Origin of the sequence: Streptomyces sp. NPDC052109 (assembly GCF_040680195.1) — a bacterium.
Classification (GTDB): Bacteria; Actinomycetota; Actinomycetes; order Streptomycetales; family Streptomycetaceae; genus Streptomyces.
This window is the reverse complement of the sequence record NZ_JBFAWF010000035.1, coordinates 1-55,491: the sequence shown is the minus strand read 5'-3', so window position 1 is coordinate 55,491 and position 55,491 is coordinate 1. Positions and strand designations below refer to the sequence as shown.

Annotated in this window: 50 protein-coding genes, 5 pseudogenes and 1 riboswitch; of the genes and pseudogenes, 26 read left to right on the top strand and 29 right to left on the bottom strand. The window is 70.5% G+C overall.

The window, feature by feature from the left end; genetic code table 11:
• Positions 1-86: 86 nt before the first annotated feature.
• Positions 87-360 (top strand): annotated as a pseudogene (locus tag AB0L59_RS39665) (IS701 family transposase); the annotation flags it as partial.
• An 84-nt stretch (positions 361-444) separates the two neighbouring features.
• Here AB0L59_RS39665 and AB0L59_RS39660 read toward each other — a convergent pair.
• Both AB0L59_RS39660 and AB0L59_RS39655 read right to left on the bottom strand, forming a co-directional pair.
• Positions 445-930, bottom strand: coding sequence for a VOC family protein (locus AB0L59_RS39660; RefSeq protein ID WP_365592326.1), 486 nt, complete (start codon positions 928-930; stop codon positions 445-447).
• 672 nt (positions 931-1,602) lie between these two features.
• Complete coding sequence (locus tag AB0L59_RS39655; RefSeq protein WP_365592323.1) at positions 1,603-2,292, bottom strand: HAD-IA family hydrolase; 690 nt, start codon at positions 2,290-2,292, stop codon at positions 1,603-1,605.
• 436 nt (positions 2,293-2,728) lie between these two features.
• On the opposite strand from AB0L59_RS39655, the gene AB0L59_RS39650 reads away from it, so the two are divergent.
• Positions 2,729-3,379: a tetratricopeptide repeat protein gene (locus tag AB0L59_RS39650; protein ID WP_365592320.1), complete on the top strand. Its 651-nt coding sequence runs from the start codon at positions 2,729-2,731 to the stop codon at positions 3,377-3,379.
• A 31-nt stretch (positions 3,380-3,410) separates the two neighbouring features.
• On the opposite strand, the gene AB0L59_RS39645 is transcribed toward AB0L59_RS39650, so the two are convergent.
• From AB0L59_RS39645 to AB0L59_RS39635, 3 genes and pseudogenes are all read right to left on the bottom strand, one after another.
• Complete coding sequence (locus tag AB0L59_RS39645) at positions 3,411-4,136, bottom strand: helix-turn-helix domain-containing protein (RefSeq protein WP_365592357.1); 726 nt, start codon at positions 4,134-4,136, stop codon at positions 3,411-3,413.
• 34 nt (positions 4,137-4,170) lie between these two features.
• A pseudogene (locus AB0L59_RS39640) lies at positions 4,171-4,326 on the bottom strand (transposase); the annotation flags it as partial.
• Entirely contained in the window at positions 4,326-4,685 is a 360-nt protein-coding gene (locus AB0L59_RS39635; protein ID WP_365592354.1) for a transposase family protein, read from the bottom strand. The gene AB0L59_RS39635 and the pseudogene AB0L59_RS39640, both read right to left, overlap by 1 nt.
• Before the next feature lie 6 nt (positions 4,686-4,691).
• Between AB0L59_RS39635 and AB0L59_RS39630 the strand changes: the two genes are divergently transcribed.
• Positions 4,692-4,865 (top strand): hypothetical protein, encoded by a 174-nt coding sequence (locus AB0L59_RS39630; RefSeq protein WP_365592318.1) that lies wholly within the window; start codon positions 4,692-4,694, stop codon positions 4,863-4,865.
• A gap of 85 nt (positions 4,866-4,950) precedes the next feature.
• Here the strand turns inward: AB0L59_RS39630 and AB0L59_RS39625 are convergent, their stop codons facing one another.
• The 4 genes from AB0L59_RS39625 to AB0L59_RS39610 form a co-directional block, all read right to left on the bottom strand.
• Entirely contained in the window at positions 4,951-5,271 is a 321-nt protein-coding gene (locus AB0L59_RS39625; RefSeq protein ID WP_365592315.1) for a WhiB family transcriptional regulator, read from the bottom strand.
• Between the two features lie 329 nt (positions 5,272-5,600).
• Positions 5,601-5,807, bottom strand: coding sequence for a cold-shock protein (locus tag AB0L59_RS39620; RefSeq protein WP_365592312.1), 207 nt, complete (start codon positions 5,805-5,807; stop codon positions 5,601-5,603).
• Positions 5,808-6,074: 267 nt separating this feature from the next.
• Complete coding sequence (locus AB0L59_RS39615; protein ID WP_365592309.1) at positions 6,075-6,419, bottom strand: MerR family transcriptional regulator; 345 nt, start codon at positions 6,417-6,419, stop codon at positions 6,075-6,077.
• A gap of 484 nt (positions 6,420-6,903) precedes the next feature.
• On the bottom strand, positions 6,904-7,635 hold the full coding sequence (locus AB0L59_RS39610; RefSeq protein WP_365592306.1) for a GAF and ANTAR domain-containing protein: 732 nt from the start codon (positions 7,633-7,635) through the stop codon (positions 6,904-6,906).
• Between the two features lie 366 nt (positions 7,636-8,001).
• Here AB0L59_RS39610 and AB0L59_RS39605 point away from each other — a divergent pair, with 366 nt between their 5' ends.
• A complete protein-coding gene (locus tag AB0L59_RS39605; RefSeq protein ID WP_365592303.1) occupies positions 8,002-8,451 on the top strand; it encodes an ATP-binding protein in 450 nt (149 codons plus the stop codon).
• Positions 8,452-8,707: 256 nt separating this feature from the next.
• Here AB0L59_RS39605 and AB0L59_RS39600 read toward each other — a convergent pair whose 3' ends face one another.
• Positions 8,708-8,902: a hypothetical protein gene (locus AB0L59_RS39600; RefSeq protein ID WP_365592301.1), complete on the bottom strand. Its 195-nt coding sequence runs from the start codon at positions 8,900-8,902 to the stop codon at positions 8,708-8,710.
• 292 nt (positions 8,903-9,194) lie between these two features.
• On the opposite strand from AB0L59_RS39600, the gene AB0L59_RS39595 reads away from it, so the two are divergent.
• Genes AB0L59_RS39595 through AB0L59_RS39585 form a run of 3 tightly spaced genes read left to right on the top strand, consistent with a single transcriptional unit; the run spans position 9,195 to position 11,631 of the window.
• Positions 9,195-9,998 (top strand): alpha/beta hydrolase, encoded by an 804-nt coding sequence (locus tag AB0L59_RS39595; RefSeq protein ID WP_365592298.1) that lies wholly within the window; start codon positions 9,195-9,197, stop codon positions 9,996-9,998.
• Positions 9,998-11,296, top strand: coding sequence for a SpoIIE family protein phosphatase (locus AB0L59_RS39590; protein ID WP_365592351.1), 1,299 nt, complete (start codon positions 9,998-10,000; stop codon positions 11,294-11,296). The genes AB0L59_RS39595 and AB0L59_RS39590 overlap by 1 nt, the downstream gene beginning before the upstream one ends.
• Positions 11,293-11,631, top strand: a complete 339-nt coding sequence (locus AB0L59_RS39585) for an STAS domain-containing protein (RefSeq protein WP_365592295.1) — start codon at positions 11,293-11,295, stop codon at positions 11,629-11,631. The genes AB0L59_RS39590 and AB0L59_RS39585 overlap by 4 nt, the downstream gene beginning before the upstream one ends.
• 123 nt (positions 11,632-11,754) lie before the next feature.
• Here AB0L59_RS39585 and AB0L59_RS39580 read toward each other — a convergent pair whose 3' ends face one another.
• A complete protein-coding gene (locus tag AB0L59_RS39580; protein ID WP_365592292.1) occupies positions 11,755-11,946 on the bottom strand; it encodes a helix-turn-helix domain-containing protein in 192 nt (63 codons plus the stop codon).
• A 623-nt stretch (positions 11,947-12,569) separates the two neighbouring features.
• Between AB0L59_RS39580 and AB0L59_RS39575 the strand changes: the two genes are divergently transcribed.
• The 3 genes and pseudogenes from AB0L59_RS39575 to AB0L59_RS39565 form a co-directional block, all read left to right on the top strand.
• Positions 12,570-13,280 (top strand): alpha/beta hydrolase family protein, encoded by a 711-nt coding sequence (locus tag AB0L59_RS39575; protein WP_365592289.1) that lies wholly within the window; start codon positions 12,570-12,572, stop codon positions 13,278-13,280.
• A 46-nt stretch (positions 13,281-13,326) separates the two neighbouring features.
• Positions 13,327-13,620, top strand: a pseudogene (locus AB0L59_RS39570) (ISL3 family transposase); the annotation flags it as partial.
• A gap of 18 nt (positions 13,621-13,638) precedes the next feature.
• Positions 13,639-13,847, top strand: a pseudogene (locus AB0L59_RS39565) (allantoin permease); the annotation flags it as partial.
• A gap of 35 nt (positions 13,848-13,882) precedes the next feature.
• Here AB0L59_RS39565 and AB0L59_RS39560 read toward each other — a convergent pair.
• Both AB0L59_RS39560 and AB0L59_RS39555 read right to left on the bottom strand, forming a co-directional pair.
• Positions 13,883-15,178: a divalent metal cation transporter gene (locus AB0L59_RS39560; RefSeq protein ID WP_365592286.1), complete on the bottom strand. Its 1,296-nt coding sequence runs from the start codon at positions 15,176-15,178 to the stop codon at positions 13,883-13,885.
• Positions 15,175-16,521 (bottom strand): CBS domain-containing protein, encoded by a 1,347-nt coding sequence (locus AB0L59_RS39555; protein ID WP_365592283.1) that lies wholly within the window; start codon positions 16,519-16,521, stop codon positions 15,175-15,177. Before AB0L59_RS39555 ends, AB0L59_RS39560 begins: the two co-directional genes overlap by 4 nt.
• Before the next feature lie 316 nt (positions 16,522-16,837).
• A riboswitch (M-box (ykoK) riboswitch) is annotated at positions 16,838-17,012 on the bottom strand.
• 932 nt (positions 17,013-17,944) lie between these two features.
• Between AB0L59_RS39555 and AB0L59_RS39550 the strand changes: the two genes are divergently transcribed.
• Together AB0L59_RS39550 and AB0L59_RS39545 are read left to right on the top strand one after the other, a co-directional pair.
• Complete coding sequence (locus tag AB0L59_RS39550; RefSeq protein ID WP_365592280.1) at positions 17,945-18,607, top strand: response regulator transcription factor; 663 nt, start codon at positions 17,945-17,947, stop codon at positions 18,605-18,607.
• On the top strand, positions 18,604-19,986 hold the full coding sequence (locus AB0L59_RS39545; protein ID WP_365592278.1) for a HAMP domain-containing sensor histidine kinase: 1,383 nt from the start codon (positions 18,604-18,606) through the stop codon (positions 19,984-19,986). Before AB0L59_RS39550 ends, AB0L59_RS39545 begins: the two co-directional genes overlap by 4 nt.
• Before the next feature lie 511 nt (positions 19,987-20,497).
• Here AB0L59_RS39545 and AB0L59_RS39540 read toward each other — a convergent pair.
• The 4 genes from AB0L59_RS39540 to AB0L59_RS39525 all read right to left on the bottom strand — a co-directional run bounded on the left by AB0L59_RS39540 (position 20,498) and on the right by AB0L59_RS39525 (position 25,235).
• Entirely contained in the window at positions 20,498-21,742 is a 1,245-nt protein-coding gene (locus AB0L59_RS39540; protein WP_365592275.1) for a hypothetical protein, read from the bottom strand.
• Positions 21,743-22,330: 588 nt separating this feature from the next.
• Positions 22,331-22,999, bottom strand: a complete 669-nt coding sequence (locus AB0L59_RS39535; RefSeq protein WP_365592273.1) for a DedA family protein — start codon at positions 22,997-22,999, stop codon at positions 22,331-22,333.
• On the bottom strand, positions 22,996-23,859 hold the full coding sequence (locus AB0L59_RS39530) for a polysaccharide deacetylase family protein (RefSeq protein WP_365592270.1): 864 nt from the start codon (positions 23,857-23,859) through the stop codon (positions 22,996-22,998). Before AB0L59_RS39530 ends, AB0L59_RS39535 begins: the two co-directional genes overlap by 4 nt.
• Complete coding sequence (locus tag AB0L59_RS39525; protein ID WP_365592268.1) at positions 23,856-25,235, bottom strand: glycosyltransferase; 1,380 nt, start codon at positions 25,233-25,235, stop codon at positions 23,856-23,858. The genes AB0L59_RS39530 and AB0L59_RS39525 overlap by 4 nt, the downstream gene beginning before the upstream one ends.
• A gap of 141 nt (positions 25,236-25,376) precedes the next feature.
• Here AB0L59_RS39525 and AB0L59_RS39520 point away from each other — a divergent pair, with 141 nt between their 5' ends.
• On the top strand, positions 25,377-25,805 hold the full coding sequence (locus AB0L59_RS39520; protein WP_365592266.1) for a BlaI/MecI/CopY family transcriptional regulator: 429 nt from the start codon (positions 25,377-25,379) through the stop codon (positions 25,803-25,805).
• A gap of 17 nt (positions 25,806-25,822) precedes the next feature.
• On the top strand, positions 25,823-26,821 hold the full coding sequence (locus AB0L59_RS39515; RefSeq protein WP_365592263.1) for a M48 family metalloprotease: 999 nt from the start codon (positions 25,823-25,825) through the stop codon (positions 26,819-26,821).
• Between the two features lie 96 nt (positions 26,822-26,917).
• On the opposite strand, the gene AB0L59_RS39510 is transcribed toward AB0L59_RS39515, so the two are convergent.
• The 3 genes from AB0L59_RS39510 to AB0L59_RS39500 all read right to left on the bottom strand — a co-directional run bounded on the left by AB0L59_RS39510 (position 26,918) and on the right by AB0L59_RS39500 (position 31,045).
• The gene (locus tag AB0L59_RS39510) at positions 26,918-27,532 is read right to left on the bottom strand and encodes a class I SAM-dependent methyltransferase (RefSeq protein WP_365592261.1); all 615 of its coding nucleotides are present in this window, start codon (positions 27,530-27,532) and stop codon (positions 26,918-26,920) included.
• A 154-nt stretch (positions 27,533-27,686) separates the two neighbouring features.
• Positions 27,687-28,400, bottom strand: a complete 714-nt coding sequence (locus tag AB0L59_RS39505; RefSeq protein WP_365592258.1) for a DedA family protein — start codon at positions 28,398-28,400, stop codon at positions 27,687-27,689.
• Between the two features lie 362 nt (positions 28,401-28,762).
• Positions 28,763-31,045 carry a transglycosylase domain-containing protein gene (locus AB0L59_RS39500; RefSeq protein ID WP_365592256.1) on the bottom strand — a complete coding sequence of 761 codons (2,283 nt, stop codon included), beginning with the start codon at positions 31,043-31,045 and terminating at the stop codon, positions 28,763-28,765.
• 449 nt (positions 31,046-31,494) lie between these two features.
• Between AB0L59_RS39500 and AB0L59_RS39495 the strand changes: the two genes are divergently transcribed.
• Positions 31,495-31,875, top strand: a complete 381-nt coding sequence (locus tag AB0L59_RS39495; RefSeq protein WP_365592255.1) for a BlaI/MecI/CopY family transcriptional regulator — start codon at positions 31,495-31,497, stop codon at positions 31,873-31,875.
• Positions 31,876-32,018: 143 nt separating this feature from the next.
• On the opposite strand, the gene AB0L59_RS39490 is transcribed toward AB0L59_RS39495, so the two are convergent.
• Entirely contained in the window at positions 32,019-32,930 is a 912-nt protein-coding gene (locus AB0L59_RS39490) for a M56 family metallopeptidase (RefSeq protein WP_365592252.1), read from the bottom strand.
• 17 nt (positions 32,931-32,947) lie between these two features.
• The gene (locus AB0L59_RS39485; RefSeq protein WP_365592249.1) at positions 32,948-33,130 is read right to left on the bottom strand and encodes a hypothetical protein; all 183 of its coding nucleotides are present in this window, start codon (positions 33,128-33,130) and stop codon (positions 32,948-32,950) included.
• A 309-nt stretch (positions 33,131-33,439) separates the two neighbouring features.
• On the opposite strand from AB0L59_RS39485, the gene AB0L59_RS39480 reads away from it, so the two are divergent.
• Positions 33,440-35,044, top strand: a complete 1,605-nt coding sequence (locus AB0L59_RS39480) for a glycosyltransferase family 2 protein (RefSeq protein WP_365592246.1) — start codon at positions 33,440-33,442, stop codon at positions 35,042-35,044.
• Positions 35,045-35,054: 10 nt separating this feature from the next.
• Here the strand turns inward: AB0L59_RS39480 and AB0L59_RS39475 are convergent, their stop codons facing one another.
• Positions 35,055-37,301 carry a bifunctional glycosyltransferase family 2 protein/CDP-glycerol:glycerophosphate glycerophosphotransferase gene (locus AB0L59_RS39475; RefSeq protein WP_365592243.1) on the bottom strand — a complete coding sequence of 749 codons (2,247 nt, stop codon included), beginning with the start codon at positions 37,299-37,301 and terminating at the stop codon, positions 35,055-35,057.
• A 598-nt stretch (positions 37,302-37,899) separates the two neighbouring features.
• Here AB0L59_RS39475 and AB0L59_RS39470 point away from each other — a divergent pair.
• Positions 37,900-39,114, top strand: a complete 1,215-nt coding sequence (locus AB0L59_RS39470) for a beta-ketoacyl-[acyl-carrier-protein] synthase family protein (RefSeq protein WP_365592241.1) — start codon at positions 37,900-37,902, stop codon at positions 39,112-39,114.
• Between the two features lie 78 nt (positions 39,115-39,192).
• Here the strand turns inward: AB0L59_RS39470 and AB0L59_RS39465 are convergent, their stop codons facing one another.
• Positions 39,193-39,768, bottom strand: a complete 576-nt coding sequence (locus AB0L59_RS39465; protein ID WP_365592238.1) for a hypothetical protein — start codon at positions 39,766-39,768, stop codon at positions 39,193-39,195.
• Positions 39,769-40,027: 259 nt separating this feature from the next.
• Here AB0L59_RS39465 and AB0L59_RS39460 point away from each other — a divergent pair, with 259 nt between their 5' ends.
• The 6 genes from AB0L59_RS39460 to AB0L59_RS39435 all read left to right on the top strand — a co-directional run bounded on the left by AB0L59_RS39460 (position 40,028) and on the right by AB0L59_RS39435 (position 47,608).
• Positions 40,028-40,909: an alpha/beta hydrolase gene (locus AB0L59_RS39460; RefSeq protein ID WP_365592235.1), complete on the top strand. Its 882-nt coding sequence runs from the start codon at positions 40,028-40,030 to the stop codon at positions 40,907-40,909.
• A gap of 420 nt (positions 40,910-41,329) precedes the next feature.
• Entirely contained in the window at positions 41,330-42,418 is a 1,089-nt protein-coding gene (locus AB0L59_RS39455; protein WP_365592232.1) for a hypothetical protein, read from the top strand.
• Complete coding sequence (locus AB0L59_RS39450) at positions 42,415-42,576, top strand: hypothetical protein (protein ID WP_365592229.1); 162 nt, start codon at positions 42,415-42,417, stop codon at positions 42,574-42,576. The genes AB0L59_RS39455 and AB0L59_RS39450 overlap by 4 nt, the downstream gene beginning before the upstream one ends.
• Positions 42,577-42,600: 24 nt before the next feature.
• The gene (gene gnd / locus AB0L59_RS39445; RefSeq protein WP_365592226.1) at positions 42,601-43,635 is read left to right on the top strand and encodes a phosphogluconate dehydrogenase (NAD(+)-dependent, decarboxylating); all 1,035 of its coding nucleotides are present in this window, start codon (positions 42,601-42,603) and stop codon (positions 43,633-43,635) included.
• Positions 43,632-45,077 carry a glucose-6-phosphate dehydrogenase gene (gene zwf, locus AB0L59_RS39440; protein WP_365592223.1) on the top strand — a complete coding sequence of 482 codons (1,446 nt, stop codon included), beginning with the start codon at positions 43,632-43,634 and terminating at the stop codon, positions 45,075-45,077. Before gnd ends, zwf begins: the two co-directional genes overlap by 4 nt.
• Before the next feature lie 1,091 nt (positions 45,078-46,168).
• Entirely contained in the window at positions 46,169-47,608 is a 1,440-nt protein-coding gene (locus tag AB0L59_RS39435; RefSeq protein WP_365592220.1) for a multicopper oxidase family protein, read from the top strand.
• Positions 47,609-47,629: 21 nt separating this feature from the next.
• Here the strand turns inward: AB0L59_RS39435 and AB0L59_RS39430 are convergent, their stop codons facing one another.
• Positions 47,630-48,139: a hypothetical protein gene (locus AB0L59_RS39430; protein ID WP_365592217.1), complete on the bottom strand. Its 510-nt coding sequence runs from the start codon at positions 48,137-48,139 to the stop codon at positions 47,630-47,632.
• 251 nt (positions 48,140-48,390) lie between these two features.
• Here AB0L59_RS39430 and AB0L59_RS39425 point away from each other — a divergent pair, with 251 nt between their 5' ends.
• From AB0L59_RS39425 to AB0L59_RS39415, 3 genes are all read left to right on the top strand, one after another.
• Entirely contained in the window at positions 48,391-49,401 is a 1,011-nt protein-coding gene (locus AB0L59_RS39425) for a LysR family transcriptional regulator (RefSeq protein ID WP_365592214.1), read from the top strand.
• A 587-nt stretch (positions 49,402-49,988) separates the two neighbouring features.
• Positions 49,989-50,966 carry an aldo/keto reductase gene (locus tag AB0L59_RS39420; protein ID WP_365592211.1) on the top strand — a complete coding sequence of 326 codons (978 nt, stop codon included), beginning with the start codon at positions 49,989-49,991 and terminating at the stop codon, positions 50,964-50,966.
• Positions 50,963-51,883, top strand: a complete 921-nt coding sequence (locus AB0L59_RS39415; protein ID WP_365592208.1) for an NAD(P)-dependent oxidoreductase — start codon at positions 50,963-50,965, stop codon at positions 51,881-51,883. The genes AB0L59_RS39420 and AB0L59_RS39415 overlap by 4 nt, the downstream gene beginning before the upstream one ends.
• A gap of 147 nt (positions 51,884-52,030) precedes the next feature.
• Here the strand turns inward: AB0L59_RS39415 and AB0L59_RS39410 are convergent, their stop codons facing one another.
• From AB0L59_RS39410 to AB0L59_RS39395, 4 genes and pseudogenes are all read right to left on the bottom strand, one after another.
• Positions 52,031-53,419 (bottom strand): mercuric reductase, encoded by a 1,389-nt coding sequence (locus AB0L59_RS39410; RefSeq protein ID WP_365592205.1) that lies wholly within the window; start codon positions 53,417-53,419, stop codon positions 52,031-52,033.
• Between the two features lie 107 nt (positions 53,420-53,526).
• A pseudogene (locus AB0L59_RS39405) lies at positions 53,527-53,646 on the bottom strand (IS5/IS1182 family transposase); the annotation flags it as partial.
• A 221-nt stretch (positions 53,647-53,867) separates the two neighbouring features.
• Complete coding sequence (locus AB0L59_RS39400) at positions 53,868-54,815, bottom strand: NAD(P)-dependent oxidoreductase (protein ID WP_365592202.1); 948 nt, start codon at positions 54,813-54,815, stop codon at positions 53,868-53,870.
• Between the two features lie 440 nt (positions 54,816-55,255).
• Positions 55,256-55,438: a hypothetical protein gene (locus tag AB0L59_RS39395; protein WP_365592199.1), complete on the bottom strand. Its 183-nt coding sequence runs from the start codon at positions 55,436-55,438 to the stop codon at positions 55,256-55,258.
• Positions 55,439-55,491: the final 53 nt, after the last annotated feature.

Here is a 55,491-nt window from a genome sequence, read left to right as displayed (position 1 = left end):
GATCTCGCTGGGGGGGCGGTTCGAGAACGGGTGCGGGCACTGATGATCATCGTGAGTTGTGTGGATTTACGAAGCGTGCTCGCCGTAGCCTGCTCGCGCACCAGGTCCGCCGCTACCCCTCCTGGAGCCGCTGGGTCACCCGCGCCCACGCCTTCCTCGCCGTCGTTCGCGCCGACGAACACGCCCGCCATTCCGGGCCAGGTGAACTGATCCCGCTCACCTGCGACGAGATTCAGCGCCTGTTCATCACACCCGTTGTCCAGCCCGTCCACGACGCGGATCACCGGCTCAGCTGGTCCCACTGGCGACGTCGCCACCAGGCCATCGCGGGCCGGCCATTACCGGTGGCAAGCAGCCCAGGGACGACCGAGCGGTTCGGTCGGCGCGTTCCGCCAGGTACGGCGCTCGGTATGCGGTCCGGACCAGCGCGCGCACGGGGTCCAGTCACCCGGCGGTGGCCAGGCGGCGCCGAAGCTCCTCCTGCGAGACGTCCTCCACGTGGGTCAGAAATACCCACATGTGACCTGAAGGGTCCTTGAGGATGACAGTGCGGTCACCGTGGAACATGTCCTTCGGCGGCTGGAGGATCTCAGCGCCGGCGGCTTCTGCGCGCTTCGCCAGGCTGTCGACGTCCGGCACGAAGACGTGCAGCGTCACGGACGTACCTCCGCCGAGCGAGGTCGGCGCGGCGAAGGAGGCGGCCTCCGCCTCGTCCACGCTGGCGTCGCCCAGCATCAGGGCCGACCGTCCGATGGTGATCTCGGCGTGCAGAATCCTGCCGCCCGGAGCGTCGATCCTGAAGTCCTCACGGGCGCCGAACGCCCGCTGGTAGAAATCGATCGCCGCGGCGGCGTCGTCGACCATGATGTGCGGGATCACGGCATAGCGGTAGCGGTCGGGGATCTCGATGTGGTCTGTGCGCTCGGTCACGGCGAACCTCCTTGAAAGGCGCCGCTGGTCGGTTCCTGCGGCTCTGGAAGGAACCTAGAAGCTCAAGTTTGGTTGAGGTCAATCGTCGATGTGGCCCTGCACGTCCTGCCTGCAGAGCACCTGCATGCCCTCCCCTGTCCATCGGAAGGCACAGCTCGCCGACTCGAGTGCTCATCCCTCAGCAGAAGCGTTGAGCACATCAGGCATGGAGACCACGAGCTACATCTGGAGTGTTGGCCAGGGCGCACGACAGGCCGGCTGCGGCTCGGTCGAGTACGCCGCATCGCCAACTCCCCCCGGCGCGGGACGCCCTGCGCCGGGGTCGGGCCCCGGCGCCCCGTCAGGCTGCGCGGCGCCCAGCGCGGCGCGCCACCTCCAACTGCGCCCCCTTAGGGGGCCAGGCTGTTTGTAAGCACTTCTTTGGGCACCAGCGCACCAGCGTTTCGGGGCTCCCCTGACGTACCAAGTCGATCTGGCTCCACCGGTATGACGAGACAGTTCAGGCCCGGGTCAGGAGGGCCTGTGCATCGCATCGTGCGGCGTGATCGGACAGGGGATGACTTCGTTCCGGACCGGTAACCGGGTACGTTTGCGCGGTATCGAGCCCGAGGACTGGACGGCGTTCGGTCGCCGGGCCCTCAACATCGCGCCGAATCGCCCCGATCGGGCACGTCAGAGGAGCTGGAGCACCTCGGCCAGCGCGCCGGGACGCTGGTCGACGGGCAAGGGATCGACTAGGTGGACCCGGCACCCCAGCGTGGCAGCTCCGACGTCCGCAACAGGCTCGTCTCCCACCATGAGTGCATCGCCGGGCGCCACTCCCAGCTTGTTGCACGCCATCTGGAAGATCCGGGGATCGGGCTTCTTCACCCCGCACTCGAAGGAGAGGAAGTAGGCATCCACGAGGTCATCGACACCGTGGTCGCGGAAGACAGGGCGCATGTCCCAGCCGATGTTGCTGACGACAGCGACCGGGATGCCTCGCCCGCGCAGGGCGCGCAGGGTTTCCTCGGTGTCGGGATAAGGCAGCCATGCCCCGGACACTTGGGAACGTTCATACAGGGCCTCGGCCAGGTCAGCCGCAGGCAGCTTCGCTTCCCGGGTAAGTGCTGTGAAGGCAGCCCGGTGTCGTTCGGCGGTCAGATCGCGCTCCCGCCACAGTGCCTCCAGATGGGGCGGCACTGTGCGCGGAGGAACCCCTCCAGGCTGAGCCCCGAACTCTTCCAGCCGGCTGACGCACGCGTCGAGTTCACCCTCGGGCACGTCCAGACCGGCCTTCGTTGCCACCGCGCGCAGCCACTGCGCGGCCGATTCGATCCGGAAGAGGGTCCCGGAGAAGTCGAACATCACGCCCTTGATCATGCAGCCGATCCTGGCGGCGCCGACGAGCCGGCCGCAAGCCCAAGACGATCAAGATTCACCGGGCGGTCCGCGACCTGCGTCGAGCCGGGTCGGCAACCCTCCACGCACTTGTCGGGGGCGCTGGCGGAGGTCCACCGAGGCTTCTAAACTACCGTCAACACCCCCCACCCCGGCCGGCGGAACCACCCGATCGAAGTGGGGCCAAATCACCTTGCTACAGGGGCGTGAATCACACCGCCACACGCCCCCTGCGACCCGCCACTGGGACCAAAACAACTCCGTGCACTGGAGACGAAACCAGGGTCTGGCACAAGTTCCGTGAGCCGACTACGTAGTGTTACGCGAGGGGGAACGCGATCTCGAAGGAGTGGGACGCGGGTCACAAGGGCGTTGAAATGGCCGTCCCAGAGGATGCTGGTGATCGTACGATCGCCGTATGACTGCGGATACGCGAATCGAGCAGGCCGAACTTCTCTACGAGCGCGCCGTCTTCGGCGGTGACAGTTCTGCGTTGGCCACTGCCGACCAGGGCCTCGATGCGGTCGAGGCAGACCTTGCCCTGGCCCGTGGCCGTCTTCTTCACGCCCGCTTCCTGGAGGAGCGGGCTGAGGACGCGCGGGAGTTGGAGCTGTTCGGGCGGGCAGCAGAGCTGTACCGGCGGCTCGGCGATGCGCGGGGTGAGGGGGAGGCGTTGTTCTGGGTCGGTACCTTCCACCAGGTTGTGCGCGATGACACGGAGACCGCCTTGCCCTCCTTCACTCGCGCTCTTGATCTCGCCGCCCAGGCGGACGACCGGCTGACTAAGTCCTACGTCCTTCGGCACCTTGGTTTCGCGGAGCACATGGCCGGACGGCTGGATGCAGCACGAGCGCACTTCGAGGAGTCCACGCGTCTGCGTCGCGAGCTCGGGTTCCTGCCGGGGGTGGCGGCAAATCTGATTGCGCTTGCCGAGTTCGCTGTCGAGCAGAATCAGCGGTACGAGGCGGCCGCATTGCTCAAAGAGGCTGCAGAGCTGGCCGAGAGCACCGACTCCAACGGCGTCATGCGTTGGGTGACGGGAGCACGCGAAAGGCTCGAATTGGTGTGAGAAAATCTGAGGATTTTCCTCCCCGGCGGCCTTAGTGAGCGTTTGATTCTCGCTCCGGGCAGCGGTCGAGCACGGCCTTGTGGTGCAGTTTCTCCTCTTCGGTCAGGGTGGCGGGGTGTCGGGTGAGCCAGCCGGCCACCTGCCGTACGGACGGCGGTGGCGGGGCGGGCGTGAGACCTTCCCGCTGGGGCAGGTCGCGCCGGATCCAGTCGCGGACGGTGGAGTAGTGGTTGCGGAAGCCACGTTCGGTGATCTCCCGGTGGAGGTCGAGGATGGTCACGTTCCCTTCGGTTTCGGCCCAGCGTTGGGTCAGGTAGGGCTTGAACGGGTCAAGTCTGGTGGGGAGTTGTAGCTTGCGGCCCTTGACCATGTCCTGCCAGCGTGCGGCGCGGGCGTACCGCTGGACGGTGTGCCGTCCGCAGCCCAGGTGGCGGGCGATGCGGCGAATGCCCATGCCCTGGGCGAGGAGATCGTGGACGAGGGCGTGGTGGGCGCGGGCCGGTTCGGTGAACTTGCCGGTCGGGTCGTCCGTTTGGGCCTCGTGACCGGAGGCCGCCCTGGCGGGAGTCTCCCATGCGGGCTCGGGTTCCGGCGTAATCGGCGGGAGGTCGCGCAGGCAGGAGCGATGGTCGGCGACCGTTTTCTCGACCACGGCGGTGAGGTTCTGCCAGAGGTGGAACCGGTCGGCGACCTGGAGGGCTTGGGGTGCGGCAGTGTCGGCGGCCTCGGCGTAGGCGCCGGCGCGGTCGCGGCAGATGACTTCGATTGCGGGGTGGGCCGCGAGCCATGGGGGCGAGGGTGGCGGCGTCGCGTTCGGGCAGCAGGTCCAGGACCCGGTGGGTCTCGGCGTCGATCACGACCGTTCCGTAGACGTGGCCGCGCCGGAGAGCGAAGTCGTCCACGCCGACGGCGCGGGGCTGCGTCGCTGCCGGGTCGGGCAGGTCCATCACACGCCGCAGCAGCGTGGTGCGGCTGGTCGCGATGCCCATGGCCCCGGCGAGGCGGGCACCGGCCCGGCCCGGCCCGCCAGGGCCGGCCCGATCTCACCCATCGCCCGGTGCAGCCTCTCGGTGACCCGGCCGTGGCGGCGGGTCAGCCCCGGCAGCTGCTCCGCGAACGTCCGCCGGCCGCAGGCCGAGGCCGTGCAGAAGAACCGCCGAACCCGTAACGCGAGCTGTGCTCGTCGCCCGGCAGCGGGCAGATCTGCCGGAAACCGCAGGTAGGAGCTGTCGACCCGTTCCGTCCAGTGGGCGCAGTCGGGACAGGCGGCCCCGGCGGGTGTGCACCGGGCCTCGACGCGTATCACCTCGCCGTGCGCATCGATGGCCACGACGGCGACGCCGGGACCGACGGGAACAACAACTCCTGGAGCCGGGACTACACTTCGTTCACGGCCACCGAACGTCGGCCGTGCCACCCGGACGAGGAACGACTTCAGGGCGACTTCCGCACCCACCGCAAGAAGATCAACAACTACAACCCGTGACCGGCTCACGGAACCTGTGCCAGACCCCAAAACCAGTGCTTACAGACAGGCCAGGCCTGGTCAAGCGGGTCCGGGCCGGTCGGGCTCAGAGATACGCCGCGGACTCCTGGTTGGCGACCGAGCATGCGCGGCGTATGTGCTCTGCGCGGGCCGCTTCGAGCAGGCTTCGCCAGGACGTCACGGTAGGCCGCCGGCGCAACAGGGCACGACGTTCCCGCTCTGTCATTCCTCCCCAGATGCCGTGCTCGATGCGGCGGTCGAGGGCGAAGGCCAGGCATTCCGTGCTCACCGGGCAGCCGCTGCAGACGGCCTTCGCATGGTTTTGTGCTGCACCTTCGACGAACAGTTCGTCCGGGGCGGTTCCACGGCATGCCGCGTACGCGCCCCATTCTCCATCCGCGATCACCCGATACCGTCCTCTCCCCATGCCGGCCCGTCGTCTCTGCCCAGTCGACGACGCGGTCGCGCAGACCATTCGGCGACCGCATGAGGCGGATAACCCCGTTATGGAGCGGCAATCCTCTCGGGTGTCCTGTGGCTGACCGGTGACGCCGCAGTCAGTCGGTCACACGCCACGCAGCGGCCTGGTCATCGTCACCGTGCCATACGACGGACCAGGCCGCACCGAGACTTGGGTGATCATCGGCGGACATGGGAAGGCGTCGTGGGGGAACGTCGCCCCGGACAGCCGAGGCGTCCGAAGCGGGCTCCGGACGCCACCGATCCGGCGTCGGCTCAACCGACGATCGTGATGTTCTCCGCCTGCGGGCCCTTCTGTCCCTGCGTGACGTCGAAGGTCACGGCCTGGCCTTCCTGCAGCTCACGGAAGCCCGAAGAGTTGATGTTGGAGTAGTGCGCGAAGACGTCCGGGCCCCCGCCGTCCTGCTGAATGAAACCGAAGCCCTTCTCGGCGTTGAACCACTTCACGGTCCCGCTGGCCATGCGTATACCTCTCGATCGAGCCGGGTCCACACCGTGCAGACCCACAGCGACTGCCCTGGCCGCGCCGTATACCAAAACGCCCGCACCTGGCGGCGCGGGCAGGAACGGCGAACCAGTACAACCACCCGCGACGCTACACGCCGCATTCGGCCGACGCCAGAGAGAAACGCAGCCATCGGCCGGCCGGCCTTCTCTCTCCCTGGTGCAGCCACGCCATCTGCCCCGGGGACCAGCGCCTGCGGCGCAGTGAGCTGATCGAGATCCTGATCACTCTGAGGTCTTCGGCTGCGACTCGCGGCCTTGCGTGCGCAGTTGCTCGTTGATGCGCTGGGCTTCTTCGAGCTGGTCCTCGAGGATGATGATGCGGCAGGCGGCCTCGATGGGGGTGCCCTGGTCGACGAGTTCGCGGGCGCGGGCGGCGATGCGCAGCTGGTAGCGGGAGTAGCGGCGGTGGCCACCTTCGGAACGCAGGGGCGTGATCAGGCGGTGCTCGCCGAGGGCGCGGAGGAAGGCGGGGGTGGTGGCGAGCATTTCGGCGGCCCGGCCCATGGTGTAGGCGGGGTAGTCGTCATCGTCGAGATTGTCGACGGGTCGGGCGCTGACAGGTGGCATAGACCTCTTCTTTCGGGGACACGTCGGGGGGCCCGGGTGCCATGATCGGCACCCGGGCCCCGAGCTTTCAACACCATCTACCGGCGCACAGCGCCGGCCCTTTGTGTCCACAGGTTCCGCCTGGGAGGGCGGGGCTGCGGGGATCGCGTATGCGTGACCGGGGACCACCTTCCAATCCGGGGCCTGCGGTACCCGGGCGGACTTCCTTCCGCGCCCGGGCGATCCTGATGGCGTTCCGCTCCTTACCTTGGGTTGTTCGGTGTACTTCGGGTACCGCTCACGACCCTTGCGGGGCCGTGTTGTGCTTGACGTGCTGTACGGCAGTTCATGTCTGCCGTACTCACTTCGACTTCCTGAGTACGACATAACAGTAGCCCCACCACGGGCCAATGTCTACTACGGCCACGACAGATTTTCTTCATGGTCAGCAAGGGGTCTTCTGTGACCCGTACGGCCGAAACAGTGCTGCCCCGGGTTGCGTCTGTCACGGTCGTGGCCGCAGCGGTTGCCGCGGTGCCGGTGGTTGGCCGGCGAGGTCGGTGAGAAGACGCGTACAGACGTCGCGAAGCTTGAGGTTGGTCTGTTGTGACAGCCGGCGCAGCAGGTCGAACGCCTCTTCTTCGGTGCACTTGCATTGCTGCATGACGCTGCCGATGGCCTGGTCGATGACACGGCGGGAGGCGAGGGCGGTCTGCAGGTCGCGGGTGAAGTCCTCACTGTCGGCCAGTCGCTGCGCCAACGCAATGGCGCCGCCGGCCTGGGCGGCGGACGACGCCAGCGTCTGCCGGTCCTTCAGTGTGAAGGCGTCCGGATCGGCAGCGTAGAAGTTCAGCGCGCCGGCGGTGTGCGACCCCACCGGTATCGGCAGGGACAGCGAGGAGCGAATGCCCAGATCCGCCGCGAAAGACGGATAGGAACCCCAGCGGCTTTCCCGCAACGTGTCCGGCACGTGCACGACTTCGCCAGTGCGCAGGGCCTGGAGGCAGGGGCCGTCGTCCTGGCCGTACTGCTTCTCGTCCAGCTTGTCCGCCACTTCCCCGGTGCTCACCACGGTCAGCGGCCGATGGCGCCGCTGCAGCGTCACGCCGCAGCCGTTCGCGCCCGAGCTGCTGACAGCGTCATCCACGAGGTGCTGCAGGAAATCGCGTACGGAGGCGGTCTCAAGCAGCCAGTCAATCATGTCGAGCGCGGGCTGATTGCCGTCGAGCCGATCCACCGTCTGTCACCTCCCACGGTTTGGGTCTTCGGTAGGTCGGAGGGTCGGAGCCCTCTGTGCTGGTACCCGCTGAACGCGGTGTTTCGGCATGGCCGCCACCGTGTGGAACGGCACAGGCCTTGGTCAGGGCTCAGCAGCGGCACGCCGCCCAGGGCCGCGGGCTCCCTCTGCGAGGCCCGTTGCAGCCACCGATTCACCAGCTCCTTGGTGCCCACGGCGCCATCGCGCTTTTCGGCATCGAGAATGCGGAATGCCTGGAGGGCAGTGACACGGGTCAACCCCATGAGCTCGGGCACAGGGGGTAAGCGGGAACGACAACCGAGAACAATCAGTAAGAGAACGCCGATCCGACTCACAGGAAAGTTAATGGTCATCCCGCTTAGGAATCAGGCGACGGATGAGCAGCACCCGGCGGCGCCCCCACGGTATGGCACTGTCTGGGGCCACGAAGGGACATCCATTGCCGACGCCCGCCGTGCCGTACGCTCGCTGCTCTCATACGCAGGGCACGACCCCAGCCACCAGCCGGGCCAGGACGCTCAGATCGTCGTCAGCGAACTTGTCACCGACGCTCTGCGCCATGCGCCCGGCCCTGGGGCGCTCCTACTGGAACTGTCGCTCGACCACACCCTGCTGCGGATCACCGTCCGAGACAGCTCACCGCGGCCGCCGCGCCTGCTCACCCCCGACCCTCACCGCATCGGCGGGCACGGCCTGCACCTGATCACACGCCTCTGCGACACGTTCCACACCATCGCGCACGACCACGGCAAACAGGTGACTGCCCACCTCCGTATGCCCGGGCCCACCGCCTGACCTGCCGGACGTCGCGCAGACGGGATCGGCCTCGGCCACTGTGCAGCGCCCGCCGAAGCCCCTCTCGTCACTCCGCGCAGTGGGCGCTCAGTCGCTGACCTGCCCTGTTCGGCGGCACCAGCGGCATCCGCCGTCCGGAGGCCCCGGCCGGCCCAATCGGAGCCCTGGACGGCCCCGGCGCGCCACCATTGATCGTCGGCCCGTGCGAACCGCCCGATCCCAGGGCGCCGGGAAGGACACGCTCCCCGCAAAGGAGTCAAAGGCGTCCGTCCTGCGGCGTCCCGCGTGGCGACTCCGCACCGTCCTGCCCCGCCCGCACCCACAGATGATCAGGGACCTCTGGCAGGGCGCAGTATCCGCGTGCTGCGAGCACCCGCGCCACCATCGTCAGGTACTCGTCAGCCGCCATCCAGGCACCGTTCGAGCCGGTCGCGAGGACATCCATATCCATGGCAGTGCCACCTCCGAAAGCCGTCGGCTGCAACGCCTACGGAGATCGCCCAATCTCACCAACGGCCTGGACCTGTCCTACACCTTCGGCGGCATCACACGTGGCAGGCGCAAGTTGAGTGGCGATGCGTCTCGCCGTCACACCTGGCCGAGTCGTCGGACTGCGATCGCCGCGCCATCGGCATGGATGCCTGACGCGGCCTCATACAGGCCGGTTATGAAGGCGCGGGGTGGAACATACGGGGATTCGGTGCCGTGCCGGAGCAGTGACCAAAGCTTGAGAGACTGGCGGGATGGATATCGACCGCAGGAACAACGTCACCGTCACCGGCAACCCCCACGGACGCACGGTGGTGCTGGCCCATGGCTTCGGCTGCGACCAGAACATGTGGCGGCTGACGGTCCCTGCGCTGGCCGAGGACTACCGGGTCGTTTTGTTCGACTACGTGGGTTCGGGCCGCTCGGAACCGTCCGCGTTCTCGGAGGGCCGTTACGCCTCCCTGGACGGCTACGCCCAGGATGTGGTGGAGGTGTGCAAGGCGCTCGACCTGCGCGATGCGGTGTTCGTCGGGCATTCGGTCAGCGCCATGATCGGCGTGCTGGCCGCCGACATGGCTCCCGAGCGGATCGGCGCGCTGGTGATGGTCGCTCCCTCTCCGCGCTACATCGACGACGACGGCTACCGGGGCGGGTTCACCGCCGAGGACATCGACGAACTGCTGGCGTCCCTGGAATCGAACTACCTGGGCTGGTCGGCGGCGATGGCTCCGGTGATCATGGGCAATGCCGAACGGCCCGCGCTCGGTGAGGAGCTGAAGAACAGTTTCTGTGCCACTGATCCGGACATGGCGCGCGTCTTCGCCCGGGCCACGTTCCTGTCCGACTCCAGGGAGGACCTGAAAAGCGTGCGGGTGCCGACGCTGGTGCTGGAATGCGTCCAGGACGTCATCGCGCCCCGGGAGGTCGGCGCCTTCGTCCACCGGGCGATTCCTGGCTCGACGCTGGTCACGCTCGATGCCACCGGGCACTGCCCCCACCTGTCCGCGCCCGAGGCCACGAACGGGGCGATCATGGAGTTCCTGGCGGTCCTGCGATGATGTGCCGCACCGGTCAGCAACCCGACCCGCACGAGTCCGGAGACGAGAAGGCATCGGAGGCGGCGTTCGCCGCGCTGCTCGAGGACAGCGCCGAGGAACTGTACGAATCCGCGCCGTGCGGATACCTGTCCACCCTGATGGACGGCACCATCGCCAAGATCAACACCACGCTGCTGGACTGGATCGGCCTGGACCGCGAGGCGGTCGTGGGCCGGATGCGGTTCACCGACCTGCTGACCGTGGGCGGCAAGCTGTACCACGAGACCCACTTCGCGCCGCTGCTGCGGATGCAGGGCGAGATCAGTGGAATAGCCCTGGACATCAAGCAAGCCGGCGGCGGTCGGATACCCGTGCTGGTCTCCTCGGTCGTCAAGCGCGGCAGTACCGGCGAGTCGCTGCTGATCCGCACCACCGTCTTCGACGCCCGGGAGCGCCGCGCCTACGAGGAGGAGCTCCTGCGCGGGCGGAAGGCGGCCGAGGAAGCACGCAAGCAGGCGGAGGCCGACCGGGCCCGGCTGCAGGACGCCCTCGCCGTGCTCCAGCAGTCGCTGCTGCCCGACAGCCTGCCGTCCGTTCCCGGCGTGGAGACGGCCGCCCACTATCACACCGCCTCCCCAGACCGGCTCGGCGGCGACTTCTACGACGTCTTCCCCGTCGACGGCAAACGCTTCGCCTTCTTCCTCGGCGACGTGTGCGGCAAGGGACCGGAGGCCGCCGCACTCACCTCACTCACCCGCTACACCCTGCGCGCCGCCGCCCTGCACGACCCCGACCCCGTCGTCGCCCTGACCACTCTCAACAAGGTGCTCCACGAGCGCTACGCCGGCAGCGGCGATCCGCGCTACTGCACCGCCGTCTTCGGCACCCTCGAACCCGACGCCACCACCGGGCAGGTCGCCATCCGCCTGGCCTCCGGAGGTCATCCGCCGGCCCTCGTCCTGCGCGCCGACGGCACGGCCGGCTACCTGCCCACACCCGGCGGCCTCCTCGTCGGCATCCTGCCCGAGGCCCGTTTCACCACCGCCACCACGACCCTCGCCGCCGGCGACACCCTCCTGCTCTACACCGACGGTCTCACCGAAGCCCGCACCGGCGAGAACCGCAGCAGCCTCTACGGGGACGACGCCCTGCTCGCCTTCACCACCCGCCACGCCGGCAAGCCGCCACACGCCCTCATCCGCGCCCTGACCGGCCTGCTGGACGACTTCGGCGACGGCCTCGACGACGACACCGCCCTGCTCGCCCTCGGTGTCCCCGCCCAGTCCACCCCCTGCCCTACGACGAGAAACCACGAATGAGCCCACTGAAGATCACCACCCGAGACGCCATGACCGGTCCCGTTCTGGAGATCATCGGCGAGCTCGACTACGCCAGCGCCACGGGGCTGCGTGAACACCTCACGACCCTCACCCTCCGGCCGGGACAGCGCCTCGTCCTGGACCTGGCCGGCATGGAGTTCTGCGACTCCAGCGGCATCACCGCCCTGATCGCCGCCCGCAACCACGCCCTCGCCGCCCAGGTCGACATCGCGCTCGCCGCGGTTCCCGCGCATACGCTTCGCGTCCTGGGCATCGTCGGCCTCGACCAGATCTTCCCGCTCTACCCCGACAGCGCGGCCGCCACCCGTATGTGAGCCAGTCGTAAAACGGACACTCGAACTGTCCTCAAACGCACGGTACTTGATCCTCCGCTTCCGCGAACATGCGGGCGCGGTCCAAGAACGCCAAGCAGACCGCCGAGAACCCGAGCAGGCCGATCAGCTGGGTGCACCGCGACTGGTTCGGTAGCGGCCCGGGGTCGTTCCGACGATGTCGGTGAACGCTGAGATGAAGCTGCTCGGGTTGGCCCATCCGCAGGCGTGGGCGGTTTGCGTGGTGTCGTGGCCGTCGGCGAGGAGTACGAGCGCGTGGTAGATGCGTAGTTGCGTGCGCCACTCATAGAAGGTCATGCCGAGTTCGTTGCGGAACAGCCGGCTGAGGGTGCGGGCGCCGGCTCCGATCGCCTTCCCGAGTTCGGCCGGCTGGAGTTGTCTGACGGCGTCTCGTACAGCATCCGGGCAATGGCCTGCAGTCGGTCGTCCCGTGGCTCCGGCAGGTGCAGCGGCTGTTCGTGCGCTTCGCGGAGTTCATCGACGAGGACTCGAAGGAGGCGAGAGCGCGCGGAGCGGCTGTGGCCAGGCGCGGCGTCGTCGTGGTTACGGGGGCCGCTCAGGGTGAGCAGGACCTCGCGGGCGAGGCCGGAGACCAGGAACACGGCGGGATGGTCTGGTACGAGCCGGGCGAGGGACGGCGCGAGAAATGCCCCCGTGCGTGCGACTGCACCGCGCTCGTCTCGCCGGACGGCCAGAGGTGGCACCCGCCGGACGGCCACATATGTGACGTCACACCGGCGCTCGAGGAAGGTTGGCGGCGAACGGGCATCGGTTGGCATCCTATCGTTGGCAAGCCACACCTTGATCTGGTGACACTGCCTCCATGCGGAGTGGTCCTCAGTCGCGCAGGGTGCCCGACCGAACCATGTGTCACCGAGGCGGCGCGACTCGATGCCGCGACTCGAGAGAAGGGGAAACGCATGGCGACGTTCGTCCTCGTGCCCGGCGGTTGGCACGGCTCCTGGTCGTTCGAGGCGGTGGTGCCGCTGTTGGAGCGTGCCGGTCATGCCGTTCACGCCCTGACCCTGACCGGTCTGCGGCCGGACGACGACGAGGCGACCGTCGCGACCGCCAACCTCGACACGCACGCCGACGACGTATTGCGGCTCCTCGATCGCGCCCACATCACCAGCGCGACGCTGGTCGGCCACAGCTACGGCGGGATGGTGATCGCCGCCGCCGCCGATCGCGCCGGCGGCCGGATCTCGCGACTGGTGCATCTCGACGCCTACGTACCGCGCGACGGCGAGTCGTGCTGGTCCTCAACGAGTGAGCGCTACCGGGAGGCGTTCGCCGCCGGCGCTGCGACCACCGGCTATGCCGTCCTTCCGCCGGCCGGCGGCGATCCCCGCCGCCGTCCCCATCCCCTCGCCTCGTTCCTGCAAACGATCCGGCTCACGGGCGCGCTCGCCCACGTCCCCCGCCGGGAGTTCGTCTACTGCTCCGGGTGGGAGGACCGGACGCCGTTCGCCGGCCTCCGCACCCGGCTCCAGGCCGATCCCGGTTGGCAGGTCCACGAGCTCCCAACCGGCCACGACGCGATGCATGAGGCCCCCGAGGCGGTCGCTGCACTACTGCTCGGCGAATGCATCGCGGATGCGTCGACGCTCAGACGACAGACCTGCCGCTGAGGGCCGTACAAGCGCCGTGCATCCGGCCTCCCACGACCGTCCCGACCTGACCGCGTTCGCCGGGCTCGATACACACTGCCCCGAGTCACCGGGCAGTGGCTCGACCTGGATCGTGCAGTGCCGGCGTGCCGAGTCGTTGAGCGGGACCGGTGGTGCCGGCGGCGGCCGGGAAGGGATCGCCGCGCGACACGGTGACCGCGGGCCGGCGCACGAGCCGCGCGCGCAGCTCTCGCGGTGCGGGCTGCGATGAGCGCTGGAAGGCATCGTCGGGCAGCACCTGACCGCGGCCCGGCTCGTGGAAGGGCTCGGCGTGGCGTGGAACACCGAGAGCGACGCGGTGCCGGACCGAAGGCAAGCGCGCCGCACCGACGACGGCATCGCCGAGCCGCTGCTGAACGCCGACGGGGTAACCCGAGTGCCCTCGCCCTCGACTGCCACGTCTGCCACGTCTGCCGCCAGCCGTAACGGCGCCGGGACCTGACCGCCTGCGCCACGCTCGGCGCGCTGGTGCGCTTCCTGTGCCTGAGCACGGACAAGACCAGCGACCACGTGCTGCCGGCCCCGCCCGCCCAGCACCCGCCCCCCTTCGATGCTCGGCGTGGTCACGCCAGGCCGAACCAGCCGAGGACCGTCTGCACGAGCAGGATGGTGGACATCGCGGCAACGCCCACGACCACGGCCGTGGCGGCGACGCGGTAGCGCGGGCCGTTGACGGCTTCGCCGAGTACCGCGCGGCGGTTGGTCAGGACCAGCAGGTAGACCAGCACGATCGGGCTGATCAGGCCCTGCAGGACCTGGGTGCCGATCAGCAGTTGGATGACGTCGACCGGTGTCAGCGCCACCGAGGCACCCAGCACGATCTGGGCGGTGAACAGGCCCAGGAACAGCGGGGCGTCGCGGAAGCTGCGGGAAACGGAACGTTCCACGCCGGCCGCTTCCCCCACGGCGTAGCTGGCGGAGAGCGGGACGACGGCTCCGGCCAGGGCGGAGGCACCGATCAGGCCCACGGCGAAGAGGAGTTCGGCGTTCTGACCGGCGACCGGCTTGAGGGCCTCGGCGGCCTGCGCCGCCGAGTCGAGCGGGCCCGTGCCACCGATGGCGGAGGCGGTGGCGACGATGATGGTCAGGCTGATGACGCAGGCGAAGACGGCGCCGAGGACGGCGTCGGCGCGGATGAGGGGGTAGTCGGCGGGCTTGGCACCGCGGTCGACGACGCCGGCGGCCGCGTAGAACTGCATGTACGGGCTGACCGTCGTACCGATCAGGGCCACGGCGAGAAGGATGAAGTCCTTGTTCGGCTCGATGTGCGGAACGACCAGGTGGTGGCCGACCGCGCCCCAGTCGGGATGGCCGAGGATCATCGCGATCGGGTAGGCGAAGAAGGCCAACGACATGACGAGGAAGATGCGTTCCGCCCAGTGGTACGAGCCGAACAGCACCAACGCCCACAGCAGGACGGCGGCGGGCGGGATGACCGCCCACTTGGGCACGCCGAGGAGCTCGAAGGCGGCCCCGATTCCCGCGAACTCGCTCACCACCAGGCCCGTGTTGGCCAGCAGGAGGCAGAAGACCGCAAGAGCCGTCAGCCGGAGACTGAACTGCTCGCGGATCAGGGCACCGAGTCCCTTGCCGGTGTGGGCACCGAGGCGAACGGCCATCTCCTGCACCATCACCAGGGCGATGGTGACCAGCACCATGAAGAACAGCGTGCCGTAGGCGAATTGGGAACCAGCCGAGGCGTAGGTGGCGATGCCAGCGGCGTCGTTGCCGGCGTTCGCGGCGACCAGACCGGGGCCGGCGACCGCCGCGACCAGAGCGACGCGTCGCCAACCGGTACGGCGGGGTGCCGCCGTACCGGCGGTCCCGGCCGCCTCGGTGGTGTCCGGGTCGCGGGTCACTGCAGGAACCTCCGGAAGTGCAGACGCCCGCGTTCGGGCAGCATCGCGTCGAGCAGGTCGTCCGCCAGGATCCGGCCGATCGGGCGCTCCGTGTCGTCGACCACCAGGAGTGAGGAGGCGCGAGCGGCGACCAGCTGGTCGGCGGCCTCGGCCACCGGGGTGTCGGCGTGCACGGTGACGGGCGGGCCGAACTGGGCCAGCCAGGTCACCAGGTCGGCTACCGGGCAGCTGTCCTCGGCCACCGCGAGGTCGAACAGCGCGATGTCGCCCAGCAGCCGTTCACGGTCGTCCACGACGGCCACCGCGTCGATCTCCGTACGGTGCTCGGCGTGTTCCGCCAGCCGAGCCCGTACCTCGGCCACGGTCTCGTCCCGGTGGGCGGTGATCAGCAGGGTGGTCATGGCGCCGCCCGCGGTGCCCTCCCGATGGGTGAGCAGCCGACGCAGCTCGGCCGCCTCGACCGTCGGCATGCGGCGCAACAGGTTCTCGCGTTCCTCGGAGGTGAGGTCGCGCAGGGCGTCGACGGCCTCGTCCGGCTCCATCTCGTCGACCAGCCGAGCGGCGTGGTCGGGGGCGGCCTCGCGCAGCAGGTTCTCCAGCTCCGTCGGTTCCATCTCCTCGAGGGCATCCGCGGCCTGCTCCGGCTCCAGCCAGCCGAGCAGCTGCTGGCGCTCGCTGCGGCCGAGGTCTTCGAGGATGTCGGCCAGGTCCGCCGGCCGCAGCCGGTGCAGCGCGGTCCGCGAGGCACGCAGGCGGACCTCGGGCGGTCCGTCCGTGGCCTGTTCGGCGAACGGGGCGACGGCCTGCCAGTCCAGCACCCGCTCCGGGGTCGGCCGGGCCTGCCAGCGGCGGGGACCGAGCCGCCGCAAGAGGGTGGGCAGCGACACGTCCACGCCGACGAGCACCACCCGGTCCACCAGCGGTGCCAGGTAGAGGTCGGCGGCCCGGGTGACCTGGACGCCGTCGACGTCGACCAGCTGGTGGTCGAGGATGTCGCGGGCCAGCAGGACCTCGCCGGGGCGTCGCACGAAGTCGCGCAGGTCCACCCGGGCGGTACGCAGCCGGACGTGCCCGGCACGCACCTTGCTGACAGCATCGGCGGCGAGGAACGTACGCCGTCGTCCGATGCGCAGGATCAGACCGGTGACCGGCGGATAGGGATCCGGCCCGTAGAGCCGGGCCACGACGTCGACGACCCGGCCCACCTCCTCGCCGGCCTGGTTGGTGACCGGCCCGCCGATCAGGCCGGCCAGCGACACCAGCGAGGTGCGGACGGCCTTGGATGCGGTGGCCCGGCGCTCCAGGGTGACCCGGCGGTCGCGCAGGCGGGCTGAGGTGGACATGAGCAGAGTATTGACGGACAAGGGTGAACACCCCCTGGCCTCGGCGTGACGAGGCAGCGGGCGGCCACGGCAGCGCCTGCTCCCCCGCCGAGGCCGACAGGGCACCCGCGCCCATGCCGGGCGGGGCGATGACACGGCCGAACGGTCGGATCAGCGGGAGAGGAGGGGCTGCCGCGGGCCGCGGAAGGACGGCGAGGACAACGCGGTAAGGGGCCGACTATGGCCCGGACTACTGTCCAACTTCGCCTCCTCCCGATCCCGGCCGCGCACACGACGTGACGGCCACACGGCAAGGGGCAACCGGGCGGTCGGGCCCGGCGCACCCCAACTCGTCAGAGCTTTGGCACTCCACGGCGTGTCCCCGAACTGCCGGGGAAGCCACTTGGGGTCACCCCTTGGGCCGGGGAGACCTGTCCTGATCCGGAGCGTCTCTCGACGGGTGGGATCAGTGGCCTGTGTCCGTGAAGACGCCTCACCGAACGAGGTGTCCCTTCGAAACCGGGTCAACGATACGCCCCCGCCGGCCCATCCACCCAATCCATGACCGGCACTTGACCACGCGCCCACGCACCCCTGACCGTGTCCGCCTCGGCGCCGGTGGGCGACAGGGCGCTCGCCGCGTGCCTCGAGGTGGGCATCTTCGGCCGGATCACTCGCCGTCGCACCGGGCACACACACATCCACGGCCTGTACCGGGGAATCGCCTTGAGCGGTCTCCTGCTCGCCGGTGTCGCTCGGCTCCCTCGGCGTGCTCGACGACGTCACGGTGACACGGACATCCGCCGTCGCGGAGCCGCGAGTCCCACCCCTCGACGGGCCGGCGCGGACTCGACGGTGCCGCCGCCGAGCCGGAGCGCCGCCTCGCGGCGGACGGCTTCACCGTCGACCGCCACGGCCTGCCGGACCTGCTGCCCGCCGGATTCGGCCGCGCCGCCGGGACGGCTACCACCGCATGCGCGCCCGTGACACCGTCGGCGCGCTCGGCGCCCCCCGCTGCACACACTCCTCAGGCCCCCGTACCGCGTCATGCCCACCGCCGCCCATGTGGCGGTCCGGCGTCTCGGACCGGCCCCGGTACCGTGTACCTGCTGGGACGATGACGGGACGGCCCGGGCTGCACCGGACTCCGTCCCCCGCACGGCGACCTCGGTTCTGTGCTCCAGGTCACTGACCGCCGTCGGGCCACGGGAACACTCCTCGCCCGCCGTTCGTCTACAGTTCATAAATCGTCTACATGCCTGTAGTCACTTCCAGGAGGGCCCGGCGTCCATGACCACCCCGCTGTGGGCGTGGTGATGTTCGCCGAGACCGGGCTGCTGGCGGGCGGCTTCGTCCTCCCCGGGGGCTCGCTGCTCGTTGCCCCGTGAACCGACAGCCCGTCGCCGGCCCAACCACCATGTGACCGAGACACCTCTGGAAGAGCATGCGCCACAAGATCCTTGTCGTCGAGGACGATCACGCCCTGCGCGATGTGCTGCGCCGGGGCCTGACCGAGGAGGGCTTCGGACCTGTCCTCGCCTCCGACGGCGCCATGGCCCTGCGGCTGGCCACCGCCGATGTCGCGGCGGCCGTCCTGGACATCGGGCTGCCCGACGCGGACGGACGGGACGTGTGTCAGGCCATGCGCGCCAACGGCTTCCTCGCGCCCGTGATCTTCCTGACCGCCCGGCACCGGCTCACCGACCGGCTGTCCGGCTTCTCCGCGGGTGGTGACGACTATCTGCCCAAGCCCTTCCACCTGGCCGAGCTCGCCGCACGGCTGAGAGCGGCTCTCAGACGCGGCGCGCCGCCTTCGACGGCCACGGCCGGGGACCTCGTCCTGGACCCGGTCGGGCACAGCGCCACCGTGCACGGTGTCCGCGTGGCCCTGACCCCGACCGAGTTCCGGCTGCTCGCGCCGCTCGTCGCCGCGGCAGGCTCCCATGTGCCGCGTCACGAGCTGATCAGGGCGGCCTGGCCCGAAGGCGCGCAGGTGAGTGACAACACTCTGGACCAGTACCTGACACGGCTGCGTCGTAAGCTGCGCGAGGCCGGCAGCTCGCTGACGATCGGCACGGCACGCGGGATCGGACACCACCTGTCATGAACCCCGACCGTGTCCTGCGCCGCCTCGCACCCCGCACCCTGCGCGGCCGGCTCTCCCTCGTCGCACTGACCACCGCCGCCCTGTTGATGACCGTCCTGACCGTGGTGTTCAACGTCGTGATGGACAGGCATCTGCAACATCAGGCGGACGACGAACTGCGCAGCAGGGCCGCCGCCGTCGCCACGACCGTCGACACCAGCGGCTCCCGGGCGCGCGTCCTGGAGACCTCCAACGACGGTCTCCTCGACGCGAACGTGTGGATCTACGCCGGCCCCGGGTTGCTCGAGAAGCCTCCGTCGACCATGGCCGGCAGCCCGCTGACCCAGGCCGCCGACCGGCTGGCCGCACGGCGCACTCCGGCGTGCACGACCGTCGACGACCAGGGCCACCGGCCCGTACGCCTGTGCTCCCGGCCCCTGCACGGCCGCCACGCCGCCGCAACGGTCGTCACCGCTCTGGGCCTGGGCCCCTACCGCGGTTCGGCCAAGACCCTGTTGCTGGGATCACTGATCCTGGACGCCGTCATGCTCGCGTGTACCTACGTGCTGACGCGTCTGGCCGTCGGACGGGCGCTTCGCCCGGTGCGGACGATGACCGACCAGGCCACCCAGTGGAGCGCCGTGGGCTCCGACGACCGCTTCGGAGCCGAGGAACACCCCGCTGAACTCGCCCGCCTGGGCGCCTCCCTGGACGCGCTCCTGGACCGCATCCGCACCGTGCTGCGCCATGAACGGCAACTCACCGGCGAGCTGTCCCACGAACTGCGCACCCCCCTCACCCGGATCGTCATCGAACTCGACTGGTGGCGGGCCCGCCCCCGCTCGGAAGCCGAGACGCGCGCCACCCACGAAGTGATCGCCGAGGCCGCTCAGTCGATGCGTACGATCTGCGACACGCTCCTGAACGATGCCCGCGAGAACGCGCTGAACCAGCCCACGGCCCCCGGAACGACCGACGTCGTCCCCGTCCTCGACCGCATGGTCCAGCGCCTCGACACACCGGACGACGTCAAGGCGACCGTCGTGCCCGGAGGGACGGAGCTCGAGGCAGGGATCGCCCCCGCCCTCCTGGAACGGATCGTCAGCCCGTTGCTCGCCAACGCCGTACGCTACGCACGCTCCGGCGTGACCGTCGCCGCCCTGCGAATGTCCGGCACCGTGCGCATCGACGTGGTCGACGACGGCCCGGGCGTCCCCGAGTCGTTCGTCGGCGAGCTGTTCCAGCCCGGCCGGCGCGCCGACGACACGGACGGCCACGACGGCGCGGGCCTCGGCCTGCCCCTCGCGCGCCGCCTGGCCCGCGCCGTCGGCGGCGACGTGTCGTACGACCCCGCACACACGCCCGGGACACGGTTCACGGTCAGTCTGCCTGCTGCCTGACCGCCTCCCTCTGCGCGGCGGGCCGCGGTCGCGCGGGCTCGCCGCCGTGGCCGCGGCTCGGGCGGAGAGGCAGACGACCAGCCCGAGGACGACCGCCAGGAACGGGGCGCCGGCGATGGCGGCGACCAGGGCGGGCTCGCCGGCGCCGGTGCCGAGGGGGCGGGTGAGGAGCACCGCGTCCGGGTCCAGCGCGAAGTGCGGGGGCCACCGCTGCGACGGCGGCCGCGAACAGGACGGCGGACAGCCAACGCCACCCGACGACGCTGATCAGCGCGACGGCGAACCGGTACACGCCCAGCGGCACCGACACCGCCCGGCGGCTCCAGGACGCGACGTGCGCGCTGTGTGCTCACCGGAACCCACCTGCTGGACACGGCGCTGTTCGTCGCGCGTCAACAGATGGCCGAGGTCCGAGAGTCGGCCCCAGTTGGAGTGACTCGGCGGCGCCGACCACGAACGCCCCAGCCGGCCGGCGCTCTTGCCGGCCAACCCTGCCCTCGCGGCCGCGCCGTCACCAGCCGTGACCGCCACTGTTGTGAAGCAAGGCGAGGACCGTGGTGGTCGCGATGAGCGCCTGAGTGAGGCGGAGTTCGCGGAACAGCGCCGTCAGCGCGCAGGCGAGTGCCGCGTACCACGGCATCGACCACGGTGCCGCGACGATCCAGGCGAAGGCGAGCACGAACGGAACGGAGACAACGGGAGGGACCTCGGCGGGAACGTGTCTGTGCAGCACGACGGCCAGCCCCAGCATCAGCGCGGGCCAGAGGACACTGACGCTCGCCGCAGCCCCGACCGGACCGATGACTGCGGTGGCGCATGCGCCGAACACGGCCCACAACGACGGCTTGGACACCATGTGCGAGGCCGCGGTGAGCGGATCGAGGGCATGCAGACCGTACATGGCGTACAGGACGGTCACGGTGAGCAGGGCCGCGCCCGCCACTCGGACAGCCCGCTGCCAGGCGCCACGGCGCAGCAGTGGCCACACCAGACCCACGCCGACCAGGGCGGCACTGATCTTGACGGCGCAAACGAGGCCGACCAGTGCGCCGACCACCAGGTCCGCACGCCATCCGCGTGCCTTGCGCGCCAAGTGGACGGCGCTGACGGCCAGGATCGCCACGAGGGTGTCCAGATGGCCGCCCCCGACCAGCACCCCGATGAGCAGCGGATTCGCGCTCCAGAGGAGGGCCGCCCGGACCGGGTCGGCGGCGGTGCGGATCAACAGGTAGCCGGTGCCGAGGAACGCGGCCGCGTTGGCGAGCATCAGTGCCCATACCGTCAGCCATGGCTGGTCACCGCCGACGAACGCCGCAGCGGCCTGCCACCACGTGGCGACCGGCCCGTACACCGACGGGGTGTTCCGCCACGCGTCGCTGACCAGATGGGCGTACAGCCCGCCGAGCCGGGCGGGTGTCGTCACGTACGGATCGCCGCCCAGAGCGGCGATGCGGCCGTAGGCGGCGTAACTGGCGGTGTCGGACGAGCCGATCGGGGTGAGATCCGCGACCAGGAGCACGGCGCATGCTCCGGCCCGGAACAGAGTGCGGGGGTCAGGTCTCCAGCCTCGGCTGTGGGCCTGGAGCAGAAGGAGCGTTCCGACGCAGGACAGCACTATCGCGACTGACGTGGCCGCCTCGGAGACGGCACCGGACATCGACGGCAGGTGGAACCAGGTGATCGGGGTCCTGAGCGTGTTGCGGTTGGGCGCGCTCGCACCGACCAGTCCGAACAGCAGGACGCCTGCCCCGGCCATCGACAGGGCCGCGCGGGGTCTGGGCTGTCCGTCACCGGTCAGAGCCCCGCATGCGGCAGTCTCGCCTCGGCCCGCAGGGCGAAGAACCCATCCATGGTTGTCAGTCGTCAAGGTCAGCCTCTGAGTCGTACTCGGTCATGGCTCTTCCGCGCACGGACGATCCCTGGAATCACCTTGCGGGCGCGGCGGTATGCGTCAGGGCGGATCTGTGGACGGCCCCGCCAGGTCGGCTGCTCCATGGAAAGGCAGCGACTGATCCGCAGGCCGAACTCTCGACCGTTCCCACTGACGGGCACAACGGTCGCCGCTGCTACATCGTTGCGCCGGGCGACGCGCGAGCCGTTTGGTCGTCTGTCGGGCTGCTCGCCGGTACCGGTCCTCGCACGCCTGCGTCCCGTACAAAGACTTTGTCAAGGCCTCCGCAGAGCTGCGCGGACGCCCTGGCCCGCGCCGCGCATACGCGGACGACGAGCCGGATTCGGTGCATGAGCTCAGTGCGGCGCTGCGGTCTCACGGCTGGGTGGTCCTCAACGCCGCGGACGGCGTCAGTGCGGTGGCTCGGCTCTCAAGGCGCCTGTCGGGGCACGCTCACCGATGTCCTTCTTCCGGCTCGGCACTGCGGCGGCTGCGGAGGAACTCCAGGAGGAGGGGGACCAGTGACACGACGACGATCAGCGCGACCAGCGGCAGCAGGTAGTGGTCGACGTTCGGGATCGATGAACCCAGCGCGTATCCCGCAAGGACGATTCCCACGGACCAGACCAGGCCACCGGCCACCTGCCACAGGGTGAAGGTCCGCGCCGGAACCTCCAGCGCGCCCGCGATCGGGTTGAGGACCGTGCGCACCACCGGGATGAACCGGGCCAGTACGACCGCCTTGGCGTGACCGTACCGCTCCAGCAGCTCCTCGGCCCTCTTGACTCCCTCATGCAACCGCGGCGACCGGCTGCGGGAGATCAGCGCCCCGCCCGCCTTGCGGCCGATCAGGTACCCGCACTGCGCCCCGGCCAGTGCGCCGACGGCGGCGGCGACCAGCAGGGGCGCAAGGGACAGCTTCACCGGCCGGTCCGCTGCTCCCGTGCACAGCAGGCCGGCGGTGAACAACAGGGAATCGCCGGGCAGGAAGAAACCGATCAGCAGCCCCGTCTCCGCGAACAGCACCACGCCGACGCCCAGCACGCCGAAGGCGGCCAGCAGCGACTGGGCGTCGAGCACGTTCACGGCGAGCTGCGAGGCGAGGTGCAGCGTTGGGGTCATGTCCCCGAGCCCTTCTGTGGAAACGGTGTGTTCTCGGTGGCGGATGGAGTGTGCGACTGCACCGAAGCAGACCGTCCGTGGAACTGTGGACGATGAGCAGCCGAGGGAGGTTCGTGATGGTTCGCCTCCGACAGCGGCCATCCATGGTCACGCAGCGGCCCCACCCCGTAGCCCCGCTCATCGCACGTGTCGAGGATCCGGGGAAGTGCCCCGAGGGCCGAGTGCCAGGCACCGGGGGCGGACGTGCAGTCGGAGTCGTGGAGGAGGATCGTACCGCCGCCGTCCAGGTCGGTGGTGACGGTGCGGTGGACGGAGGCCGGGGTGGCCCGGGCGGTCCAGTCCTCCCCCCAGGCGGTCCACAGGACCGGGGTGAGTCCGAGGCGGCGGGTCGCCAGGTGGGCGGCGGTGGACATGACTCCGTACGGGGGCCGGAAGAGCGTGGGCGGCCGGCCGGTCAGGTCGGCGACGAGGTCCTGGGCCCGAGCCAGGTCGTCGTGGGTGGCACGCGGTCCGCGCAGCAGGAGGGGGCGGTGCAGCCAGCCGTGGATGCCGATCTCGTGGCCGGCGGCTGCGATCTCCCCGACCAGGGCGGGAGAGCGCCGCGCCTCGCTGCCGAGGAGGAAGAAGGTGGCGTGCACCCGGCGGTCGGCGAGCAGCCGCAGGAAGTGCGGAGTGGAGCGGGGGTCGGGCCCGTCGTCGAAGGTCAGGGCGACGTGGTCGGGGCGGCCCCGGCCCGACAGCCGGGGCATCACGCGGTTGCGCAGCGGCCCGAAGGTGGAGATCACCGGGGCGGCATGGGCGGCGGCGAGAGCAGGCAGGGCCGCGACCGCGGCCGAGCGCAGCGTCCGGGGGATGTTCACGAGTGCTCAGCCCCCTGCCGGTGCGCGTGGTGGCCCGCGAAGGCGTCCACGAAGCCGTTGCCGATGGCGTGCATCAGGCCCGGACCGTCGTCATTCGTCGCCATCCCCGTGCCGACGGCGCACGCCCACACAGCGGTGGCCACCGCGGCGGTGGCAGCCAGGCGGCGCGGTCGCCGCCGTCGCGGCAGCGGGGGCTTTCTGTCTCCGTCGGAGAGGCCCGTTCCGTGCACGCGTGCTATCTCGGCCGCCGGGCCGCCATCCGGGGTCTGGGCGAACAAACGGTGGCCGGTCGCGCGCTGTTGTTCCCCGAGCGGACCGTCGATCAGGTCGCACAGCACCGTTTTGAGATCGGCCGGGTCGCGCACCCATACGGCGGCACCCGCCTCGTCCAGGGCGGCCGCGTTGGTCAGCCCGTGCCCCGGTATGCAGCGGTAACTGGCGACAGGCAGACCCGAGGCGAACGCCTCCAGCGACGTGAGTCCGCCGGCGTTCTGGACGAGGACGTCCGCGGCGTGCATCAGGCCGGGCATGTCGTCGACCCAGCCGTAGACGTGCTCGATGCCGTCCCCCCGCAGCTGCTCGGCCAGGGTCTCGTTCCGGCCGCACACGACGACCGGAACGGCGGCGCCGCAGTCCCGCAGTTCGAGCGCGACCTCGCGGACCGGTCCCACGCCCCATGACCCCGCGACCAGAAGGGCGAGCGGGGCCTGCTGCGGCAGCCCGAACGCCGCGCGTGCCCGGGCCCGCCGCTCTGTGTCGCAGGGGTGGAACCGAGGGTCCGCCACCGGTCCGCACACCCGCACGTCCCGTGCCCCTGCCGCCCGCGCCTGGGCAGCGGGTATGGCGTGTGCGGCCAGGTGGACGTCCACACCGTCCGCCACCCACAGGGGGTGTACCGAGAAATCGGTCAGGTACGTCAGGACGGGAACGTGCAGGCGCTTCTTCAGGCGCAGGTTGCCCAGGACCCGGCTGGCTCCCGGGTAGGTGGAGACCACCGCTCCTGTGCCCTGGGGCAGGGCACGCAACACCCTGTCCTCGGCCGTGCGGAGCAGTGCCCGCGCGATCGGGCCGCCGCCTCCGGCGCGCTCGGTGCTGGAGTAGATCCGCTGATAGACCCATGGCGCGCGAACGAGCATCCGGTGGTAGCCCTCCTGGATGACACGGCCCAGGCGAGCCGGCAGCAGATCGAGCAGGTCGAACCGGTCGACCGTGAAGCCGTCCGCCGTGAGGCGTCGGGCGAGTTCGGCGGCCGCGCCGTCATGGCCGGCTCCGACGCTCGCGGAGACGACGGCGATCCTGCCACGCGTCGCGGCCCGCTGCGGCGGAATCCCGCCCACGAGGGCGAGTCCGGGCGCCGTGCTTCCGGCGTGGGGCATGGGCTTTCCTCCGCAGCATGAAGGGAGCGACAGAACTCTACGAGATGTAGTAGTCCGAGGTTTGAAGCCGGAGCATACCTCCTACAAGTAGTAGTTGGCCGACGGGTAGCCTGTACGCAAGCGAATGAAGGAAGGCGGACGGTGGAGGACGAAAGCCACGGGGGCAGCCGAGGGGCAGCGGGCAGGCGGGCGCGCGGTGAGCTGGAGAGCGATGTGCTCGCCGCGCTCTGGTCGGCCGACGGGCCTCTGACCGCACGCCAGGTCCGGGAGCGGCTGCCGGGCGACCTGGCCTACACGACCGTTTTGACGATCCTGACGCGGCTTCACGAGAAGGGCATGCTCGTGCGGCACCGTGAGGGTCGCGGGTACGCCTACGAGCCGGCCCGCGATGAGGCGTCCCATACCGCCCAGCGCATGCACTCCCTGCTGGTGGGCGGCTCCGACCGCGAGGCTGTGCTGGCCCGCTTCGTGTCGGAACTGTCGGCGCAGGACGAGCACCTGCTGCACCAGTTGCTGTCCGGTCACGACGAGACACCCGCCGAGGGTGAGCGCTCCCGCAGGAAGCGGTGAGCCCGATGCTGGTCAGCGTGTACGTTCCGTTCGTCGTCACGGCCGTGCTCTCCCTGCTCGGGCCCCGCCTCGCGCGCCGGCTGCCCCCGCGCCCCGCCGCCTGGGCGCTGGCCTGCGCCGCGCTCGTGACGGCGATCGGCTGGGCAGGCGCACTCGCCTTGCTGGCCTTCACAGGCGTGGCACAGGTTCCGCAGGTCGCCGCCGAGGGCCGCTGGTCCGTGGCCGTCCTGCGCGCCGAGGACCCGGTGTACCGCATTGTCGCGGCGGCGAGCACCCTCGTACTGCTTGTCGGCGTCGTCTCGCTGGTCGTGGCCGCCGTACGGCAGGTCCGTCACCTCGTGCGCGCGCGGCGGGAATGCGCCCATCTTCCCGGAGACACGGAGCTGGCGGTGGTGGACGAGGACGTCCCGCTGGCCTTCGCTCTGCCCGGCGCGCCGGGACGGATCGTGGTCTCCCGCGGAATGCTGCGCTGTCTCGGCGACGACGAGCGCGAGGCTCTGCTCGCGCACGAGCGGGCGCACCTGCGGGGCCGGCACCATCTCTTCCACAGCGTGTGGCGGCTCACAGCGGCGTTGAACCCGCTGCTGCGGCCGTTGACCGTCGCCGGTGGTTTCGTACTGGAGCGCTGGGCCGACGAGGAGGCCGCCGAGCGTGTCGGCGACCGCAGAGTCGTCGCCCACGCCGTCGGGCGCGCGGCTCTCGCATCGGCCGGGACGCCGCGTCCCGTCGCACTGGCCGTGACCGGCGGGGCGGTGCCGCAGCGAGTGCGGGCCCTGCTGGCCCCGCCCCCCGCACGCCGGAGCCTGCCCTTGGTGACGGGCGGCCTGCTGCTGGCGGTCTGCTGTGCCAGCTTGGCCAACGCCGCATCCGACAGCGACCACATGCTGGACAGCGCGCAGCGGGCACAGTGCGCGGTTCATCTCCGAGCTGACGGCTCGGCGATGAAGCATCGGCACCCGTCCGGCCCCTGCTGCGCCGGTCGTGAGCGGCAGGAGCGCGAGGAGCACCGACCGTGACGGTGCTGCCCGCCGTCACCCGGCCGACGACGCGGGTTCTCGCGGTCCATGGCACTCAAACCGCCCGGCACAGCGAAAATCAATCCCGACGCCAGCTCAGCAGGCGGTCTTTTGCCAGGTCAACGAGTACCGACGGAGCACATGCCGGCGGTAGCGCACACCGGGCAGCAGCCGTCGCGCCGCAGCCCGCACCTGTCCGTAGCTCATCTGCGGGACGGCGACCGGCATGCCCTCCGGCCCGCGGGCGCGAAGCAGCACCTTGGTGATCCGAACGACCGGGGCAGCCGCGATCATCGCCGCCCACTCCGCCGGGCTCGCCTCGCGGGCCAGACCGCTGACCACCAGCGTGCCTCCGGGCCGCAGCAACTCGCACATCCGGATCAGGGCGGCCTCGAAGTCCATGTGGTGGATCGTGGCCACCGAACAGATGAAGTCGTAACCCTCGGCCGGTAGGTCGGCGGTCAGGAAGTCGCCCTCGATGAAGGCGAGTTCTGTGGAGCCGCCGGCGAGCTCGCGTGCGCCGGCGATCATCTCTGGCGACTTGTCGATCCCGGTGACGTGTTCGGCCCGCTCGGCGAGCTTCCGCGCCAGGAGCCCGTCCCCGCAGCCGACGTCCAACGCGTCGCCGCAACCCTCGGGAACGGCGCGGAGGATGCCCGGGTGACGGGCGACGTTGGTGTTCCAGTACGGCTTCTGGTCAGCCTGGTGCATCGGGTCATCGTAGGGGCGTGGCCAGGCCTACGTGCGCATGAGCGGATCATGGTTCGCCGGTGGAACCGTCTTCCCCATGAGGAGTCGTGGCCGCGGGCGGGGCACCTGCGGTGGGCCATGGCACGACCGTGGACGGCCGCGGGTCACCGGCCCCTCACCCGGCCGGGGTTCGCCGGGACCGGGCAGGTACATCCTGTACCGGCTGCACCTGGTCCGTCGCGACCGGGCGACCGCCGCCTCGACGGGTACGGAGCCACTGGATGGCGGGCGGCAGCAGACCAACGGCGACGACCGCGGCGATGGCGGGAGCCAAGTACGCCGATCCCCGCCGCCCGCACTCGCCCAGGGCGTACCCGGCCAGCACCAGTGACTGCGACCAGAGGAGTCCCGCCAGAACCTGCCACAGGGTGAAGTCGGCCGTCGGCATCCCCAGCAACCCGGCCGCCGGGTGAACCAGGGTCCGCACCACAGGGACGAACCGCCCCAGCACCACGGCCCGCCGGGCCCCGTACCGCGTGAACAGAGCCTCGGCACGCTGCATACGGGCCAGAGCCCGCCCCTCCGGGCGCCGCTGCCGCATCGACCTGCCGCCGCGCCGCCCCAGCCAGAATCCGGCCTGAGCGCCGGCGAGCGACCCCAGGCCCGCGCACGCCAGCACCAGCGGCAGCGACATTCGCGCCGTACCGAGCGTGGGGAGCGAGCAGGCCAGCCCTGCGGGCAGAAGCAGCGTGTCGCCTGGCAGAAAGACGCCCAGAGCGGGAAGCCCGGTCTCGGCGAAGGCCACGATCAATACCGCCCACGCACCGAACTTCGCCAGCATGGTGTGCGGGTCCAGCACTCCTGCGACGGCCATGGGACCTGGTGCCATCGACGGGCCCTCCCCCCTCTGTGCGATGCCGCGTCTATCTCCTACAGCATGTAGTAGAAGATTCGTCGCCTGCCCTCCGGTCCGTCGAGTCACCCCCGCAGACCTGCTCCAAGTTCTACATCATGTAGTTGTTACGGCTCTCGGCGCCTCCGCGATCACGTCGCCTCGGCTTGCGCCCGGCCGCCTCGACCCGGGCATGCCGGGGGCCGCACCGGATCCGGTCGGGACACCGTGCGAACGCGCCCGAGCCAGTACCGAGGCACGGCCTCTCGGCGGACCGCCGCACGTCCGCGAGTTGCCGACCGCGCTCTCGGGAAGTCTGCTCCAGCCGATAGGGACGCCGGAGAGCCGTGAGCGTCCCGCTACGGATGCCGGCCTTGGCCGCCGAAGGTGGCAGTGGGCGTGGGCGAGGTGCCTCCGGTGGTGCCACCGCCGGTGGTGCCACCGCCGGTGGTGCCACCGCCGGACGTGCCGCCGCCGGCGCCGCCGAACAGCCCGCCACCACCCGCACCGCCGGTCGTCCCGCCGATGCCGCCGGCACCGGTGCCGGAGGTGTCGGTCGGGCTCGGGCCGGGGCACTGCTTCCCGTGGTGGCGGCAGGCTCCGGTGGAGGGGCTCGGCGTGTCCGATGCGCTCGGGGTGGCCGGGGGCGTGCTCCGGGTGGCGGAGGGGGTGGGCGAGGGGGCGCCGTACTCATCCGTGCCGTGACCCAGTTGGGGCGCGGACGGGAACTGCTGGACGGGCTGTCCCTGGAGGGCGGCCGTCATGTACCCGGTCCACACCTCGGTGGGCATGTCGGCGCCGAACACCTTGGAGTAGCCGCCGACGCCCTGCATCGACTGCAGGCCGGCGTTCTTCGGGTCCTCCTTGAACATGGCGACGGACGTGACCAGTTGGGGGGTGTAGCCGATGAACCAGGCGGACTTGTAGTCGTCGGTGGTGCCGGTCTTGCCGGCCGCCGGGCGGCCCAGGCCCTGGGCGTTGGTGCCCGTTCCGCTCTTCACGACGCCCTGGAGGACATCGGTGACGGTGCCGGCGGTCGAGGGGGGCATGGCGGTGGTGCCCGTGGGCTTGCCGAAACCGGGCAACGGCTGGCCGTCGGCGATGACCTTGGTGACCGAGTACGGCTCGTGCTGGACGCCGCCGTCGTCGAAGGTGGCGTACGCGTCGGCCATGCGGATCGCCGAGGGTGTCGAGGTGCCGATGTAGAAGCCGGGGGTGTCGTACTGCAGGCTCTTGCGCAGCAGGCCCGCCTTGAGGGCTTCGTGCTCCACGTTGTCGTAGCCGACGTACTCGCCGAGCTGGACGTAGGGGGTGTTGACGGACTGCTCCATGGCCTTGCGCAGGGTGATGTAACCCCACTTCGTGGGGACGTCGTTGCGCTGGTGGAGCAGTCCCGAGGGGTCCCCGGAGTCCGGCAGTTCCTGGCCCTGCTGGTTCTTGATGGTGATCCCGTCGTCGCCGTTGAACTTGGAGTCGGGGGTGATCGGTGAGGGCGGCCGGCCCGGCGAGAGTACGGCGCCGTGGTCGAGCGCGGCCGCCAGGTCGATCGGCTTGAAGGTGGAGCCGACCGGCACACCGGTGGCGTCCGCGTTGTCGGTCCAGTGGCCCTTGTCCCAGCCCGGCCCGCCGTACAGGGCCATGACCGCGCCGCTCGACGGATCGATCGACGCCGCGCCGACCTGGACGTCCTTGTCGGCCGCGCGGTGCTTGGGGTCGAGGTGCTTCTTCTCCATCGCCGCGACGGACGCCGACAGCGCGTGCACCTTCGTCTTGTCGAAGGTGGTGTAGATCTGATAGCCGCCGTGGCCGAGCTGCTGGTCGGTGAGGGACGAGTGGGCCTCGACGTACTTCTTCGCGGTGTCCACCAGATAGCCGGTCTGCCCGGACATCCCCGCCGACGGCGTGTAGGCCTTGGGCGTGGGGAACCCGGCGGCCAGGTACTGCTGTTCCTGCGCCTGGCTGATCTTGTGGATGGTGGCCATGCGGCCCAGTACGTACTTCCAGCGCGCCTCGGCCTGGGCCTTGGCCTGCGGGTCGGTGTCGGCGTGCATCAGCAGGCTCGGCTCGTTCACCGCGGCGGCGATGAACGCGCCCTGGCTGACGGTCAGATCGGAGGCGTGCTCGTGGTAGTAGGCGCGGGCCGCGGCCTCGATGCCGTAGGCGTCCCGGCCGTAGTAACAGCTGTTGAGGTAGCCCTGCAGGATCTGCTGCTTGGACATCTGGCCACCGATCTTCAGGGAGATCATGATCTCCCTGAGCTTGCGGGTGACCGACTGGTTCTGGTTGAGGTAGGTGTTCTTCACGAACTGCTGGGTGATGGTGGACCCGGACTGCACCTCGCCACCCGTGGCCATGTGGTAGACGGCGCGGAGCATGCCCTGCGTGTCGACGCCGGGGTCGGTGTAGAAGGTGGCGTTCTCCGCGGCGAGGAAGTCCCACTGCACCAGCTTCGGGACCTGGGCGAGGTCGACGTTCTGCCGGTTGGTCGACCCCTGTGTGGTCATCACGGAGCCGTCGGACCAGTAGTAGGTGTTGCTCTGCTGCTGGGTGCTGGGATTCGCGCTGGGGATCGTCGTGGTGGCGTAGGCGTACCCGAACAGTCCCAGCAGACCGCCGAAGAACAGCAGGAAGGTGCCGACCACCTGCTTCCACGAGGGCAGCCATCGCCGAAGGCCCTGCCTGCCGGCCCGCGGGTAGTCGATGAGACCGCGCCGGCCGCTGCGCCCGGCGCGCGGACGCCGATCGTCCGCCCTCCGGCGTCCCGCTCGTCCGTCATGGGCAGCCCGGACGCCGTACCGCGGGTCGTCAGGACCGGACGGCCCCGTCCTGCCAGACGGCCTGCGCCGGTGTCCGCCCATCTTCGCCACTCCTCGACCAGACTCGAGCCCGCACGCCGCCGCGAAGCCGATCGCGCCGCACCGCCGTGGTGTGCGACGGGCGCCCGGGCCCGGGGCGGACTGAAGCTCTGATTTCCTACAGTTTGTAAGACTAACCGGTGCTCGGACTGCTACGGCAACCGCCTCTGGGCAAAGCCCCACGACGCGTAGGATCGCTCGTGGCGCGCGTACGGGAGGCACAGGAGGGGTCGGGCATGGCTCACGACAGCGATGGCGAGCACGCCGACCGCCGGGCGAGCGGGGCTCTGGAGGCCGAGATCATGGCCGTGCTCTGGAGCTCCGGAGAGCCGATGACCGCCGGCGCCGTCCAGGCTGCCCTCGCACCAGGGCTCGCCTACAAGACCGTGCTCACCGTCTTGGGGCGACTGCACGCCAAAGGGATGCTCGAGCGCGAGCGCGTCGGCCGGGCCCACGCCTATCTCCCGCGCCGGGAAGCGGCCGAGGCCTCCGCCGAGCAGATGAAGACCGCGCTCGACCGCGGCCACGATCGCACTGCCGTGCTGCAGCGCTTCATCGAGACCCTCGACCCCGCGGACGAGGCCGCGCTGCGCGCCCTGCTCGGCCCCGGCGAGTGACGCGACCCGCGAAGTTACGCCCTGTTGCGCGGCACGGCGGCCACGCGCTTCGCGCAGACCCGGCAGCCGCCCCGGTCACGTCGGTCGCACCGCGTGCGCGCGAGGCCGTGGACCGTTCCCGGACCGGTGCGCCCCGCCCGACGTCAGGCCAGATGGAGAACATGGAGGCAACGGGCGAAATCCGAGGTGACCTCGGCGAAGGCCAGACCGGCCAGGGCAGTGACCGCCAGGGCGGGCCAGGCCGCACCCCAGTGGCTGGTCGGACGTTCGGCCTGCAGAGCGCCGACCCGTGCGGTGACCTTGTGCCGCAGATAGGCCAAGACGCCGTGCGACGCACGCGCTCGAGAGGCGTCGGCCATCGCGAGCGCGGCACGGGCCAGAGAACGGGCGGCAAGCAGGCGGCTGCCGGTCGCCTGCGCGGCTTCCTCGTCGGCCCAGCGTTCGATGTGGAAGGCGATGAGGTCGCGTACCGGCCGCAACAGGGGGTTGCAGGCGGCCGTTGTCTCGGCGACCGCCGCGTAGAGGTGGTGTCGGTGCAGCAGATGGGCCCGTTCGTGGGCGAGCAGCACCGCCTGTTCGTCGACGGGCAAGGCGCGCAGCATGGCGGAGGTCACTACGACTCGCCCTGTCCGGCCCGGCAGCGCGTAAGCGTCCAGCTTCTCCGCCTCGATCACCACCAGGTCACCGGCGGCCGGCCGTCTCCTCAGGGGGGCGAGCTCGCGTAGCGCGGACCATCGGCGCCATGTCACCGTGAGTGCCCTGAGCAGCGACACCGCGAGCAGTCCGGCCGCCAGCGCGCCCAGGACGTTGGGGACCGGGTCGTCATGAGCCAGGGCGACGGGGCTGCTGTGAGCCTGGTCCTGGAAGGCGTCGGTGCGCCCCAGTCCGCCCACCGTGACGGCGGTCATGCCCCACACCATGGCGGCCGTCGCGACGAGGCACAGCAGGGTCAGTGCGCGCACCGCGGCAGCGGGGGCCAGCCGGCGTCCCAGCTGCGGACCGAGCATGGCCAGGGCGACCGAGGCCAGGAGAAGCAGGTAAACGGTGATGTGCACAGCGGCTCCGGTCGGATTCAGTTCCGGACGTCGAGACGGGCGCGCAGCGCCGGCGCGCGAAGCGCCCTCGCGCGGACGACTTCCTCATCGGTGTTCGCGGGAACGCGCTCGGTCATCACCGCGCCGCCATTCCATCGAGTGGCCATCACCTGGGCCTCCAGCGTGTCCGCCGGGTATTGAACACGCTGCGACTCGTGCACCTGACAGCAGGGCCGCACGTGCTCACGGTGTTCAACGCCCACTCCATACATGTGGCGCCCCAGTAGAGCACGGTCAGTCACTCGTTCGACGTGCGTCAGGTAAGACCCGAGTTAGTTCTTCGAGCGAACACGTGATGCACCGCGCCGCGCGTCACCGGCCGTCGGCACGCATGTCCGGTCTCACTCAGCCCCACTCTTTGTCTCACATAATGTAGGAGTTCAGGGGGCTCCGCCCACGCCGGGGCCTGTGCTCCTTGGGCGAAAGGGGTGCCTGCCATGGCCGCACGAAGGGGAGCAGAGGTGTCCAGCGTGAAACATGGCGACGTGACGGTGGTGGTCATCACCTACAACGACGCCGAACGAGTCTCGGAGGCGGTCGCCTCGGCACTCGCACAGGGCGATGCGGTCGGCGAGGTGGTGGTGGTCGACGACGCGTCCACCGACGACACGCCCCGCGTACTGGAACAGCTCGCGGTCGCCGACCCTCGGGTACGTGTCGTACGCCGTGCCGGCAACAGCGGCGGGTGCGGCACCCCACGCAACGACGGTATCGCCGCGGCCCGCTTCCCCTGGCTCGTCTTCCTCGACAGCGACGACGTGCTTGCGCCGAAGGCCGTGGACGCGCTGCTCACCGTCGCACTGCGGCATGACGCAGATGTGGCGGCGGGTCTGTGTGTACGGCGCGAGCTGCCCGGGGGACGCGAGATCCCCTGGCAGGAACAGCTGTTCACCACGGAGTCGGTGCACGACGGGGTGGCCCGGCGCCCCGAGACACTGTGGGACACGCTGTCGGTGAACAAGATCTACCGCCGCGAGTTCCTGCTGTCCCGGCGGATCCGTTTCCCCGACGGTGCGGCGCACTACGAGGACTTCGTCTTCACCGCGCGCGTCTACGCGGCCTGCCCGCGCCTCGCCGTCACCCCTGAGACCGTCTACGTCTGGCATGTGCGCTACGGCACCGGTCAGCCCTCGATCTCCCTGCGCCGGGACCGGATCCAGAACTGGCAGGACCGGGTCACCGCGCATCGGCAGGTGCTGGAGATCATGCGGGACAGCGGTCAACGGGATCTGCTGGTCGCCGCGCAGACCAAGTTCCTGGAGTTCGATCTCGCCGTCTACCTGAGTGAGCTGCCTTCGCGTGCCCCGGAGTACCAGGACGCCTGGTGGCGGATCTCCCGCGAGCATGTACGCGCCTTCGAGGAGGAGGCCGTGTCCCGGGCCACGCCCGCGGCCCGCTGGCGCACCGCGGTCCTGCTCGGACGCGAGCGGCAGACCGCGAACCTGCCACGGCTGGCCGAGCTGGCGGCCGACCCGCCGCGGCTGCCGCCGCCGTACGCCGGTGACACGCGCGAACCGCTGTGGGACGAGGTGCGTACCGCCCCGGACGGAACGGCCGGGATCGTGCTCGACGGCCTCGCCGACGCCCCGCTCGCGCAGCTGCCGTTCTACGTCACCGCGCACGTGAGGGCGGGCCGCCGGCCCATGCTGGAACTACGGTTGCCCGAGCTCTACGGCAGGACCGCACACGCCGGCCCCGGGAGTGCGATCGTCGAGCTCCGGCACCGGGTGACGGACGCGGTACACCGGTACGAGGGGGCGTGGGGGACCCTGCCCGGCGGCGAGAGCCTGCGTGCCGTCGTCACCGTCGACGCGGCGGCGCTCTGTGCGCACGACACGATCACCACATGGGACGCCTGGGTGACCCTGGCCTTCCGGGACGGTGAGACGGTCACACGGCCGCTGCGCGCCGGATCGGGCCTCGGTCGATCGGTGCGGCTCGGCCGGCGAGGGCGGCTGCTGCTGCTCCAGCCGTACGCCACCCACAGCGGATGTCTCGCCCTGCGCGTCGCCGCCGGCGCTGCCGGAGTGCGCACCGTTGTCGCGGGGCGCCTCGCCCGCCACAAGGGGCGCTGACCGGCGACGTTCAACCGCCGGCCGACGTAAGGCTGTCCGGGTCGGCCGGCTCCCCGGCCGACTCCCCCAGGAAGACGCTGCGCACGACGCGCTCGGCCGCGCGCCCGTCGTCATGGGGGCAGAAACGATCCCGGAACCCAGCCAGCCGCTCCGCCGCCGCCGGCCCCATGTGCTCGCCGCTCCTGAACACCTCGATGAGCATCTCCTGCGTGGTGGCGACCGCGCCGGGCCCCTCGGCGAGGAGGTCGAAGTAGACCCCCCTCGAGCGCCGGTAGGCCTCCCAGTCGGGCGCGTAGATCACGATCGGCCTGTCCAGGACGGCGTAGTCGAACATCACGGAGGAGTAGTCGGTGATCAGGACGTCGGAGGCGATGCACAGGTCTTCGATGGACGGGTGGGACGAGACGTCCACGACGCCTCGTGACGGGGAGATCCTCGGAAGGTCGAAGTAGTGTGAGCGCACCAGCAGGACATGGTCGTCGCCTAGCTGGTCGGCGAACCGCTGCACGTCCGGTACGGGCGCCGTCCCGTCCTGGTGGTCGCGGTGGGTGGGGGCGTAGAGGACGGCGATCTGCCCGGGCGCGATGCCGAGTTCGCCCCGCACGCGGTTCACCCGGTCGAGCGAGGCGGTGACCAGCCGGTCGACGCGCGGATAGCCCGTCTCGAGCACCTGGTAACCGCCGGGGTAGACCCTGGTGAAGACCTCGGTGGTGTGCGGGTTCGGCGAGACCAGGACGTCCCACCGCCCGCACTGCTCCACCAGCCGGTCGAAGTTCATACCGCGTGCGGCGGCGGGATGCTCCCGCAGGTCCGTCCCCATCTTCTTCACAGGGGTGCCGTGCTGTGTCTGCACCAGCACCGCGCCACGCCGTTTGGGCAGCTCGTACGGGAAGTTGACGTTGTTGACCAGGTACTTGGCCCGCGCCATGGTGCGCAGGCAGCGGGGGGTTCCCTCCACCACGTACTCGACCCCCGGTGGGACGGAGGCCGTCCTGTCCCTGGCGACCACCCAGACCCCGCGGATGCCGGGAGCGAGCTCACGGGCCTTCTCGAAGATGGCCGCGGGATTGCAGGCGTAACCGCGGTTCCAGTAGGCGGCGTAGACGGCCAGTCCGTCGTCGGCGGGAAGCCGCAGGCAGGCGCGGTAGTAGGCCCGCCGCAGCGCCGTCGCCGCGAGCCGGGGTGTTCGCCGGACCGCACCGCGCGCCCGGCCGAGGGCGGTACGCAGTGCGAGGCGGAGCCGGTTCACCGGCTCCAGCGCCGCGTACGCGGGATAGGCCCCTTGCTCCACCAGCCGGTACTGCAGGCCGCGCAGCCCGGAAGGGTAGGTGTAGTCACGCGGCCGGAACCGCCGGAAGTGCTCCGACGCCCTCCGGAAGAAGTCGCGCCGCAGATCCTCCGGCACCAGGCCTGGGGTGGCGAGCACGGTCGTGGCATGGCGCACGGTGCGGTCGAACACCGCCTTGCGGAACGGCTCGGCGGTCGTGGACTCACGGTCGATGAAGGCGAAGATCCGCTCGTACTGGCCGAAGAGATCGAAGTGCTTCGGGCTGGCGGTGCTCGTGATCGCGCCCTCACGTCCACGCTGGTAGTGGTAGCAGACCCGGTCGAGCATGCTGAGCCGGCGCGCTGCGAGCAGCGTGGGATAGGTGACCGAGATGTCTTCGTAGTACCCGTGCCCGAAGTCCACGTCCAGGCCGAGCAGGAACTCCCGCCGCAGCACTCTGCTCCACGCGGTCATGATGAGATCCAGGGTGCTGGGCCGCTCCCCGAGCGTGAACGTCTCGGGCGCGTCCCGGAACAGATGCGCGCGCACGTTCCGTTGCACGCTTCCGTCCGGGTTGACCAGAGCGTGGTCGACGAGCAGGACGTCGGGACCGGTCCGCCGCAGCCGCTCGGCGACCGCGGCCACCGCCCCGGTCGTCAGCCGGTCGTCGCTGTCGACGAACCAGACGTACTCGCCCCTGGCGCGGGCCAGCCCCTCACCGCGCGCCCGGCCGAGCCCCACGTTCTCCGGCAGGTGCACCACGCGCAGCCGGGAGTCCCCGGCCGCGTACTCGTCGAGCAGGGCACCGCTGTCGTCGGGGGAACAGTCGTCCACGGCCACCACCTCGATGCCCTCGAAGGACTGCGCCGCTCCGAGCAGGGAGTCCAGGCATTCCGGCAGGAATTCCCGCACCTCGTAGACCGGCAGGACGACAGTGATGAGCACCTCCTCCGCGGACGGCTGGGTGGCCGGGCTGTCACTTGTTGCCACATGTCCTCCAGGCATGTGTCGGTGTATGCCTTGCGCGACCGGACCTGGGACACGCGTACCGGACGGAACGTCATGCCGACCGCGCCCCCCGACGCGATCCAGCGGCTCGCGTCGCCGAGCGCGTGCACGCGCTCGGAAACGGGGCAGTCTCGAACACAGAGTAGTCCTACAATGTGTAGGACTACCAGTGGACCCCGGTGACAGGCGGGGCTGCCGGCAGACTCAGGGATACCCGGAAGCGCGGTCACCGCGCCTGGAACCCGTACAGGACACCACCCGAATGGATGGCCGCCGACGGCCACGGGACACCGAAGCGGGTCGTGCCGGGTCTGGCGGAGGACACGCGGGAAACGGTCGTCGCCGAACAGTCCGACCACGATGTGGACGCCAGGCACGACGCCACCGCGACCCCCGCGCGGAGCTGCTGCCGTTCGGCCGGGAACCAGCCACGAGTTCACGTTCGTTCATTGTTGAAATGGGACAATCTCTCGCCATCGAATCGGTCGACTCCTGCCGTGATTTGCCTTATCAACGCTGGCATGATCCCCATGAGGTAAGTCAGCGCTCTGTAGCATCTACACAATTCAAGGAGGCTCGTGTGACCCGTAACGGTCGTGTGCTGGTGACGGGCGTCGGTGCGATGACGCCCCTGGGGGCCGATGCGCCGTCGTCGTGGTCGGGGCTGCTGGAGGGGAAGTCGGGGGTGCGTTTCCTGGCGGAGGAGTGGGCCGCGGACCTGCCCGTGCACGTTGCGGCCGGGCTCACGGTGGACCCTGCCTCCCTGCTTCCGAGGGCCGAGGCCAGGAAGCTGGACCGAGGTGAGCAGGTCGCCGTCCTCACTGCGCGCGAAGCTTGGCAGGACGCCGGTGCTCCGCAGGTCGAGCCGGAACGATTCGCCGTCGTCATCGGTACCGGGACCGGTGGTGTCCTCACCACGCTGGGGCAGGACGACGTCTTCGAACGCGCCGGGATTCGCCGGCTGTCGCCGTTCGCGGTCCCCATGCTGATGCCCAACGGGCCGGCCGCTTGGGTGAGCATGGACCTGGGCGCGAAGGGAGGCGCCAGGACTCCGGTGAGTGCCTGTGCGTCCGGGGCGGAGGCCCTCGCCCTGGGGCAGGATCTGATCCGCAGCGGTCGGGCGGACGTGGTCGTCGCAGGCGGCGTGGAGGCATGCCTGCACCCGTTCACCATCGCGGCATTCGCCCAGATGAAGGCCCTGTCCACGCAGTCCGCGGACCCGGAGACCGTGTCCCGCCCGTTCGACGTCAATCGGTCCGGTTTCGTCATGGGCGAGGGCGCGGGGATGATGGTGCTCGAACGCGCCGAGTTCGCCCGGGCCCGTGGAGCACGTACCTACGGCACACTGGCCGGCAGCGCCGTGAGTTCGAGCGCGAACCACATCACGGCCTCCGACGCGGAAGGTCAGGCCCTCGCCATGGAACTGGCGCTGCGCGACGCCGGCCTGGCCCCGGCGGACATCGGGGTCGTGCACGCCCACGCCACCTCGACGGAGTCCGGCGACCTGGCGGAGGCCGAGGCGATCGGCCGGGTGATCGGCGGCCACGCCGCGGTGACGGCGACGAAGTCGATGACAGGGCACATGATGGGCGCGTCCGGAACGGTTGGCGCTATGGCCGCTCTCTTCGCGCTCAAGGACGGCACGGTGCCGGCCACGCGCAACCTCGACGAACCCGACCCGCGCGTGGAACTGGACCTGGTGCGCGGTGAGCGGCGCACCGGTCAGTGGTCTGCCGCGCTGGCCAACTCGTTCGGGTTCGGCGGACACAACGTCAGTCTCGTCTTCACCAGGTGACGACGAGACCTGACCGCAACGCGGGGCGGCACGGGTCCCTCAGGCCCGCAAACCGGTCACGACACCACGAGTTCGATCTCAGCAATCGGCGTTCTCCCTCGGCGACTTGGCCGACCTGACGACGCCCGCCGCAGCCGGCGATCCGCGAGCCGGGTGAAGTTCGGGAGGGCGCCTGCCCCGGCGCAGGGGATGTGTCGGGGCGTCGTCTCGGTGGGTCAGCCGAGTGAGGTCAGGAGCGTGTGGAGTGCCTTGACCTCGGTGGCCGTGTCGGGGTTCGGGGCGCGCAGTGCCTTCAGGCCCTGCCGTGTCGGTCAGGCCCACATCGAGGTTCATGTTGATCCAGTCGGCGAAGCTCTCGCCGACCGTGGTGCACAAGATCTTGATGATCCAGAACCGGATGGTGACCTCGGGAACCTTGTTCAGCAACTGCCCAGCGGGCGTCCGAAGACTCGCGGAGGAGAGGCGGGCAGAGGCCGCACCGGCCGCTGCTCGCCGGCCCGCTGGTGGCCTCCTCGCTGGGTGCCTGCCCCTGGTACCACCCAGGTGGCTGATCGGCCTCACCGACTGCGTAAGAGCCCCGGCGGCCCCTGACCCTCCACGGCCCCGACGGGCAGGGAACCACCCTGCGAGCCCACCTTCCCCTGACAGGGACATGGCCGACTGAGGCCCTGAGGGGCGGGGCGCAGAGCCGGACCTGGCCGCCGCGCTCACCGCGGCCGCCGTTGGCAGAAGAGTGACCGTGTGCGTCCGACAGGCTGACAACGGCCGCCTGCAGGTGTGAGCGGCCCCGAGGAGGATGCGAGCCTCACTCGAATGCCACGCCCCGGTCACCCGCTTGGACGATCTCGCCGAGCCCGTCGCTCTCGAGTCCTGAACCGTGTTGACCGTAGCCCTGAGCGAGAGCGAGATCGCCATGACAGCATCTGCCATACCCAGCGCGCTGCTGGTCACCCGGCGTCGGCGCATCGCGGCCGCCGGGTGCGCGGCCGCCGTCCTGTGTGCGGTGCCCACGGCCCCGGCCGTGGCGCAGAGCGGGGCGAGCGGCGCCGCACCGACCATCGTCCTCGTGCACGGCGCGTTCGCCGACGGCTCCAGCTGGAACGGGGTGATCGAGCGGCTGGAGCGTCGCGGCTACACGGTCATGGCCCCGGCCAACCCGCTGCGCGGCCTGCACAGCGATGCCGCGTACATCGCCTCGGTGCTGAAGTCGGTCAGAGGCCCCATCGTGCTGGCCGGTCACTCCTACGGTGGTGCCGTCATCAGCTCGGCGGCTGCGGGCAACCCCCAGGTGAAGTCGCTGGTGTACATCAATGCGCTGGTGCCCGACGTCGGTGAGAGCGGCATGTCGCTGTCCGCCCGCTTCCCCAGCGCCCTGGCCACCGCCACCGAGTCGGTGAAGTACCGCACCGGCGACATGAACGGCACCGACCTCTACCTGAAACGGAGCAAGGTGCACTCGGTCTTCGCCGCCTGCCTGCCGGCGGCTCAGGCGAACCTGCTGGGCGTCACCCAGCGACCGGCCGCCACGACCGCGTTCTCCGAGAAGGCCGAGGTCGCCGCGTGGAAGAACATTCCGTCCTGGGCCCTGGTGGGCCGGCGGGACATGACCATCACCCCGGAGCAGGAGCGCTTCGAGGCCAGGCGGGCCCACTCCCACACAGTCGAGATCAACTCCTGCCACGTCTCCCTCATCGCCCAGCCCGACGCCGTCGCCGGTCTCATCCTCAAGGCGGCGAGCGCGGCCGGATCCGCCCCGCAGCCGGGGAGCAGTGGCAGCGAAAGCCGCATCAGGTAGACGGCCGCTCCACCGCACCCGCCGAAGGGCGCACCCCGGTACGGTGGCCTGCCCCTCCCCCTGAAGCCCGTGGGGGAGTCGGCGGTCAGGCGGTGGCACGGCACCTTGCGCCTGCGCCTGCGCCTGGCGTATCGCCTCGCACACAGATCGTGACGAACCGCGCCGAGCGGCCCTGCCCGGCCGGCAGAACCGCTCGAGTTGAGTGCGGGCAGGGGCGACCCTAGGCTGATCGGAGTGGGTGAGTTGATGACCTGCGTTCGGCCGAACTTGCCACCATGTGGCCTGCGCAGGCCGTCCTTCCGGAATCACTGACCTGCCTCTCTCGCGCGGCCGCGGCCCTCCTCCGGCCCCGTCGGCCGGGCCCGTCGGCCCAGCGCACAAGCGCAGGCATCCAGCGAGAGCACGGAGGGCGGCGCCGCGATGACCGACTTGGACACGCTGTCGGTGAACACGATTCGCGGACTGTGCACGGACGCGGTCCAGAAGGCGAATGCGGGGCATCCCGGGACCCCGATGGGAATGGCACCCGTCGCACACACGCTGTGGCAGCGGTTCCTGCGCCTCGATCCCGCCGACCCCGTCTGGCCCCACCGCGACCGTTTCGTGCTCTGCGAGGGCCACGCCTCGGCCCTCCTCTGGTCGTTGCCGCACCTGACCGGCGTCCGCACGGTCGATCCGCGCGGCGAGGTGCTCGGCCGTCCGGCGGTGACCCTGGACGACCTCAAGTCCTTCCGGCAGATCGGTTCCCGCTGCCCCGGCCACCCCGAGTACCCGTGGACGAGCGGCGTCGAGACGACCACCGGTCCGCTCGGCCAGGAGGTCGCCACCTCCGTCGGTATGGCAGTCGCCGGCCGGTGGCTGGGAGCAGGGTTCAGCCGCGGAGACTTCACCCTCTTCGACTTCGGCGGGTACGCGCTCGCCGGCGACGGCTGCACGATGGAGGGCGTCTCCGCCGAGGCGGCGTCGCTCGCCGGGCGCCTCCAACTGTCCAACCCGTGCTGGATCTACGACTCCGACCGGGTCACCATCGACGGCCACACCGACATCGCCTTCACCGAGGACGTCGGCGCGAGCCGCGCCTTCCACACCTGCCGCGCCGAGAGCGAGCGTCCGCCCCTGGTCCTGGTCCACAGTCCCATCGGCTACTCGACCGTCGAGGACCCGCCGAAAGCCCACGGAACGCCATTCGGGCCGGAGGGGAGCCACCAAGCGCGTCCTCGGATACCGCCGGACGCCGACTTCCACGTACCCGACGGCGTACCCGACCGGTTCGCCCGAGGCATCGGGGCGCGGGGCGCCGGGTTGCGCACCGCCTGGGAGAGGACCTTCGACGCCTGTCGCAGCGCCCTGCCCGCCTTTCCCGCCGATCCGAAGGGCCTGGCGAGCCGCGACCCGTCGGGCCAGGTGCTGGACGCCGTCGCCGAGGCGGTGCCCTGGTTCCTCGGCGGACCGGCCGACCTGACGCCGTCGACCAAGACCCGGCTCACCTTCGCCGGAGCGAGGGGGTGATCTGGGACATCGGCTCCTTCGACCAGTGGGGCGTGGGGCTCGGCACGGCACTCGCCGCCCGGATCACCCCCGAACCCTCCTCCGAAGCCGAACCGGAGCTCGCCCACGACTCATCGACCCATGCCCCCATCCGCCGTTACCGCGCCCTGAAGCACTAGGGCCCGTCCCCCAGGAGGGCAGCCATGGCTTCCGACACCCCCATGCAGCTCGGCATGATCGGACTCGGCCGGATGGGCGCGAACCTCGTGCGCCGGCTCATGCGCGACGGCCATCACTGTGTGGTCTACGACCTCAACGAAAGCGCGGTGAAGGAGCTGGAAGGCGAGGGCGCGGTCGCCGCCGGCTCGCTCGGCGACTTCGTGGCGAAGCTCGAGCGGCCAAGGACCGCCTGGCTCATGCTCCCCGCCGCCGTCGTACAGCCCACCCTCGACCAGCTGGCCGAGCTCCTCGACGCGGACGACACGGTCATCGATGGCGGCAACTCCTACTACCGCGACGACATCGCCCGTGCGGCACAGCTCGCTCCTCGCCGCATCCATTACCTCGACTGCGGGACCTCGGGCGGTGTCTGGGGACTTGACCGCGGGTACTGCCTCATGATCGGCGGCGAACCGGAGCCCGTTGCCCGGCTCGACCCCGTCTTCAAGGCCATCGCACCCGGCGCCGGCTCCGCCGAGCCGACCCCGAGCAGGCAGGCCGACGGGACGGCATCGCAGGGCTATCTGCACTGCGGGCCGAGTGGAGCAGGGCACTTCGTGAAGATGGTCCACAACGGGATCGAGTACGGAATGATGGCCTCGATCGCCGAGGGACTCAGCATCATCGAGCACGCCGACGCCGGGCGCCGCAAGCACACCGCCGACGCCGAGACCGCCCCGCTGCGCGAACCTGAGGCCTACCAGTACGAGATCGACGTCGGCGAGGTGGCCGAGGTGTGGCGCCGCGGCTCGGTCGTGGGTTCCTGGCTCATCGATTTGACCGCTGACGCACTCGCCCGGTCACCGAAGCTGGAGGAGTTCACCGGGCGTGTCTCGGACTCCGGCGAGGGGCGGTGGACCGTACTCGCGGCGGTCGACGAAGGCGTGCCGGCAGCCGTGATCACCACGGCTCTCACGGAGCGATTCCAGTCCCGGGGTTTCGGCGAGTTCGCCGACAGGGTCCTGTCCGCCATGCGCAGTGAGTTCGGCGGACACGCCGAGAAGAGGAGCCGATCGTGACCCGCCCGGACAACCATGTGGTCGTGCTCTTCGGCGCCACCGGCGACCTCGCCAAGCGCAAACTGCTCCCCGGCCTGTTCCACCTCGCCAGGGCCGGCCTCCTCCCGGACGGCTACCGCATCGTGGGCTCCAGTCCCGCTCGGTCCGCGCTGAGCGACGACGCGTTCCGCAAGCACGCGCACGATGCCGTCGCCACCTTCGGGCTGTCCCAGCCGTCCGGGCCGGAGTGGCAGTCCTTCGAGGAGTCGCTGTCCTTCGGCGCCGCCCAGCCCGAAGATCCCGGCCCGCTGCTCGCGGCCGTACGGTCGGCCGAGGAGTCCCTCGGCGGGCAGCCACGCAGACTGTTCCACCTCGCCGTCCCACCCGCCGCGTTCGGATCCATGATCGGAATGCTCGGCGCCACCGGCTTGGCGGCGAACGCGAAGGTGATCGTGGAGAAGCCCTTCGGCACCGACCTCGCCTCGGCGCGAGCGCTCAACGACACGATCCACGCCGTCTTCGACGAGTCCCGCGTCTTCCGCATCGACCACTTTCTGGGCAAGGAGTCGGTGGACAACATCCTCGCCCTGCGCTTCGCCAACGGCCTCTTCGAACCCATCTGGAACCGGGACCACGTCAGCCATGTGCAGATCGACGTACCCGAGACGCTCGGTCTCGAGGGCCGCGCCGGCTTCTACGAACGCACGGGAGCCTTCCGGGACATGATCGTCACGCATCTGATCCAGGTGCTCGGCATCGTGGCCATGGAACCACCCGTCTCGCTCGGCGCCCAGCCCCTGCGTGACGAGAAAGCCAAGGTCTTCGAGGCACTGCGCCCCATCCAACCCGCCCACGCCGTACGCGGACAGTACGAGGGCTACCGCGACGAGCCGGGTGTCACACCGGATTCGCAGACCGAGACGTTCACCGCGCTACGGCTGGAAGTGGACAACTGGCGGTGGGCCGGAGTGCCGTTCCACCTGCGCTCCGGCAAGAACCTCGCACAGCAACGCGAGGTGATCACCCTCGGTCTGCGCGAGCCGCCCCTGAGGATGTTCCGTACCGATCTCCCCCATCACGAGGAGAACACAGGCAACGAGATTGTGATCGACTTCGGGGACCCCGGGTGGATCGCGGCCCGCTTCCTCGCGAAGGAACCCGGCCCCACCATGCGGCTCACACCGGCAACGATGACCTTCCGCTACTCCGACTCCTTCTGCCGGGAGCACGGACTCGAAGGCTACGAGCGGTTGCTCCTGGACGCCATGCTCGGCGACCAGTCGCTGTTCACGCGGTCCGACGAAATCGAGCACATCTGGGCGGCATCGACCCCCCTGCTCGAGAACCCACCGCCGCCCCAGCCGTACGCCGCCGGCTCATGGGGCCCGGACCCGGCGGTCAGAGAACTGATCGCACCACATCGGTGGCATCTGCCGGATAGCGGCGACGGCTCGCACGCCTGACCCTCGCCGCGTCCGCGTCGCAACCCCTGCGCCCCTGAACTCGGCACGGGGGCTCACGCGTTGGACGTCTGACCGCGGACACGCCTCGACTGCGGTCCCGTACGCCTCGCCCGCCGGCACGGCGCACACGTCGGCGACACCGCGCTCACCACGGCCGTCCCGGGAGCGTGCCGACAGGCTCATGACCCGATCGGGTTCCGCGGCCGTGCCGCTGGTCTCCCGGCGTGCGGGCGTGACGACATACCTGTGCGCAGGAGGACCATCGCGAACCGTCGTGTCGTCCACGCCCGCGGCGGGTCGCCCGCCGATGTCCCGACCGTCACCGAGGAGCCGGATCCGGCAGCGCCCGAGCGTGGTCAGGTCCTCATCCGCACCACGGCATTCCCGGAAACCTGGTGACCTCCACCTCGTCGAGGCCTTCCCGGGGAGGCCGAGGCTCCGCGGGCGTCGAGGTCGGCGGCCGCGTCACGGTGTTCCCCCAGCCAGGGCCATGGTCCCCGGTCGTCCTGGCGGGTGCCGAGGCGGTCGTCGCCGTACCGGACGAGTTGCCGGACGAGGTCGCCGGGCTGGTGACGGGCCTTCGACGCGGTTGGCGGGAAGACGGCGGCGAGCCTTGCGGACCTGCTGGCGCCGGGCGGGAAGCCGGTCGGTCACGCCCCTCGGGGAGAGCATCCGGCGTCGCCATCGCGAACCAGATCAAGCTGAAGCTCAAGGACCACTTCGGCGTGGCCGCGATGTACGGCCTCCGCGGACCGGCAGACCCCGTGGAACACACGGTACGGCCCGGCAAGGTCGGCTCGGTTCCCGGCTCAGCCCGCGTCCGAGCGTCGAGCGGACACGGTCGGTGCCGTCTACACGTGGGCGAGGACGGTCGCAGGGGTGAGCTCGGCGGCATGGCGTGACACATGAGGGGCGTCAGCGAGCAATCACTCGCGGGTGACCGAGAAGGCGGTGCGCCGTTTCCGCCGCGTGAGTGGTATTGGCTTTCGGGGCGTCGCTCGGACGGCTCAGACAGCGCGCGTCTCACTCCCCTTAGGGTTTCCGCGGGTGGTCAGCTACGCGGGATCGGGGTGTCCATCTGTGGAGGCGTCATGCGATCCCGTTCCACGCTGCCGTGTCTGACCACGGCGCTGGTCCTTGCCTTCGGTGCCCTGATGAGCGGCTGCACCAGTGCGTCGTCGGAGTCGTCGATGGTGCCGTCGCCGTCGCCCACACCCTCGTTCGCCGCAGGGGCTCCTCTCCGGGACCCGGCGCAACTGGTCAGTCACAACGGGCTGCTGCGGGCGGCCATCGTCGTGGAGAGACGGCGGGTGAACCTCGGCGGCCACGCGTTGTGGGGTCTGACCTACAACGGCAGCTACATGCCGCCGACGCTGCGGATCCGGCCGGGGGACAAGATGGAGCTGGCCCTGAAGAACACGCTCGACGAGGAGACCAACCTGCATGTGCACGGTCTCCATGTGTCACCGAGCGGCGCCGCCGACAACGTCTTCCTCCACATCCGTCCGGGTCAGACGTTCCACTACTCCTTCCAGTTCCCCCGTACTCTGCGTGCCGGCACCTACTGGTACCACCCCCACACCGACCACACCTCCGCGGCGCAGGTCGCCGGGGGCATGTCGGGCCTCCTTGTCGTCGACGGCCTGCAGCAGTACCTTCCGGCGAACCTGCGCCACATCACCGAGCACGCCATCGCGCTCAAGGACTTCCAGCTCCAGGGCGACGCCGTCAAGACCCAGGGCCTGCACATCGGTGCGCCCACCCATCGCACCGTCAACGGCCAGCTGAACCCGGTCATCCGCATCCGGCCGGGCGAGACCCAGTTGTGGCGGCTGGCCAACATCAGCGCCAACATCTACTACAGGGTCCACCTGCAGGGACAGAAGTTCCGTGTCATCGCCCACGACGGCACGCCCGTCGACCGCATCTGGACGGCCGACTCGCTGCTCCTTGCGGCCGGGGCCCGCTTCGACGTGCTCGTACAGGGCGGTCCGCCCGGCCGCACCGAGTTGCAGACGCTCCCGTACCGGACCGGCCCCGGCGGCAACCTCTTCCCGCAGGCGACCTTGGCCACCCTCGTCTCGGCAGGGCCTTCCGCGTCACCGGCGCCGCTGCCCACCTCGTCCTTCGCGCCGGCAGTGGATCTGAGCCACGCCACGATCGCCGCGCGGCGCACCGTCGTGTTCTCCGAGAACGCAGCCGGCACCAAGTTCTACATCAACGGCAGGCAGTTCGATCCGAACCGGGTGGACTTCCGGGCCAAGCTGAACACGATCGAGGAGTGGACCGTGGTCAACGAAAGCAACGAGGAACACTCCTTCCACGTGCACACCAACCACTTCCAGCTGATGAGCATCAACGGCCGCCCGCACCAGAGTCACGGCCTGCAGGACGTCGCGAGCGTTCCCGCCAAGGGCCGGTTCGTCATCCGGATGCGCTTCAAGGACTACACGGGCAAGACCGTCCTGCACTGCCACATCCTCAACCACGAGGACCGGGGCATGATGGCCGTACTGGACATCGAGAAATGACACACACAACCGCGAGCACGGTCAGCCGGCGGCACCGAGTGCGGCGCTGACGCCGGCGATGACCGCCCCGCCGATCGCGATGGAGACGAACGAGCGCAGGAAGCCCGTGCCGAAGAAACGCCAGCGGATCCAGGCCAGCGTCAGCAGTTCGAAGGTGATGGTGACCAGCGCCACCGCCAGGGCGAGGCGGTACTGGGGGATCAGGAAGGGCAGGGTGTGCAGCACCCCGCCGAGAAACGTGCCCGCCCCGGTGATGGCCCCGCGCAGGTAGGGCTTGCCGCGCCCGGTCAGGTCTCCGGTGTCGGACAGACCCTCGGAGAAGGCCATGCTGACACCGGCGCCGATGGCCGTGGCCAGGCCGGCGAAGAACGCGTAGCGCGGCTGCAGCGTGGCGAAGGCGACGGCGAAGATCGGCGCCAGCGTGGACAGCGAGCCGTCGATCAGGCCGTTCATGGCGGGTTGCGCCCGCTGCAGGAGAAACGATCGCTTGACTTCGTGCTCGGACGGGCTCAGTACCGAGGTGGCGCTCATGGTGTGTCTCCTGGCTGGTCATGCCCCGTCAGGTCTCAGGGCGGAGTCCCGGCGGGCAGGCGACGGCGCCGTGGGTGCGGGGCGGTACGGCCTGCCGGGCGCTCCTGGTCGCGTCCTCTTCCGGGTGGTCGGACAGCCCCCGGCGTGGGAACCGCGTTCGTGTTTTCGAAGCTCGCAGAGGTCGGCCCGCCCCGGTAGCGGCCGTAGGCTTGAGGGGATACAACCCCGGCTTGCAGCTGGGAGGGCGGCTCATGGCTCTCAGTACGCACGTTCCCGACCTCGCCGCGCTGGAATTGCTGCTGGGCGTGGCCCAGGAAGGCAGCCTGAACAGCGTCGCCCGGGTGGTCGGGGTGAGCCAGCAGGCGGTCTCGGCGCGGATCAGGGCGATGGAGGCCCAGACCGGCGTCACGCTGGTGCACCGCAGTCCGCGCGGGTCCAGCCTGACCACCGAAGGCGTCGTGATCGCGGAGTGGGCCGCCCGGCTGCTGGGTGTCGCGGCCGAGATGGACGCCGGGATCGCCGCCCTGCGGGCCGACCGGCGTGACCGGCTGCGGATCAGTGCGAGCCTGACCATCGCGGAGCAGCTCCTGCCGGGCTGGCTGTCGTCCTTCCGCGCGGCACAACGACCGGGAACCGCCGCTCCGGAGATCCTGCTGACCGCGATCAACACCACCACGGTGATCGCCCACGTCACCGAGGGCACGGCGGACATCGGCTTCACCGAGGGCCCGCAGCGGCCGGCCGGGCTTCACGGCAGGGTCGTCGGCCACGACAGTCTCGCCGTGGTCGTCACTCCGGGCCACCCCTGGGCGCGGCGGCGCCGGCCGGTCAGCGCCGCCGAGCTGGTCGGCACACCGCTGGTGAGCCGGGAGGGCGGCTCCGGCACCCTCGACACCCTCACCGCCGCGCTGGCCGAGGTGCTCGGCCCTGGCGGCCCCCAGGTCATCCCGGCGTTGTCCTTGCCCACGACGGCGGCGGTACGCGCGGCCGCCCTGGCCGGCACCGCGCCTGCCGTCATCAGCGAACTGGCCGTCGAGGACGATCTGGCCACAGGCCGGCTCGTGGTGGTGCAGACGCCGGAACTCGACCTGCGCAGGACTCTGCGCGTGATCTGGGACGGTGCGTCCACCCCGCCGAGCGGAGTGGCACGGGACCTGATCGCTCACATCACCCGCCGCGACCAAGGCGGCCGGACGCGCCGACGCGCATCCGGCTCGGCGCAGGCACCCGGGTCCGGGAGCACCCGCCGCCCGGGCCCGTGACCGTGCCGGGCCCACATGACCCGTTGTGACCCGGTGGTCCGCGGGCATGTGTGGTCGCCGACATGCCCCCGCTCAGGGCCGGCCGTAGGGGAGGCGGATGTCGTGGAGGGCCGTCTGCGGGCTCAGGGCCGACCTCCCGCCAGATCCTGACACCCGGACTTCCTCACCGTGTGGTCCGGGGAGCGGCCGGCGCCGACCGCTCGGTGGACACCGTCGGCCGACCCCGCACAGCCCGGCTGACCCCGCGCAGCTCGGCGGGGCCGCGTACTGCCGCGGCACAGGGACCTCGGACCGGCGTTGCCCGGCACCGCCCCGGCGCCACTCCCCTGTGTGGCCACCCGGATCCGCCGCGCGGCCGCCTGCCGCCGCATTGCCGTCCGAGGCGCTGTCGAGCGCGGCCGACTCCGGGATCGGCCGGGCGCGCCGCCGGCGGCCGCGGGATGGCCGCTTCCCACCCGCCGGGGTTCGTGGAACGCCGGCCGGAGACAAGGACGGCTTGTATCCCCGCAAGCTCAGGGCCACTACCGGCGGCTTCCGGCGGGTGTGAACGTCGAGACAGAAGGTCCCACTCGCCCAAGGAGGACGACATGCAAACGGTGACACTGGGCGCATCCGGACTGGCGGTGACTCCGGTCGCGTACGGCACGTGGCAGTTCGGCGGGGAGTGGGGACCCGTGGACGAGCGCGCCGCGATCGAGGCGATCGCAAACGCGAGGTCGACGGGCATCAACTTCTTCGACACCGCCCAGGCCTACGGGTTCGGCCGCGCCGAGCGGCTGCTCGGCGCGGCACTGGCCGACGAGCTGCGCTCGGCCCGCCAGTCGGTGGTGATCGCCACCAAGGGCGGGCTGCGCAGGGACGGCGACCGGCTGGTCCGCGACGCCAGCCCGGCATGGCTGCGCAAGGGTGTCGAAGCCAGCCTCGACGCACTGGGCACCGACCACATCGACCTGTACCAGGTGCACTGGCCCGACCCGCGCACCCCCGTCCCGGACACCGCCGCCGCCCTCGCCGAACTGATGGCGCAGGGCCTGATCCACCACGTGGGTGTCTCCAACTACACACCCGCGCAGATGGCCGAGTTCGCCACCGTACTGCCGGTGGAAACCGTCCAGCCGCCCTACCACCTCTTCCGCCGCGACGCCGAAACCGACCTGCTGCCGTACGCCGCCGAGCACCACATCGGCGTCCTGGCCTACGGACCCCTGGCCCACGGACTGCTCGGCGGGACTTTCACCCCCGAGACCACGTTCCCTCCGGGTGACTGGCGCGCCGGGAGTCCGGCCTTCACCGGTCCGGGGCTCGCCCGCAATCTCGACGTCGTGTCGGCGCTGCGCGCCTTCGCGGCCAAACACGCCGCATCGGTCGCCGAAGTGGCGGTGGCCTGGGTGCTGGCCCACCCAGCCGTCCAGGTCGCCATCGTCGGTGCCCGCACCCCGGGCCACCTGATCGAAAGCCTCGGCGCCCTCCAGCTCGCACTCAGCCGGACCGAGCTGGCCGAGATCGACCACATCATGTCCGCCGCGGTTGCTGTCGGCGGCCCCACCCCGGAAGGTATGTCATGACCACCACCCAGCCGTCGGCACGACACAGCACGCAGCGCCGCTCCAGCGCCGCCCGCACCACGAAGACACCGGTGATCGCTTTCCTGGGCACCGGGCGGATGGGCGGCCCCATGGCCGCCAACCTGGCCCGCAGCGGCTTCGAGCTTCGGGTGTGGAACCGGACGACCGGCCGCGCCACCGCTCTGGCCGAGCACGGAGCGTTTGTCGCGGACAAGCCGGCACAGGCCGTTCAAGGCGCCGGCATCGTCATCACCATGCTGGCCGACGGGCCCGCCACCGAGCGCGCCGCGACCGGCCCGGACGGGTTCCTGGACCGATCCCCCGGGCTGATCTGGGTGCAGATGGGCACCATCGGGGCCAAATGGTCGGCCCGGCTCGCCGTGATCGCGGCCCGCAGCGGGGTGACATACGTGGACGCCCCGGTCTCCGGCAGCGAAGGACCCGCCCAGGCAGGTCAGTTGATCATTCTGGCCAGCGGTCCCGACCGGGTTCAGGACGTCCTCGCCCCGGTGTTCGGCGCGCTGGGCCGGGCCACCGTCTGGCTGGGGCCGGCCGGCGACGGAACCAAGGCGAAGCTGGTGTTGAACAGCTGGCTCGTCGACCTCGTCGAAGCCACCGCGGAGGTACTGTCCTTCGCCGGCCGGCTCGGCCTGGACCCCGCCGCGATGGTGGAACTGCTGCAGGCCACCCCGCTCGGGTCGCCGTACGCGGTGCAGAAGGCCGGCTCCATGCTGGCAGGCGACTTCACCCCCGCCTTCGCACTCAAGCACGCGGTCAAGGACGCCGAGCTGGCGGTACAGGCCGCGTACAACCTCGGCACCCGCCTGCCGCTCACCGAAGCGCTGCTGCCCCGCTGGCGGCACACCGCCCTCCAGCACGCCGACGACGACCTGTCCGTGGTCTACAACGCGGCCTGATCCGGCCGGCGCAACGCGAGAAAGACCCGGCGATGAAGACGGACGCAGGCCCCCTCGGCCACACCACCCCGCACGCGGCCACTCCGCCGCCCGCACCGCCACTCCAGCGGTAGACACCAACCGCCCCACTGGTTACGGGACGACCTCTCAGGCGTCGAGCGTCGTGAAGAGGCTGTTGAGGCCCTCCGCCAGCAACGGGTGCGTGAAGATGGCGTTCGCCATGGCGGTGTAGGGGAGCTTGCCCAGTATGGCGACCTGGATCATCGTCATGATCTCGCCGCCTTCCGTCCCGAGCACGGCGGCGCCGAGGATCTGCTGGGTGTGTGCGTCGACGACGGCCTTCATGAAGCCGCGCGTCTCCCCGGTCTCGAGGGCCCGGATGACGGCGTTCATCGGCAGCTTCGCGACGCGGACCGCGCGGTTCTGCTCCCTGGCCTGCCGCTCGGTCATGCCGACGCGGCCGAGCTGCGGGTCGATGAACACGGTGTACGGAACGATCCTGTCCCGCGTGCTCGCCTTCTCGCCGCCGAGCAGGTTGGCGTTCAGGATCCGGTAATCGTCGTAGGAAAGGTGGGTGAAGGCCGGGCCTCCCTTGACGTCCCCCATGGCGTAGACGCCGGGGACCGACGTTTCCAGGTACTCATCGACCTCGATGAAGCCGTTGTCGCGCAGCCGGATGCCGGCCGCCGCCGGTGCGAGCGCCTCCGTGTTGGGGACGCGGCCGATGGCCGACAGAAGGTGGGAGCCCTCGACCCGCTGCTCACCTTCCGGCGTGCGAACGGTCAGTCGTACCCGCCCGCCGCCCGCCTCCTCGACCCGGTCCGGGGTCGCCGAAGTGAGGACCGTGATCCCGTCGTCGCGCAAGATGGCGGCGACCTCGTCGGAGACGTCGTCGTCCTCGTTCATCATCAGGCGCGGGCGGGTCTGGACGATCGTGACCTCGCTGCCGAACCTGCGGAACATCTGCCCGAACTCCAGGCCGATGTAGCCTCCGCCGAGGATGATCAGGTGCTCAGGGAGCGTGCCCAGCTCCATGATCGACGTCGAGTCCAGGACAGGGACGTCTTGCGCGCCGCTGATCGCCAGCGGCCTGGGCCTGGTGCCCGTGTCGATGACGATCACGGGTGCGCTGATCTCCCGCGTCCCGCCGTTTCTCAGCGCGATCTCGACCGTCTTGGGCCCCGTGAAACGGGCCTCGCCCTCGATCAGGTCGAGCTTGTCCTGCGCCAGGCGGCTCGCGTAGTTCTCCCGCGCGCCCGCGACCATCGCCCGCTTGCGCTCCCGTACGGCGGCGAGGTCGACCGACACCTGACCGGTCCGCACGCCGTACTCCGCGCCGCGCCGCGCCTGGTAGGCGAGGCGCGCGCTGGCGACCATCGTCTTGGTCGGGGTGCAGCCGGTGTTGACGCAGACACCACCTAGGTGGTCGCGCTCGACGAGCGCCACCCTCTTGCCCGCCTTCGCCAGATCGACGGGTAGAAACCGGCCACCCTGGCTGGTTCCGATCACAATCACGTCATGGCTCTCGTCTGCCATGGGGAGATCGTAAAACTGCGGCTCCCGCGTGCTCTGCGGGCGCGCCGGTAGGCGTGGGTGGGTTTCGGGTCGGCGCAGTGGTCGGGCTGAGGCTTGTCCCGCCTTGATCACCTGCGCCGGGCGAGGGCGGGGTTGTGAGGGCGGCCGATGCCGGACACGGCACGGTGAACGCCGTCCCCTTTCAAGCGGCAGTCGCGAAGGACCGTCCAGCACTTCATGCGGGCGAAGGCCAGGCACGGGCCGGCCGACCGCAACGACGAGCCGGGTGCCGGCGTCGACGACTGATCATGTGTGGGCACCGAGGTGCCGTCGGCGACCTGAACTGGAGATCCCGGAGAGCGGCGCCGGCTGGCGCATGGTGACGAAACGAGCCGTAAGTGCTCTTGCGGTCGTCCTTTCTCATCGAAGCCAGTCGCCGTCCCATCCAACCCGGTCGAGCCCCAGCCGGTCAGGCGTGCGGTGACAGGCCGTCGTCCACGGGGACGTTCTGGGCGTCCAGCGTGATGCCGGAGTTCCTGGCCTGTTCGAGGATCAGGGCGGCGAAGTCCTCCTCGGCGTGCCCCGCACCGATGGCACCAGCGACGAGTTGAGCGGCGGCGGCGGCGAGCGGCATCGGGACCTCCAGCTCGCGGGCGGCGGACAGTCCCAGGTCGAAGTCCTTGCGCAGCAGCGGCATGGTGAACGTCGGCGTGAAGTCCAGGTTGACCAGCGCGGGCGACTTGTAGCGGGTGTAGACCGAGCCCATCACGGAGTCGTTGAGGAATTCCAGGAAGGCGGCACGGCTGACACCGCCCTTCTCCGCGAGGATGGTGATCTCGGCGAGCGACTGGGTGACGACGCCGAGGAAGACGTTGTGTGCGATCTTGACGAGACGGGCGACTTCGCCCTCGCCGACGTAGGTCACCCCCCGCCCCAGCAGCGCGAGCAACGGCTCGACCTGGCCGAATGCCTCGCGCGAGCCGGAGACCGCGACGGTCAGCTTGCCTGCGGCGATCACTTTCGGATTGCCACTCACCGGGGCGGCCAGGAAGTCGGTCCCGCGTTCGGCGGCTTCTTTCCGAATCAGCGCCGACATCTGCGTGGACACCGTGGAGCTGTCGACCAGCACCCCCGGCGCGGCATCGGGCGAGGTCAACACGCCGCCCGGGCCCGTGGTGACCGCCTCCAGGTCGGGCGAGGCCGAGACCATGGTGAAGACGACGTCCCGGTCGGCGAGATCGGCGGGCCGGTCGACGACCGCGGCTCCCCGTTCAGCCAGCGGTTCGGCCTTGGCGCGGGTCCTGTTGTAGACGGCCACGTCGTGCCCCGCGTCCAGCAGCCGGGCGGCGAGTTGGAAGCCCATGCGGCCGGTGCCGATCCAGCCGATGCGCGGGCGGTCCTTGGCTACATACGGCATTTCTGTACCTCGATCCTGGAAGACGGCTCGACCTGTGCGGCCCTGCGGCCTAACCGGCCTGACCGGGGACACGACCGACAAGGTGCCGACGCCTGAGGCAGCACACATGAGTCTGCGTCCACTCGCGTTCGCTCGGCTCCAGGCGCACCTGCAGGCGCTCCAGACGGGTGACAGCTGGGGTGTGGGGCCGGGCGTGCCGGTCGAGGCAGGCCGGCAGGGTCCTCGCCGGGGGCTCGCGGGCCGTGCGGTCCATCGCGTCGACAGCCTTCCGCGTACGCGTCCCGCCGCTCGGCATGAGACGGGTGCAGGTCCGGAGCGTGAACCCGGCGTCGGCACGGCCGAGGTAGGCGATCAGGGCCCTGACGCTTTCTCTTCTGCGTCGAGGGCACCGAAGCGGAGAAGTGCCGGAGCGCGCGCATGCCGTCTTCGCGCGCTTCCTGCTACCGCTTCCCCGGCCCGGGCTCGGGGATCGGTCCCGCCGCAGCGAGGGCGGGCTTCCAGGCGTGCGCATTGAAGGCGTTGCGCCAGACGGCCCCGCCCTCGGCGGCTGTGGAGAACAGGAGTTTGTGCAGGACCCCGGGCAGGGCTTCGGCGTGGTCGGATGACGTCCGGTTTGTGATCATCCGAGGCCGAGGAGTTCGAGTGGGCGGTGGGGGTCGCGGGCGTTGCGGCGGAG

What these genes read in the sequence shown, in the direction of transcription:
- AB0L59_RS39655 (WP_365592323.1), bottom strand. Translation starts at nt 2,292, where the DNA reads ATGATCAAGGGCGTGATGTTCGACTTCTCCGGGACCCTCTTCCGGATC.
- AB0L59_RS39650 (WP_365592320.1), top strand. Translation starts at nt 2,729, where the DNA reads ATGACTGCGGATACGCGAATCGAGCAGGCCGAACTTCTCTACGAGCGC.
- AB0L59_RS39620 (WP_365592312.1), bottom strand. Translation starts at nt 5,807, where the DNA reads ATGGCCAGCGGGACCGTGAAGTGGTTCAACGCCGAGAAGGGCTTCGGT.
- AB0L59_RS39615 (WP_365592309.1), bottom strand. Translation starts at nt 6,419, where the DNA reads ATGCCACCTGTCAGCGCCCGACCCGTCGACAATCTCGACGATGACGAC.
- AB0L59_RS39605 (WP_365592303.1), top strand. Translation starts at nt 8,002, where the DNA reads ATGGTCATCCCGCTTAGGAATCAGGCGACGGATGAGCAGCACCCGGCG.
- AB0L59_RS39600 (WP_365592301.1), bottom strand. Translation starts at nt 8,902, where the DNA reads ATGGATATGGATGTCCTCGCGACCGGCTCGAACGGTGCCTGGATGGCG.
- AB0L59_RS39595 (WP_365592298.1), top strand. Translation starts at nt 9,195, where the DNA reads ATGGATATCGACCGCAGGAACAACGTCACCGTCACCGGCAACCCCCAC.
- AB0L59_RS39590 (WP_365592351.1), top strand. Translation starts at nt 9,998, where the DNA reads ATGTGCCGCACCGGTCAGCAACCCGACCCGCACGAGTCCGGAGACGAG.
- AB0L59_RS39585 (WP_365592295.1), top strand. Translation starts at nt 11,293, where the DNA reads ATGAGCCCACTGAAGATCACCACCCGAGACGCCATGACCGGTCCCGTT.
- AB0L59_RS39580 (WP_365592292.1), bottom strand. Translation starts at nt 11,946, where the DNA reads ATGACCTTCTATGAGTGGCGCACGCAACTACGCATCTACCACGCGCTC.
- AB0L59_RS39575 (WP_365592289.1), top strand. Translation starts at nt 12,570, where the DNA reads ATGGCGACGTTCGTCCTCGTGCCCGGCGGTTGGCACGGCTCCTGGTCG.
- AB0L59_RS39555 (WP_365592283.1), bottom strand. Translation starts at nt 16,521, where the DNA reads ATGTCCACCTCAGCCCGCCTGCGCGACCGCCGGGTCACCCTGGAGCGC.
- AB0L59_RS39550 (WP_365592280.1), top strand. Translation starts at nt 17,945, where the DNA reads ATGCGCCACAAGATCCTTGTCGTCGAGGACGATCACGCCCTGCGCGAT.
- AB0L59_RS39545 (WP_365592278.1), top strand. Translation starts at nt 18,604, where the DNA reads ATGAACCCCGACCGTGTCCTGCGCCGCCTCGCACCCCGCACCCTGCGC.
- AB0L59_RS39540 (WP_365592275.1), bottom strand. Translation starts at nt 21,742, where the DNA reads ATGGCCGGGGCAGGCGTCCTGCTGTTCGGACTGGTCGGTGCGAGCGCG.
- AB0L59_RS39535 (WP_365592273.1), bottom strand. Translation starts at nt 22,999, where the DNA reads ATGACCCCAACGCTGCACCTCGCCTCGCAGCTCGCCGTGAACGTGCTC.
- AB0L59_RS39525 (WP_365592268.1), bottom strand. Translation starts at nt 25,235, where the DNA reads ATGCCCCACGCCGGAAGCACGGCGCCCGGACTCGCCCTCGTGGGCGGG.
- AB0L59_RS39510 (WP_365592261.1), bottom strand. Translation starts at nt 27,532, where the DNA reads ATGCACCAGGCTGACCAGAAGCCGTACTGGAACACCAACGTCGCCCGT.
- AB0L59_RS39505 (WP_365592258.1), bottom strand. Translation starts at nt 28,400, where the DNA reads ATGGCACCAGGTCCCATGGCCGTCGCAGGAGTGCTGGACCCGCACACC.
- AB0L59_RS39495 (WP_365592255.1), top strand. Translation starts at nt 31,495, where the DNA reads ATGGCTCACGACAGCGATGGCGAGCACGCCGACCGCCGGGCGAGCGGG.
- AB0L59_RS39465 (WP_365592238.1), bottom strand. Translation starts at nt 39,768, where the DNA reads ATGTCCCTGTCAGGGGAAGGTGGGCTCGCAGGGTGGTTCCCTGCCCGT.
- AB0L59_RS39460 (WP_365592235.1), top strand. Translation starts at nt 40,028, where the DNA reads ATGACAGCATCTGCCATACCCAGCGCGCTGCTGGTCACCCGGCGTCGG.
- AB0L59_RS39455 (WP_365592232.1), top strand. Translation starts at nt 41,330, where the DNA reads ATGACCGACTTGGACACGCTGTCGGTGAACACGATTCGCGGACTGTGC.
- gnd (WP_365592226.1), top strand. Translation starts at nt 42,601, where the DNA reads ATGGCTTCCGACACCCCCATGCAGCTCGGCATGATCGGACTCGGCCGG.
- AB0L59_RS39435 (WP_365592220.1), top strand. Translation starts at nt 46,169, where the DNA reads ATGCGATCCCGTTCCACGCTGCCGTGTCTGACCACGGCGCTGGTCCTT.
- AB0L59_RS39430 (WP_365592217.1), bottom strand. Translation starts at nt 48,139, where the DNA reads ATGAGCGCCACCTCGGTACTGAGCCCGTCCGAGCACGAAGTCAAGCGA.
- AB0L59_RS39425 (WP_365592214.1), top strand. Translation starts at nt 48,391, where the DNA reads ATGGCTCTCAGTACGCACGTTCCCGACCTCGCCGCGCTGGAATTGCTG.
- AB0L59_RS39420 (WP_365592211.1), top strand. Translation starts at nt 49,989, where the DNA reads ATGCAAACGGTGACACTGGGCGCATCCGGACTGGCGGTGACTCCGGTC.
- AB0L59_RS39415 (WP_365592208.1), top strand. Translation starts at nt 50,963, where the DNA reads ATGACCACCACCCAGCCGTCGGCACGACACAGCACGCAGCGCCGCTCC.
- AB0L59_RS39410 (WP_365592205.1), bottom strand. Translation starts at nt 53,419, where the DNA reads ATGGCAGACGAGAGCCATGACGTGATTGTGATCGGAACCAGCCAGGGT.
- AB0L59_RS39400 (WP_365592202.1), bottom strand. Translation starts at nt 54,815, where the DNA reads ATGCCGTATGTAGCCAAGGACCGCCCGCGCATCGGCTGGATCGGCACC.
- AB0L59_RS39395 (WP_365592199.1), bottom strand. Translation starts at nt 55,438, where the DNA reads ATGATCACAAACCGGACGTCATCCGACCACGCCGAAGCCCTGCCCGGG.